This is a genomic window from Streptomyces sp. NPDC002623, from assembly GCF_053592635.1.
The window spans coordinates 1-56,086 of record NZ_JBSFWB010000012.1 but is presented as its reverse complement, the minus strand read 5'-3'; the positions used below and the strand labels follow the sequence as shown (position 1 = coordinate 56,086).

55 protein-coding genes, 2 tRNA genes and 1 riboswitch (1 of these 58 cut by a window edge) are annotated in these 56,086 nt (G+C 72.1%); of the genes, 39 read left to right on the top strand and 18 right to left on the bottom strand.

The window, feature by feature from the left end; translation table 11 throughout:
• The 8 genes from shc to ACWD4O_RS22680 all read left to right on the top strand — a co-directional run.
• Positions 1-919: the end of a squalene--hopene cyclase gene (gene shc / locus ACWD4O_RS22715; RefSeq protein ID WP_451282262.1), read on the top strand. It extends 1,109 nt beyond the left edge of the window; 919 of the gene's 2,028 nt are visible here — the last part of the coding sequence; the start codon falls outside the window, past its left edge; the stop codon is at positions 917-919.
• A complete protein-coding gene (locus ACWD4O_RS22710) occupies positions 919-1,560 on the top strand; it encodes a phosphorylase family protein (RefSeq protein ID WP_451282260.1) in 642 nt (213 codons plus the stop codon). The genes shc and ACWD4O_RS22710 overlap by 1 nt, the downstream gene beginning before the upstream one ends.
• 5 nt (positions 1,561-1,565) lie before the next feature.
• A complete protein-coding gene (gene hpnH, locus ACWD4O_RS22705; RefSeq protein WP_351920325.1) occupies positions 1,566-2,588 on the top strand; it encodes an adenosyl-hopene transferase HpnH in 1,023 nt (340 codons plus the stop codon).
• 5 nt (positions 2,589-2,593) lie between these two features.
• Positions 2,594-3,751: a flavodoxin-dependent (E)-4-hydroxy-3-methylbut-2-enyl-diphosphate synthase gene (ispG, locus tag ACWD4O_RS22700; RefSeq protein ID WP_451282257.1), complete on the top strand. Its 1,158-nt coding sequence runs from the start codon at positions 2,594-2,596 to the stop codon at positions 3,749-3,751.
• Between the two features lie 26 nt (positions 3,752-3,777).
• Positions 3,778-5,667 carry a 1-deoxy-D-xylulose-5-phosphate synthase gene (gene dxs / locus ACWD4O_RS22695; protein WP_451282255.1) on the top strand — a complete coding sequence of 630 codons (1,890 nt, stop codon included), beginning with the start codon at positions 3,778-3,780 and terminating at the stop codon, positions 5,665-5,667.
• Positions 5,664-7,049: an aspartate aminotransferase family protein gene (locus ACWD4O_RS22690; protein ID WP_451282253.1), complete on the top strand. Its 1,386-nt coding sequence runs from the start codon at positions 5,664-5,666 to the stop codon at positions 7,047-7,049. The genes dxs and ACWD4O_RS22690 overlap by 4 nt, the downstream gene beginning before the upstream one ends.
• Before the next feature lie 85 nt (positions 7,050-7,134).
• Positions 7,135-7,791: a helix-turn-helix domain-containing protein gene (locus ACWD4O_RS22685; protein WP_451282251.1), complete on the top strand. Its 657-nt coding sequence runs from the start codon at positions 7,135-7,137 to the stop codon at positions 7,789-7,791.
• Positions 7,788-7,910: a DUF6126 family protein gene (locus ACWD4O_RS22680; protein ID WP_351920315.1), complete on the top strand. Its 123-nt coding sequence runs from the start codon at positions 7,788-7,790 to the stop codon at positions 7,908-7,910. Before ACWD4O_RS22685 ends, ACWD4O_RS22680 begins: the two co-directional genes overlap by 4 nt.
• An 87-nt stretch (positions 7,911-7,997) precedes the next feature.
• Here the strand turns inward: ACWD4O_RS22680 and ACWD4O_RS22675 are convergent, their stop codons facing one another.
• Positions 7,998-8,795: a tyrosine-protein phosphatase gene (locus ACWD4O_RS22675; protein WP_451282249.1), complete on the bottom strand. Its 798-nt coding sequence runs from the start codon at positions 8,793-8,795 to the stop codon at positions 7,998-8,000.
• A 235-nt stretch (positions 8,796-9,030) separates the two neighbouring features.
• Between ACWD4O_RS22675 and ACWD4O_RS22670 the strand changes: the two genes are divergently transcribed.
• From ACWD4O_RS22670 to ACWD4O_RS22645, 6 genes are all read left to right on the top strand, one after another.
• Entirely contained in the window at positions 9,031-11,106 is a 2,076-nt protein-coding gene (locus tag ACWD4O_RS22670) for an alpha-galactosidase (protein ID WP_451282247.1), read from the top strand.
• Between the two features lie 304 nt (positions 11,107-11,410).
• Positions 11,411-11,568, top strand: a riboswitch (cyclic di-AMP (ydaO/yuaA leader).
• A 4-nt stretch (positions 11,569-11,572) separates the two neighbouring features.
• Complete coding sequence (locus tag ACWD4O_RS22665; RefSeq protein ID WP_451282245.1) at positions 11,573-12,571, top strand: M23 family metallopeptidase; 999 nt, start codon at positions 11,573-11,575, stop codon at positions 12,569-12,571.
• 231 nt (positions 12,572-12,802) lie between these two features.
• Positions 12,803-13,912, top strand: a complete 1,110-nt coding sequence (locus ACWD4O_RS22660) for a GDSL-type esterase/lipase family protein (protein WP_451282243.1) — start codon at positions 12,803-12,805, stop codon at positions 13,910-13,912.
• A complete protein-coding gene (locus ACWD4O_RS22655; protein ID WP_451282242.1) occupies positions 13,909-15,813 on the top strand; it encodes a rhamnogalacturonan lyase family protein in 1,905 nt (634 codons plus the stop codon). The genes ACWD4O_RS22660 and ACWD4O_RS22655 overlap by 4 nt, the downstream gene beginning before the upstream one ends.
• Complete coding sequence (locus tag ACWD4O_RS22650) at positions 15,797-16,504, top strand: DUF6250 domain-containing protein (RefSeq protein WP_451282240.1); 708 nt, start codon at positions 15,797-15,799, stop codon at positions 16,502-16,504. Before ACWD4O_RS22655 ends, ACWD4O_RS22650 begins: the two co-directional genes overlap by 17 nt.
• A 126-nt stretch (positions 16,505-16,630) precedes the next feature.
• On the top strand, positions 16,631-17,416 hold the full coding sequence (locus ACWD4O_RS22645; RefSeq protein WP_451282239.1) for an SGNH/GDSL hydrolase family protein: 786 nt from the start codon (positions 16,631-16,633) through the stop codon (positions 17,414-17,416).
• A 40-nt stretch (positions 17,417-17,456) separates the two neighbouring features.
• Here the strand turns inward: ACWD4O_RS22645 and ACWD4O_RS22640 are convergent, their stop codons facing one another.
• Together ACWD4O_RS22640 and ACWD4O_RS22635 are read right to left on the bottom strand one after the other, a co-directional pair.
• A complete protein-coding gene (locus ACWD4O_RS22640; protein ID WP_451282237.1) occupies positions 17,457-18,065 on the bottom strand; it encodes a TetR/AcrR family transcriptional regulator in 609 nt (202 codons plus the stop codon).
• 41 nt (positions 18,066-18,106) lie between these two features.
• Positions 18,107-19,288: a Glu/Leu/Phe/Val dehydrogenase dimerization domain-containing protein gene (locus tag ACWD4O_RS22635; protein ID WP_451282235.1), complete on the bottom strand. Its 1,182-nt coding sequence runs from the start codon at positions 19,286-19,288 to the stop codon at positions 18,107-18,109.
• Between the two features lie 137 nt (positions 19,289-19,425).
• Between ACWD4O_RS22635 and ACWD4O_RS22630 the strand changes: the two genes are divergently transcribed.
• The 6 genes from ACWD4O_RS22630 (at position 19,426) to ACWD4O_RS22605 (ending at position 25,345) form a co-directional block, all read left to right on the top strand.
• Positions 19,426-20,655, top strand: coding sequence for an MBL fold metallo-hydrolase (locus ACWD4O_RS22630; protein WP_451282233.1), 1,230 nt, complete (start codon positions 19,426-19,428; stop codon positions 20,653-20,655).
• A 310-nt stretch (positions 20,656-20,965) separates the two neighbouring features.
• On the top strand, positions 20,966-23,182 hold the full coding sequence (locus tag ACWD4O_RS22625; RefSeq protein WP_451282231.1) for an ATP-binding protein: 2,217 nt from the start codon (positions 20,966-20,968) through the stop codon (positions 23,180-23,182).
• Between the two features lie 77 nt (positions 23,183-23,259).
• Positions 23,260-23,694: a roadblock/LC7 domain-containing protein gene (locus ACWD4O_RS22620; protein WP_451282229.1), complete on the top strand. Its 435-nt coding sequence runs from the start codon at positions 23,260-23,262 to the stop codon at positions 23,692-23,694.
• A 2-nt stretch (positions 23,695-23,696) separates the two neighbouring features.
• Complete coding sequence (locus tag ACWD4O_RS22615) at positions 23,697-24,068, top strand: DUF742 domain-containing protein (RefSeq protein WP_358804165.1); 372 nt, start codon at positions 23,697-23,699, stop codon at positions 24,066-24,068.
• Positions 24,046-24,714, top strand: a complete 669-nt coding sequence (locus ACWD4O_RS22610; protein WP_351918636.1) for a GTP-binding protein — start codon at positions 24,046-24,048, stop codon at positions 24,712-24,714. Before ACWD4O_RS22615 ends, ACWD4O_RS22610 begins: the two co-directional genes overlap by 23 nt.
• A gap of 61 nt (positions 24,715-24,775) precedes the next feature.
• Positions 24,776-25,345, top strand: a complete 570-nt coding sequence (locus ACWD4O_RS22605; RefSeq protein ID WP_451282227.1) for a GAF domain-containing protein — start codon at positions 24,776-24,778, stop codon at positions 25,343-25,345.
• Positions 25,346-25,361: 16 nt separating this feature from the next.
• On the opposite strand, the gene ACWD4O_RS22600 is transcribed toward ACWD4O_RS22605, so the two are convergent.
• Positions 25,362-25,985 (bottom strand): GPP34 family phosphoprotein, encoded by a 624-nt coding sequence (locus ACWD4O_RS22600; protein WP_451282225.1) that lies wholly within the window; start codon positions 25,983-25,985, stop codon positions 25,362-25,364.
• A 285-nt stretch (positions 25,986-26,270) separates the two neighbouring features.
• Here ACWD4O_RS22600 and tdh point away from each other — a divergent pair, with 285 nt between their 5' ends.
• The 8 genes from tdh to ACWD4O_RS22560 all read left to right on the top strand — a co-directional run bounded on the left by tdh (position 26,271) and on the right by ACWD4O_RS22560 (position 32,196).
• Positions 26,271-27,299: an L-threonine 3-dehydrogenase gene (gene tdh, locus ACWD4O_RS22595; RefSeq protein WP_451282223.1), complete on the top strand. Its 1,029-nt coding sequence runs from the start codon at positions 26,271-26,273 to the stop codon at positions 27,297-27,299.
• A gap of 51 nt (positions 27,300-27,350) precedes the next feature.
• Positions 27,351-28,544: a glycine C-acetyltransferase gene (locus ACWD4O_RS22590; RefSeq protein WP_351918629.1), complete on the top strand. Its 1,194-nt coding sequence runs from the start codon at positions 27,351-27,353 to the stop codon at positions 28,542-28,544.
• Positions 28,545-28,565: 21 nt separating this feature from the next.
• Positions 28,566-29,468 carry a LysR family transcriptional regulator gene (locus ACWD4O_RS22585; protein WP_451282222.1) on the top strand — a complete coding sequence of 301 codons (903 nt, stop codon included), beginning with the start codon at positions 28,566-28,568 and terminating at the stop codon, positions 29,466-29,468.
• A 112-nt stretch (positions 29,469-29,580) separates the two neighbouring features.
• Entirely contained in the window at positions 29,581-30,156 is a 576-nt protein-coding gene (locus tag ACWD4O_RS22580) for a helix-turn-helix domain-containing protein (RefSeq protein WP_451282220.1), read from the top strand.
• Entirely contained in the window at positions 30,153-30,683 is a 531-nt protein-coding gene (locus ACWD4O_RS22575) for an N-acetyltransferase family protein (protein ID WP_451282218.1), read from the top strand. Before ACWD4O_RS22580 ends, ACWD4O_RS22575 begins: the two co-directional genes overlap by 4 nt.
• 30 nt (positions 30,684-30,713) lie before the next feature.
• A complete protein-coding gene (locus tag ACWD4O_RS22570; RefSeq protein ID WP_351918621.1) occupies positions 30,714-31,073 on the top strand; it encodes an MmcQ/YjbR family DNA-binding protein in 360 nt (119 codons plus the stop codon).
• A 109-nt stretch (positions 31,074-31,182) separates the two neighbouring features.
• Positions 31,183-31,259, top strand: a tRNA-Pro gene (locus tag ACWD4O_RS22565).
• Positions 31,260-31,416: 157 nt separating this feature from the next.
• Entirely contained in the window at positions 31,417-32,196 is a 780-nt protein-coding gene (locus tag ACWD4O_RS22560) for a sigma-70 family RNA polymerase sigma factor (protein ID WP_451282215.1), read from the top strand.
• A gap of 125 nt (positions 32,197-32,321) precedes the next feature.
• On the opposite strand, the gene ACWD4O_RS22555 is transcribed toward ACWD4O_RS22560, so the two are convergent.
• From ACWD4O_RS22555 to ACWD4O_RS22535, 5 genes are all read right to left on the bottom strand, one after another.
• On the bottom strand, positions 32,322-32,738 hold the full coding sequence (locus ACWD4O_RS22555; RefSeq protein ID WP_451282213.1) for a (2Fe-2S) ferredoxin domain-containing protein: 417 nt from the start codon (positions 32,736-32,738) through the stop codon (positions 32,322-32,324).
• Positions 32,739-32,743: 5 nt separating this feature from the next.
• On the bottom strand, positions 32,744-33,274 hold the full coding sequence (locus ACWD4O_RS22550; RefSeq protein ID WP_351918651.1) for an NUDIX hydrolase family protein: 531 nt from the start codon (positions 33,272-33,274) through the stop codon (positions 32,744-32,746).
• A 24-nt stretch (positions 33,275-33,298) separates the two neighbouring features.
• On the bottom strand, positions 33,299-34,435 hold the full coding sequence (locus ACWD4O_RS22545; protein WP_451282211.1) for an amidohydrolase family protein: 1,137 nt from the start codon (positions 34,433-34,435) through the stop codon (positions 33,299-33,301).
• Position 34,436: 1 nt separating this feature from the next.
• Entirely contained in the window at positions 34,437-35,840 is a 1,404-nt protein-coding gene (locus ACWD4O_RS22540; protein WP_451282209.1) for a glutamine synthetase, read from the bottom strand.
• A 61-nt stretch (positions 35,841-35,901) separates the two neighbouring features.
• Positions 35,902-36,693, bottom strand: a complete 792-nt coding sequence (locus ACWD4O_RS22535) for an SAM-dependent methyltransferase (RefSeq protein ID WP_451282208.1) — start codon at positions 36,691-36,693, stop codon at positions 35,902-35,904.
• A 122-nt stretch (positions 36,694-36,815) separates the two neighbouring features.
• On the opposite strand from ACWD4O_RS22535, the gene ACWD4O_RS22530 reads away from it, so the two are divergent.
• Entirely contained in the window at positions 36,816-37,685 is an 870-nt protein-coding gene (locus tag ACWD4O_RS22530) for a Cof-type HAD-IIB family hydrolase (RefSeq protein WP_451282206.1), read from the top strand.
• Positions 37,686-37,689: 4 nt separating this feature from the next.
• Here ACWD4O_RS22530 and ACWD4O_RS22525 read toward each other — a convergent pair whose 3' ends face one another.
• The 4 genes from ACWD4O_RS22525 to ACWD4O_RS22510 are packed head-to-tail and all read right to left on the bottom strand — an operon-like array spanning position 37,690 to position 41,563.
• The gene (locus ACWD4O_RS22525) at positions 37,690-38,400 is read right to left on the bottom strand and encodes a response regulator (RefSeq protein ID WP_451282204.1); all 711 of its coding nucleotides are present in this window, start codon (positions 38,398-38,400) and stop codon (positions 37,690-37,692) included.
• A 31-nt stretch (positions 38,401-38,431) separates the two neighbouring features.
• Positions 38,432-40,450: an FtsX-like permease family protein gene (locus ACWD4O_RS22520; protein ID WP_451282202.1), complete on the bottom strand. Its 2,019-nt coding sequence runs from the start codon at positions 40,448-40,450 to the stop codon at positions 38,432-38,434.
• A 32-nt stretch (positions 40,451-40,482) separates the two neighbouring features.
• Positions 40,483-41,166: an ABC transporter ATP-binding protein gene (locus ACWD4O_RS22515; protein WP_451282200.1), complete on the bottom strand. Its 684-nt coding sequence runs from the start codon at positions 41,164-41,166 to the stop codon at positions 40,483-40,485.
• Between the two features lie 28 nt (positions 41,167-41,194).
• On the bottom strand, positions 41,195-41,563 hold the full coding sequence (locus tag ACWD4O_RS22510) for a DUF4333 domain-containing protein (RefSeq protein WP_451282198.1): 369 nt from the start codon (positions 41,561-41,563) through the stop codon (positions 41,195-41,197).
• A 151-nt stretch (positions 41,564-41,714) separates the two neighbouring features.
• Between ACWD4O_RS22510 and ACWD4O_RS22505 the strand changes: the two genes are divergently transcribed.
• Positions 41,715-42,962 carry an amidohydrolase gene (locus tag ACWD4O_RS22505; protein ID WP_451282196.1) on the top strand — a complete coding sequence of 416 codons (1,248 nt, stop codon included), beginning with the start codon at positions 41,715-41,717 and terminating at the stop codon, positions 42,960-42,962.
• Between the two features lie 45 nt (positions 42,963-43,007).
• Here the strand turns inward: ACWD4O_RS22505 and ACWD4O_RS22500 are convergent, their stop codons facing one another.
• On the bottom strand, positions 43,008-43,808 hold the full coding sequence (locus tag ACWD4O_RS22500) for an alpha/beta hydrolase (protein ID WP_451282195.1): 801 nt from the start codon (positions 43,806-43,808) through the stop codon (positions 43,008-43,010).
• A gap of 169 nt (positions 43,809-43,977) precedes the next feature.
• Here ACWD4O_RS22500 and ACWD4O_RS22495 point away from each other — a divergent pair, with 169 nt between their 5' ends.
• Positions 43,978-44,751 carry a sulfite exporter TauE/SafE family protein gene (locus ACWD4O_RS22495; RefSeq protein ID WP_451282193.1) on the top strand — a complete coding sequence of 258 codons (774 nt, stop codon included), beginning with the start codon at positions 43,978-43,980 and terminating at the stop codon, positions 44,749-44,751.
• 4 nt (positions 44,752-44,755) lie between these two features.
• Complete coding sequence (locus tag ACWD4O_RS22490; protein ID WP_451282191.1) at positions 44,756-45,496, top strand: cobalt-precorrin-6A reductase; 741 nt, start codon at positions 44,756-44,758, stop codon at positions 45,494-45,496.
• Between the two features lie 40 nt (positions 45,497-45,536).
• Here ACWD4O_RS22490 and ACWD4O_RS22485 read toward each other — a convergent pair whose 3' ends face one another.
• From ACWD4O_RS22485 to ACWD4O_RS22475, 3 genes are all read right to left on the bottom strand, one after another.
• Positions 45,537-47,621, bottom strand: a complete 2,085-nt coding sequence (locus tag ACWD4O_RS22485; RefSeq protein WP_451282189.1) for an MDR family MFS transporter — start codon at positions 47,619-47,621, stop codon at positions 45,537-45,539.
• Between the two features lie 72 nt (positions 47,622-47,693).
• Positions 47,694-48,467, bottom strand: a complete 774-nt coding sequence (cobF, locus tag ACWD4O_RS22480) for a precorrin-6A synthase (deacetylating) (RefSeq protein ID WP_451282187.1) — start codon at positions 48,465-48,467, stop codon at positions 47,694-47,696.
• A gap of 42 nt (positions 48,468-48,509) precedes the next feature.
• Positions 48,510-49,004 (bottom strand): DUF309 domain-containing protein, encoded by a 495-nt coding sequence (locus ACWD4O_RS22475; RefSeq protein WP_450948085.1) that lies wholly within the window; start codon positions 49,002-49,004, stop codon positions 48,510-48,512.
• A 99-nt stretch (positions 49,005-49,103) separates the two neighbouring features.
• Here ACWD4O_RS22475 and ACWD4O_RS22470 point away from each other — a divergent pair.
• From ACWD4O_RS22470 to ACWD4O_RS22450, 5 genes are all read left to right on the top strand, one after another.
• Positions 49,104-49,180: transfer RNA gene (locus tag ACWD4O_RS22470), tRNA-Pro, on the top strand.
• A 154-nt stretch (positions 49,181-49,334) separates the two neighbouring features.
• Positions 49,335-50,321, top strand: a complete 987-nt coding sequence (locus ACWD4O_RS22465; RefSeq protein ID WP_451282184.1) for an aldo/keto reductase — start codon at positions 49,335-49,337, stop codon at positions 50,319-50,321.
• A gap of 47 nt (positions 50,322-50,368) precedes the next feature.
• Positions 50,369-50,941 (top strand): TetR/AcrR family transcriptional regulator, encoded by a 573-nt coding sequence (locus tag ACWD4O_RS22460; protein WP_451282182.1) that lies wholly within the window; start codon positions 50,369-50,371, stop codon positions 50,939-50,941.
• A 114-nt stretch (positions 50,942-51,055) separates the two neighbouring features.
• Entirely contained in the window at positions 51,056-52,234 is a 1,179-nt protein-coding gene (locus tag ACWD4O_RS22455; RefSeq protein WP_451282180.1) for an acyl-CoA dehydrogenase family protein, read from the top strand.
• Between the two features lie 2 nt (positions 52,235-52,236).
• Positions 52,237-52,995: an SDR family NAD(P)-dependent oxidoreductase gene (locus ACWD4O_RS22450; protein WP_451282562.1), complete on the top strand. Its 759-nt coding sequence runs from the start codon at positions 52,237-52,239 to the stop codon at positions 52,993-52,995.
• Between the two features lie 12 nt (positions 52,996-53,007).
• Here the strand turns inward: ACWD4O_RS22450 and ACWD4O_RS22445 are convergent, their stop codons facing one another.
• Positions 53,008-53,793 carry a GntR family transcriptional regulator gene (locus ACWD4O_RS22445; protein WP_451282178.1) on the bottom strand — a complete coding sequence of 262 codons (786 nt, stop codon included), beginning with the start codon at positions 53,791-53,793 and terminating at the stop codon, positions 53,008-53,010.
• A gap of 372 nt (positions 53,794-54,165) precedes the next feature.
• On the opposite strand from ACWD4O_RS22445, the gene ACWD4O_RS22440 reads away from it, so the two are divergent.
• Positions 54,166-55,182, top strand: a complete 1,017-nt coding sequence (locus ACWD4O_RS22440) for a sugar ABC transporter substrate-binding protein (protein ID WP_451282176.1) — start codon at positions 54,166-54,168, stop codon at positions 55,180-55,182.
• A partial coding sequence (locus ACWD4O_RS22435; protein ID WP_451282174.1) for an ABC transporter permease occupies positions 55,182-56,086 on the top strand: 905 nt, incomplete at its 3' end. The genes ACWD4O_RS22440 and ACWD4O_RS22435, both read left to right, overlap by 1 nt.

Sequence of the window (56,086 nt, the reverse complement as noted above, 5' to 3'; positions counted from 1 at the left end):
ACAGGTCGTGCGCCCCGGCGACTGGTCGGTGCGCCGGCCCGGACTGCCGCCCGGCGGCTGGGCGTTCGAGTTCCACAACGACAACTACCCCGACATCGACGACACCGCCGAGGTGGTGCTCGCCCTGCGCCGGGTCGAGCACCACGACCCGGAGCGGATGGAGCGGGCCATCGCGCGCGGGGTGCGCTGGAACCTCGGGATGCAGTCGAGGAACGGCGCGTGGGGCGCCTTCGACGTCGACAACACCAGCCCGTTCCCCAACCGGCTGCCGTTCTGCGACTTCGGCGAGGTCATCGACCCGCCGTCCGCCGACGTGACGGCCCATGTGGTGGAGATGCTGGCCGTCGAGGGGCTCTCGCACGACCCGCGCACCCGGCGCGGCATCGAGTGGCTGCTGGCCGAACAGGAGCCGGACGGCTCGTGGTTCGGGCGCTGGGGCGTCAACTACGTCTACGGCACCGGCTCGGTGGTGCCGGCCCTCGTCGCGGCCGGCCTGCCCGCCCGGCACCCCGCGATCAGGGCGGCGGTCGGCTGGCTGGAGCGGGTGCAGAACGACGACGGCGGCTGGGGCGAGGACCTGCGCTCCTACCTGGACGGCGCCCGGTTCAGCGCCCGCGGCGCCTCGACGGCCTCCCAGACGGCGTGGGCGCTCATGGCACTGCTGGCGGCCGGGGAGCAGGACTCCAAGACCGTCGAGCGGGGCATCGCCTGGCTGGCGCAGACCCAGCGGGAGGACGGCTCCTGGGACGAGCCCTACTTCACCGGCACCGGCTTCCCGTGGGACTTCTCGATCAACTACCACCTCTACCGGCTGGTCTTCCCGCTGACCGCACTCGGCCGGTACGTGCACGGGGAGCCGTATCGCAAGAAGTCCGCATCGCACGCGGCGTCCGCCGCCGCCGAGGCCAAGGGGAGCTGATGAGCACACAGCCCGTCCCGGCCCCGCTGCTGATCGCCTGCGCGCTCGGCATCGAGCAGCTCGCCCTGCGCATGGGCGACCGGAGCGGGGCGGGCGGGCCGGTCACCGTCCTGCGGACGGGCATGGGGCCGAGGGCGGCGGAGCGCTCGGTCACCGGGGTCCTGACCGACCCGGTGCTGGCCGGCGCGGCCGTGCTGGCCACGGGGTTCTGCGCCGGGCTCGCCCCCGGCATGCACCCCGGCGACCTGGTCGTCGCCGAGGAGACCCGCGACCCGCGCGGCAGTGTCCCCTGCGTCGGCACCGAACTGCTCGTCAAGGAGCTCGTGCGCACCCTGCCCGGACGGACCGTCCACACCGGGCCCCTGACCGGCTCCGACCACGTCGTGCGCGGCGCGGAGCGGGCGGACCTGCTCGCGACCGGCGCGATCGCGGTCGACATGGAGTCGGCGGCCACGCTCCTGAGCGCCGTGCGCACCGAACTGCGCCCGGTTGCGGCCGTCCGGGTGGTCGTGGACGCTCCAGAACATGAACTCGTCCGGATCGGCACGGTGCGCGGTGGAATATCAGCTTTCCGCGTTCTTCGTTCCGTCCTGCCTGCTTTTTTCGAATGGCACCGTAATGTTCTGCTCCCCCGGAGGTGAGCCACATGGCCATGCCGCTGCGCCAGTCCATCAAGGTCGCTACATACCTGGCCGAACAGAAGCTCCGCAAGCGGGACAAGTTCCCGCTCATCGTCGAGCTGGAACCCCTCTTCGCCTGCAACCTCAAGTGCGAGGGCTGCGGCAAGATCCAGCACCCGGCGGGGGTGCTCAAGCAGCGCATGCCGGTCGCCCAGGCCGTGGGTGCGGTGCTGGAGTCCGGTGCGCCGATGGTGTCCATCGCGGGCGGTGAGCCCCTGATGCACCCTCAGATCGACGAGATCGTCCGACAGTTGGTGGCGAAGAGGAAGTACGTCTTCCTCTGCACCAACGCCATGCTGCTGCGCAAGAAGATGGAGAAGTTCACGCCGTCCCCCTACTTCGCCTTCGCCGTGCACATCGACGGGCTGCGCGAGCGGCACGACGAGTCGGTGGCCAAGGAGGGCGTGTTCGACGAGGCCGTGGCGGCGATCAAGGAGGCCAAGCAGCGCGGCTTCCGGGTGACCACCAACTCGACCTTCTTCAACACCGACACCCCGCAGACCATCATCGAGGTGCTCAACTTCCTCAACGACGACCTCAAGGTCGACGAGATGATGATCTCGCCCGCCTACGCCTACGAGAAGGCGCCCGACCAGGAGCACTTCCTGGGCGTGGAGCAGACCCGCGAGCTGTTCAAGAAGGCCTTCGCGGGCGGCAACCGGAGCAAGTGGCGGCTCAACCACTCCCCGCTCTTCCTGGACTTCCTGGAGGGCAAGGTCGACTTCCCGTGCACCGCGTGGGCGATCCCGAACTACTCGCTCTTCGGCTGGCAGCGGCCCTGCTACCTGATGAGCGACGGGTACGTGCCGACCTACCGGGAGCTGATCGAGGACACCGACTGGGACAAGTACGGCCGCGGCAAGGACCCGCGCTGCGCCAACTGCATGGCGCACTGCGGCTACGAGCCCACCGCCGTCCTCGCCACCATGGGCTCCCTCAAGGAGTCCCTGCGGGCCCTGCGGGAGACCGTCAACGGAAACCGGGAGTGACGGCCGTGACCGCAGTCTCCCTGGGCGTCCCCGCGATGCCCCTGCGGCCGGTGGCGTCGCGACGCGAGTCGCGGCGCATCCAGGTCGGTGCGGTGGCGGTCGGGGGCGGGGCCCCGGTGTCGGTGCAGTCGATGACGACGACCCGTACGTCGGACATCGGCGCCACCCTGCAGCAGATCGCCGAACTCACCGCCTCCGGCTGCCAGATCGTCCGCGTCGCCTGTCCCACCCAGGACGACGCGGACGCCCTCGCGACCATCGCCCGCAAGTCGCAGATCCCGGTGATCGCCGACATCCACTTCCAGCCCAAGTACGTGTTCGCGGCGATCGAGGCGGGCTGCGCGGCCGTCCGCGTGAACCCCGGCAACATCAAGCAGTTCGACGACAAGGTGCGGGAGATCGCCCGCGCCGCGAAGGACCACGGCACCCCGATCCGGATCGGGGTGAACGCCGGCTCGCTGGACCGGCGGCTGCTGCAGAAGTACGGCAGGGCGACGCCGGAAGCCCTGGTGGAGAGCGCGCTGTGGGAGGCGTCCCTCTTCGAGGAGCACGGCTTTCGCGACCTCAAGATCTCCGTCAAGCACAACGACCCGGTCGTGATGATCGAGGCCTACCGGCAGCTCGCCGCCCAGTGCGACTACCCGCTGCACCTGGGCGTCACGGAGGCCGGCCCCGCGTTCCAGGGCACGATCAAGTCGGCGGTGGCCTTCGGCGCGCTGCTCTCGCAGGGCATCGGGGACACGATCCGGGTGTCGCTGTCCGCGCCGCCGGTCGAGGAGGTCAAGGTCGGCATCCAGATCCTGCAGTCCCTGAACCTCAAGGAACGGCGGCTGGAGATCGTCTCCTGTCCGTCGTGCGGGCGGGCCCAGGTGGACGTCTACAAGCTGGCCGACGAGGTCACGGCCGGCTTGGAGGGCATGGAGGTCCCGTTGCGGGTCGCCGTCATGGGGTGTGTGGTCAACGGCCCCGGCGAGGCGCGCGAGGCGGATCTGGGGGTCGCCTCCGGCAACGGCAAGGGGCAGATCTTCGTGAAGGGCGAGGTCGTCAAGACCGTCCCCGAGTCGAAGATCGTGGAGACCCTGATCGAGGAGGCGATGAAGATCGCCGAGCAGATGGAGCAGGACGGCGTCACGGCGGGGGAGCCGGCCGTCACCGTGAGTTGAACAGCACGGACCTAAGGGGGCCCGACGTGACGATCCTGGAGAACATCCGGCAACCACGCGACCTGAAGGCGCTGTCCGAGCCGGAGCTCGGCGAACTGTCCGAAGAGATAAGGGAGTTCCTGGTGCACGCGGTCGCCAGGACCGGCGGGCATCTGGGGCCCAACCTGGGCGTGGTGGAACTGAGCATCGCCCTCCACCGGGTCTTCGAGTCGCCCGTCGACCGCATCCTGTGGGACACCGGCCACCAGAGCTATGTGCACAAGCTTCTGACGGGACGTCAGGACTTCTCCAAGCTGCGCGGCAAGGGCGGCCTGTCCGGCTATCCCTCCCGTGAGGAGTCCGAGCACGACGTCATCGAGAACAGTCACGCCTCCACCGCGCTCGGCTGGGCCGACGGCCTCGCCAAGGCCCGCCAGGTGCTGGGCGAGAAGGGCCATGTGGTCGCCGTCATCGGCGACGGCGCGCTGACCGGCGGCATGGCCTGGGAGGCGCTGAACAACATCGCGGCCGCCAAGGACCGGCCGCTGATCATCGTCGTCAACGACAACGAGCGCTCCTACGCGCCGACCATCGGCGGGCTCGCCAACCATCTGGCGACCCTGCGCACGACCGACGGCTACGAGAAGGTGCTGGCCTGGGGGAAGGACGTACTGCTGCGCACCCCGGTCGTCGGCCACACCGTGTACGAGTCCCTGCACGGTGCGAAGAAGGGCTTCAAGGACGCGTTCGCCCCGCAGGGCATGTTCGAGGACCTCGGCCTGAAGTACGTCGGCCCGATCGACGGACACGACGTCAAGGCCGTGGAGTCCGCGTTGCGCCGGGCCAAGCGCTTCCACGGGCCGGTGCTGGTGCACTGCCTGACCGAGAAGGGGCGCGGCTACGAGCCCGCCCTCGCGCACGAGGAGGACCACTTCCACACCGTCGGCGCGATGGACCCCCTCACCTGCGCGCCGCTCACCCCGGCCGGCGGGCCGTCCTGGACGTCCGTCTTCGGCGACGAGATCGTGGCGATCGGCGAGGAACGCGACGACGTCGTGGCGATCACCGCGGCGATGCTGCACCCGGTGGGGCTCGCCGGGTTCGCCGAACGCTTCCCGGACCGCGTGTGGGACGTCGGCATAGCCGAGCAGCACGCGGCCGTCAGCGCGGCCGGACTGGCGACCGGCGGCCTGCACCCGGTGGTCGCCGTCTACGCCACGTTCCTCAACCGCGCCTTCGACCAGCTGCTGATGGATGTGGCCCTGCACCGCTGCGGGGTCACGTTCGTGCTGGACCGGGCCGGGGTCACCGGCGTCGACGGCGCGTCCCACAACGGCATGTGGGACATGTCCGTCCTCCAGGTCGTGCCGGGGCTCAGGATCGCCGCCCCACGCGACGCCGAGCAGCTGCGCGCCCAACTGCGGGAGGCGGTCGCGGTGGACGACGCGCCGACCCTGGTCCGCTTCCCGAAGGAGTCGGTCGGACCGCAGGTGCCGGCCGTCGGCCGGGTCGGCGGCATGGACGTGCTGCACCGGGGAGAGCGGACGGACGTGCTCCTGGTGGCCGTCGGCGTGATGGCGCCGGTGTGTCTGCAGGCCGCCGAGCTGCTGGCCGCCCGGGGCGTCGGCTGCACGGTCGTCGACCCCCGGTGGGTCAAACCCGTCGACCCCGCGCTGCCCGGCCTCGCCGCCGAGCACGCTCTGGTGGCCGTGGTCGAGGACAACAGCCGTGCCGCCGGCGTCGGATCGGCGGTCGCGCTGGCCCTGGGCGACGCCGAAGTCGACGTGCCCGTACGGCGGTTCGGGATCCCGGAGCAGTTCCTCGCGCACGCCAAGCGCGCCGAGGTGCTCGCCGACATCGGCCTCACGCCCGTCGAGGTCGCCGGCCGGATCAGCGCGAGCCTGGCCGTCAAGGACGTCAAGGAGAAAGCGGAATGACCACGGAGTTCGACCTCGGCGCCCTCCTCGCCGAGCGCGGAGCCGAGCGCTACGAACTGCACGGCAGGTATCTGAACCACCAACTGCCGCGCATGCTGCACACCATCGGCTTCGACAAGGTCTACGAACGCGGCGAGGGCGCCTACTTCTGGGACGCGGACGGCGACGACTACCTGGACATGCTCGCCGGGTTCGGGGTGATGGGCCTGGGCCGCCACCACCCCGTGGTCCGCAAGGCGCTGCACGACGTCCTCGACGCCTCGCTCGCCGATCTCACCCGCTTCGACTGCCAGCCGCTGCCCGGGCTGCTGGCCGAGAAGCTGCTCGCGCACAGCCCGCACCTCGACCGGGTGTTCTTCGGCAACAGCGGCACCGAGGCCGTGGAGACCGCGCTGAAGTTCGCCCGGTACGCCACCGGCAGGCCGAGGGTCCTGTACTGCGACCACGCCTTCCACGGGCTCACCACGGGCTCGCTGTCGGTCAACGGCGAGTCCGGCTTCCGGGACGGGTTCGCGCCCCTGCTGCCCGACACGGCCGTCCCCCTCGGCGATCTCGACGCCCTGGCCCGGGAGCTGAAGAAGGGGGACGTCGCCGCCCTGATCGTCGAGCCGATCCAGGGCAAGGGAGTGCTGGAGGCGCCGCCCGGATATCTGCGGGCCGCGCAGGAACTGCTGCACCGGCACAAGGCGCTGCTCGTCGTCGACGAGGTCCAGACCGGGCTCGGCCGCACCGGTGACTTCTACGCCTACCAGCACGAGGACGGCGTCGAACCGGACCTGGTGTGCGTGGCCAAGGCGCTGTCCGGGGGATATGTGCCGGTCGGGGCCACCCTCGGCAAGGACTGGATCTTCAAGAAGGTCTACTCGTCGATGGACCGCGTGCTGGTGCACTCGGCGAGCTTCGGCTCCAACGCCCAGGCCATGGCGGCCGGGCTCGCCGTGCTGTCCGTCATGGAGAACGAGCAGATCGTCGCGAACGCCCGCGTCACCGGCGACCTGCTCAGGTCCCGGCTCGCCGCCCTGATCGACAAGTACGAGCTGCTGGCCGACGTCCGCGGCCGGGGCCTGATGATCGGCATCGAGTTCGGCAGACCCCGGTCGCTGAAGCTGCGCGGCCGCTGGACCATGCTCCAGGCGGCGCGCAAGGGACTGTTCGCGCAGATGGTGGTCGTACCGCTGCTGCAACGGCACCGGATCCTCACCCAGGTCTCCGGCGACCACCTGGAGGTGATCAAGCTGATCCCGCCGTTGATCATCGGCGAGCGGGAGGTGGACCGGTTCGTCGACGCCTTCACGGCCGTGATGGACGACGCGCACAGCGGTGGCGGCCTGATGTGGGACTTCAGCAAGACGCTGGTCAAGCAGGCGGTCGCCAACCGCTGAATCCGTCGGCGGCCCTCGGCCCGGCCGTTTTTGCCTCTGGGGCAAGAAACTTGCCCCAGAGGCAAGTCGGGCGTGGAATGGGGACATGAGCTCGTCCGAGTCCGGGACCGAGCCCTCGACCCCGCAGGCCCGGCAGGCCCCGCCGGTCGAGGCTCTTCCCGTCGTCGCCCCCCAGCTGCGCGCCCTGCGCCGCCGGGCCGCCCTCACCCTGGAGGCCGCGGCCGCCGTCGCCGGGCTGTCGCCCGCCCATCTCTCCCGGCTGGAGACCGGGCAGCGGCAGCCCTCGCTGCCGATGCTGCTCGCGCTCGCCCGTATCTACGGTACGACCGTCTCGGAGCTGCTCGGCGAGACGGTCGTCGACCGGGACGCAATCGTGCGCGCCGCCGACATGGAGCCGACCCACGCGGGCGGCTGGACGTACTGGCAGGCCGGCGCCTCCGGGCGCGGGATGCAGGCCCTGCGCGTCCACGTCCCCCACGGCTCCCAGGGCGACATCGTGCGCGTGCATCCCGGGGAGGAGTGGCTGCACGTCCTGCGCGGGCGGCTGCGGCTGCGCCTGGGCGACACCACCGACCTGCTCGGGCCCGGGGACAGCGCGCACTTCGACTCGCTGACCCCGCACCGCCTCGCCGCGCAGGACGCCGACGGGGTCGAGCTCCTTTTCGTGCACACCCTGCTGCAGAGCCCCACGGCCACACTGTGCCTGGGCCCCGACCCGTCCCGGACCGGAGTGACGTCATGAGCAACACCGAGGAGAAGATCCCGCGCGGCATTTGGATCCGGCTGATCATCTACATCGCGGTCGGACACGCCTTCGCGGCGTTCCTCTGGCTGCTGTTCGAGGCGGGCGCCAACCAGTAGGCCGACCGGTAGGTCCACCGGTAGGCCAACCGGTAGGCCAACCGGTGGGGTCGGCCGGCAGGTCGGTCAGTCGGCAGGCCGGCCGGCTCAGTCGAGCAGGCGCTCCCGCAGCCGCTCGCGGGTCTCGGGGGCGAGCCCGAGACCCTGCTCCAGGTAGGCGTCGACACTGCCCCAGGTCTCCTCCATGGTCTCGAACGCCGCCGTGAGGTACTCCGCGCGGGCGTCGAAGAGGGGGCTGAGCAGTTCCATGACCTCGGGGGAGTAGGCCTCGTCCGAGCTCGCGCTGCGCCGCACCTTGTAGCGGCGGTGCTTGGCGTTGGACTCCAGGTAGTCGGCGACGATCGCCTCGCGCTCCACGCCCAGGGCGAGCAGCGTCACCGCGATGGACAGGCCCGCGCGGTCCTTGCCCGCCGCGCAGTGCATCAGGGCCGGGACGCTGTCCTCGGCGAGCGCGTGCAGCACGCGCGCGTGCTCGGCCGTGCGGTCCTGGACGATACGGCGGTAGGAGGCGATCATCCGGCCCGCGGCCTTGCCGTCGCCGAGGATCTCGCGCAGCTGGTCGAGCCGGCCGTCCCGGACCATCTTCCAGAACTCGGAGCCGTCCGCCGGGTCCGACAGCGGCAGGTTCACATTGCGCACGCCCGGCAGCTCGACGTCCGGGCCCTCCAGCCTCTGGTCCGCGGCGTTGCGGAAGTCGAAGATCGTGTGCAGGCCCAGGCCGGAGAGGAACGCGGCGTCCTCGTCGGTCGCGTGCGCGAGGTGGCCGCTGCGGAACAGCACGCCGTGCCGTACGCGCCGGCCGTCGACGGTCGGCAGGCCGCCCACGTCCCGGAAGTTGCGCACGCCGGCCAGCTCGGGCTCGGTCGACGGGATCTGCTGCGTCACGGGTGCCCCTTCCTGTCGGTCTCCGTCGGCGCGGCTCGTGGTGGCCGACGGGACACCTCCTAGGACCATACGACATGGATTCCCCGGGCAACGGGTTGTCCACAGGCCGGCCGACCGGTCGTCCGCGCAGGTGAAGACTTGTCCGCGGACTCGGCGGTCGGGAGTTGCCCGAGGGGCCGACCGCAATCGATGATGTTGGTGCTTGATCGCACCTGTTCGAATTAGTGGGGGTTTGATGCCCGAGATCGCCGACGACGGCCGTACCTGGCTCCTTTCGGGGCCGACGAGCAGCTACGCCCTCCATCTCACCGAGGCCGACGAGCTGGTCCACCTGCACTGGGGTCCGGGCATCGCGCTCGCGGACGCCGAGGCGCTCGCCCAGCTGCCGCCGTCGGAGCGCGGGGCGTCCTTCGAGTCCCCGCTCGACGGCCGCGAGGAGTACCCGGTCGAGGGCGGCCCCCGCTTCGTGCGGCCCGCCCTGTCCGTGCGCACCGACGAACGGCGCGGCACCGAGTGGACCTTCGAGGCCCACGAGAGCGACGGCGACGAGCTCAGGCTCCGCTTCCGGGACGCCGGGCTCACCGTCACCCTGCACTACCGGATGCGCGGCGACGTCGTCGAGCGCTGGACGACCCTGCGCAACGACGGCGAGCGGCCGCAGGAGCTGCTGCGCGCCGACTCCGCCGTGTGGACCCTGCCCGAGCGCGAGGACTGGCGGCTGTCGCAGCTGCACGGCCGCTGGGCCGCCGAGTCGCGGCTCACGCGCTCCCCCCTCACCTACGGTGAGAAGGTCATCGGCAGCCGCCGTGGACACACCGGACACCAGCACCTGCCCTGGGTCGCCCTGGACACCGACGCGACCGAGGAGCGCGGCGAGGTCTACGGCTGCGCCCTCGCCTGGTCGGGCTCCTGGCGGATCGCCGTCGCGCAACTCCCCGACGCGCGCGTGCAGATCACCGGCGGCGCCGGATACGACGACTCGGGCCTGCTGCGGTTGGAGAACGGCGAGTCCTTCACCACGCCCGTCTTCGCCGGCCTGTGGAGCGACGAAGGATTCGGCGGCGCGAGCCGCGCCTGGCACGCCTATCAGCGCGCGTACGTCGTCCCGGACGCCGAGCAGGACCGGCCGGTGCTGTTCAACTCCTGGGAGGCCACCTACTTCGACATCTCCGAGGAGCAACAGGCGACCCTGGCCCGGCGCGCCGCGGCGATCGGCGTCGAGCTGTTCGTCGTCGACGACGGCTGGTTCGGCAAGCGCACCGGCGACCACGCCGGGCTCGGCGACTGGACGCCCAACCCCGACCGCTTCCCGAACGGCCTGAAGCCCCTCGCGGACTATGTGCACGCCCTCGGCATGCAGTTCGGCATCTGGGTCGAGCCCGAGATGGTCAACCCCGACAGCGAGCTGTACCGGGCCCACCCCGACTGGGCGCAGTTCCAACCGGGACGAAAGCGGACGGAGTTCCGCAATCAGCTCGTACTCAACCTCGCGCGCGAGGACGTCCAGGAGTACCTCTGGGAGCAGCTCCACGGGCTTCTCTCCAGCGCCCCCGTCGACTACGTCAAGTGGGACTTCAACCGCTGCTTCACCGACGCGGGCTGGCCGGACGACCCCTACCCGCAGCGGCTCTGGGTCGACCATGTAAGGGCCCTGTACGGCCTCCTGGACCGACTGCGGGCGGCCCACCCGGGCGTCGCCTTCGAGTCCTGCTCGGGCGGCGGCGGACGTATCGACCTCGGGATCATGAGCCGCACCGACCAGGTGTGGACCTCCGACAACACCGACCCGCTCGACCGGCTCGACATCCAGCATGGCTTCAGTCAGATCCACCCCGCCCGGGTCATGGCCGCGTGGGTCACCGACAGTCCCAACGCCCAGCTCAACGGCCGGGTGAGCTCGCTGCGCTTCCGGTTCGTCAGCGCCATGGCCGGTGTGCTCGGCGTCGGCGGCGACCTCTCGGAGTGGAGCGAGGAGGAACTCGCCGAGGCGCGGGAGTGGGTGGACCTCTACAAGGAGATCCGGCCTCTGGTGCAGCACGGCGACCTCTACCGGCTGCGTCCCCCGGCGGGCGGTCTGAGCGCCGTCCAGTATGTGCGCGGAGACGAGAGCGTCGTCCTCGCCTGGCTCCAGGCCCAGCGGTTCGGGGAGCCCGTGCCGGTGCTCCGGCTGCGCGGACTCGACCCGACACAGTCGTATGAATGCCGCGAAACGGGCGAAGTTCACCGAGGTGCGGTGCTGTTGCATCACGGGCTGCGCACCGAGCTGAAGGGCGACCTTGATGCGACGGTTATCCGACTCCGTCGTATCTGAGCCTTCTGTCCGAATTGGATCCTTAATTCCAACTCGCTCTGGAATAAAGGATCCTGGAGGGCTGTCACGTGAGCAGCGTCATATCCGTGACCGAGCGTCGTACGTCATGTTCACGTAATTCATGCGCTTTTCAAGGGTATTCGGCGAATGGCGGGCGTTTGGATTCACGGAGTGTGACCGGGAATTCTCACAGCAGATCAAGAGAAATGCATTAACCGTGCAACCTCTGCTTGTCCCCGTGCGTCCTGGTCGCTTACGTTCCACACCAATCCGGACGGATGCCTAATCCTGCCGCCGCCCGGAGCCCGCACACTCACCCGTCCACGGCAGGAGCGGGGGACCCACAGGCACAACCGCCTGTTCCGGTCCCGGAACAGGCTTGGGGTAAAGCCGCGCCTCGGCGCGGCCGGGCATCTCCAGCTCGCACCCGACAGCTCACCTCGCAGGCGCCGGAGAGGAATTCGCCATGCCCGCGAAGGGTAAGCACCGTCGTCCCAAGACCCAGCGCTTCACTCGTTCGATAGCCGTCGCCGGAACCGGCGGCGCAGCGCTCGCCCTTCCGCTCATGGGCGCCGCCGGCGCTCACGCGGCCCCCGCTCAGTCCGTTTCCCAGTCCGTTTCGCAGGCCGCGTCCCAGTCGGTCGCGCAGACGGTTTCGGAAAGCGCCGTGCAGGCCGCTCCGGTGACCCGGAAGACCGCCGCCGCGAAGACCTACACCGTGCGGTCCGGGGACTACCTCTCGAAGATCGCGGACGAGCAGGACGTCAGCGGCGGCTGGCAGAAGCTGTACCAGGACAACCGTGCGGCCGTCGGCGACAACCCCTCGCTGATCCACCCCGGCCTCAAGCTGTCGATCGGCAAGCAGGCCGCGACCGGCACCACCGAGTCGTCCGGTTCGTCCTCCTCGGCCTCCTCTTCCGGAAGCTCGTCGTCGAAGTCCTCGAAGTCGGCGAAGTCCTCCGACTCGAAGTCCTCCGACTCGCAGGCCTCCACCTCGTCCTCCGCCTCGTCCTCGAAGACGACCACGCAGGCGGCCGAGAGCAGCACCGGCGCCTCCAGCGGTTACCAGCTCCCCGTGGCCGGCGCCTCCGTCGGCACCGCGTACCACGTGGCCGGCAGCATGTGGTCCAGCGGCTACCACACCGGCGTCGACTTCGTCGTGCCGACCGGCACCTCCCTCAAGGCCGTGGGCGCGGGCACCGTCGTCTCCGCGGGCTGGGGCGGCGCGTACGGCAACCAGGTCGTCATCAAGCTCGCCGACGGCTACTACGCCCAGTACGCCCACCTGTCCCAGCTGTCGGTCTCGGCCGGCCAGACCGTGACCGCGGGCCAGCAGGTCGGCCTCTCCGGCGCGACCGGCAATGTGACCGGCCCGCACCTGCACTTCGAGATCCGCACCACGCCGGACTACGGCTCGGACGTGGACCCGATCGCCTACCTCCGCTCGCACGGAGTCTCCGTCTAGCATCCGCGGACGACCCACCGCCTGACACGCAGTCGAAGGCCGGACCCCGATCCCCGGGTCCGGCCTTCGGCGTGTCCGCGTCCGTTTTCTTGATCGTTTCATTGCCGCCGTGTGGCGGGTTCGTGGCAGCCGCATGGCATCCCTTTTCGCCCTGTCGACAACCGGGCCAGAGTGGGGACACAGTGATCTCCGTCAGGGAGCAAGCGCTTTCCACCGCTCTTCGGAGGTCCCGTGTCCGGCGTCGTCCACCGCTGCACCGCCGTCGTCAGGTGTGCCGCGACCGCGGCGGTCGTGGCGCTTCTCGTGGCCGGGGCCGCTCCGCCCGCGTCCGCCTCGGCCGCTGGTGCGGGTGCGGGTGCGGGTGCGGGTGCCGCGAGCGTCGTCCGCCCCGACGACCGGCGGCTCGTCTACGAGGGCCGCTGGGGGCGTACCGCCGAGGCCGCCGTCACCGTCAACTCCGGTTCGCGGCTGCGGTTCCGGTTCGTCGGGAGCGCCGTCCACGCCCTGTTCGACGTCTCGTCGGTCACCGTGCCCGCGCAGCTCTACGTCTCCGTCGACGGCGGACCCAGGCAGCTGTACGCCGTCGACCGCGGCGACCTCCGGATCGCGGCGACCGGGCGAGGCCAGCACACGGCCGAGCTGTCCGTGAAGGACGTCTCCGCGCGGGTGAACCGGTGGACGCCGCCGCTGGAGTCGGGCGTCACGCTGACCGGCATCCGGGGCCGCCTGCTGGAGCAACGTGCGCCGAGAGCCCCGGAGTTGGTGTTCTTGGGCGACTCCGTCACCCAGGGCGTACTGGCGCTCTGCGCGGTCAACACCTCCGACTGCGCCGACGGGACGGCCGCCTACCCCACCCTGGTCGCCGACGCCCTGCACGCCTCGCTCACCCAGGTCGGTTTCGGCCGCCAGGGTGTGATCCGGACCGGCAACGGGGGAGTGCCGGCCGCCGGTGACGCGTACGCCTGGAACCATGCGGGCTCCCCGGCCCGGCCGGACCGGGACGCCGATGTGATCGTCGTCAACCAGGGCACCAACGACACCGCGTTCGGCTCGGCCGAGTTCCGCACCGCCTACCGCGCCTACCTCGAACTTCTGCGGGCGGCCGCGCCGCACGCCCGCATCCTCGCCCTGCGTCCCTTCGGCGGGGCGCACGCCGCCGACATCGCCGAGGTCGTCGCCGAACTCGCCGACCGGCGCACGGAGTTCGTCGACACCGCCGGCTGGCTCTCGGCCGCCGATGGCGACTTCCAGGACGCCGTCCATCCGAACGCCCAGGGCCACCGCAAGGCGGCCGACCGCCTGATCCCCCTCATCGGAAAGCTCGCGAAGGAGCACCAGTGAACGCCATCCGCCGCCGAAGAGCCGTCGCCGTCTCCACCGTCTGCGCCGCCCTGCTGGCCGGGCTCTTCTCCGCGCCCGCCGGACACGCCGCCGACGCCCCGCGCCGGATCGTCGAGGACCTCGACCGCGGCCTGGTCGCCGTGCCGTCCGGGCAGGGCACGTTCCTCAGCTGGCGGCTCCTCGGCACCGAGTACGCGAGGTACGGCGACGCCATCGCCTTCGACGTGTACAAGAACGGGCGCAGGCTGAACCGGCAGCCGATCAGGAAGTCGACCACCTACCAGGACGACACTCCGGGCACGGGCACGTACACCGTGCGAGCGGTCGTCGACGGGCGCTCCCAGAAGGCGAGTCCGCCCGCGCTCGACCTCGCCGACGGCTACGCCGAGATCCCCCTCGCCGCCGCCGACGGCTACACCGTGCAGCACGCCTGGCCGGGCGACCTCGACGGGGACGGGCGCTACGAGCTCGTCGTCAGCCGCCTCTCCGGGACCCGGGACCGGTCCGACCTGCTGGAGGCGTACAAGCTCACCGGCGAGCGGCTGTGGCGGGTCGATCTCGGCCCCGGCTCCTACACCCAGGTCGGGGGGAACGGCGCCAACGACCCGGCGCCCGCCGCGATCAGCGGCTCCACCGCCATCGGCGGCTACCGCAACGACGACAACGTCACCGTCTACGACCTCGACGGCGACGGCCGGGCGGAGGTGCTGGCGCACACCGCCGCGGGGACCGTCTTCGCCGACGGCGCCCGGGTCACCGCCGCCTCGCCCGCGAACCAGTTCGTGTCGGTGATCGACGGAGCGACCGGCGCCGAGCGCACCCGGCAGCCCGTCCCCGAGGACTTCGTCGCCGACGGCCCGTCCGGCGGTCACTTCGGCATCGCCTACCTCGACGGCGAACACCCGAGCCTGATCACCAAGTTGGTGACCCGGGTCGGTGCCAGGCGAGGCTCGTTCCGGGTGCTGTTCCAGACCTGGGACTTCAACGGCACCGACCTGACCCGGCGTTGGAAGTACGTCGTGGACCCGACGAGCGGTGCGAGCAGCTTCCACCAGATCCGTACCGTCGACGTCGACGGGGACGGCAAGGACGAGATCGCCGACGGCAACTACGTGGTGAACAGCGACGGCACCCTGCGTTACGTCGTCGACCGGGCCATCCACGGCGACCGTTTCGACATCGCCGACCTCGACCCCGACCGGCCCGGTCTGGAGGGCTTCGCCATCCAGCAGTCGGAGCTGGGCGTCGTGTCCGCGTTCCCCTGGTACTACTACGACGCCGACACCGGCGAGCGCCTGACGACCGGCTCCCACCCCGCGGACCCGGTGAGCGACGCCGACCTGGACACCGGGCGCGGCAACGCCGCCGACATCGACCCGAACCACCGTGGCTACGAGTACTGGACGTCCACCGCCGACGTGACCCGGCCCGGCGCGGGAGTCTTCAACGTCCGGGACGGCAAGGTCTCCACGACCACGCCCAGCGTCAACTTCCGTATCTGGTGGGACGGTGACAAGGCGTCAGAACTGCTCGACTTCACCCGGGTCGAGAAGTGGGACCCGGCGACCGAGACCAGTGCGACGCTCCTCGACCCGTCCGGCGTGGTCTCCGGCGCCCGCAACGCCACCCCCTTCTACGGCGATCTCCTCGGCGACTGGCGCGAGGAGATCCTCGCCGAGACCGCCGACCACACCGCCCTGCGCCTCTACACCTCCACCGAGCCGACGGCCACCCGCGTCTACACGCTCGCCCAGAACCCCGCGTACCGCCTGGGCTGGACCGTGCGCGGCTACCTCCAGTCCACCTACCCCGACTACTACCTCGGCACCGAGACCCGCCGTGTCCCCAGGCCCGCCATCACCCACCCCGAAGGAGCAGACCGACGTGACGACCACGCGTAGAGCATTCGGAGCCCTCGCCGCCGGCGCCGCCCTGGCCGCCCTCGCGCCCGCCGCCACCGCGGGCGCCACGCCCCGCCACCGCCGTCTCCTGGCGCACGACGACTTCCGTCACGGGCTGCGGCAGTGGGCCGTGGAACTGGAGAAGGGCGGGACCGTCACCGCCTCCCGGGGGACCCTGGAGGTCGACGTGCCCGCCGGGGCGACGATCTGGTTCAGGCGGCCGTTCGCCGGGCCGTACGTCCTCGAGTACGTCGCCACGCCCGTCTCCGCGGGCGGGGTCAACGACCGTGTCTCCGACCTCAACAACTTCTGGAACGCCGTCGACGTCCGCTCCCCGCAGGACCTCTTCGCCACCCCGCGCGGCGGCGCCCTCGCCGAGTACGACCACCTCAAGACGTACTACGTCGGCTACGGCGCCAACACCAACACCACGACCCGGCTGCGCCGCTATGTCGGCGAGGCGGGGGTGCGTCCGCTGATCTACGACTACACCGAGCCGCTGCTCGCCGCGAACGAGCCGAACCATGTCCGCATCGTCTCCGACGGTTCGGCCGTCCGCTGGTGGAACAACGGGCGGCTCGTATTCGATTACACCGACCCCGAGCCGTACACGAGCGGGCACTTCGCCTTCCGTACCACCTGGAGTCACTTCCGGATCAAGAACTTCCGGGTCTGGTCCCTTATTCCCTGATTGGCAAACTCTTTAAGAGTGTCTTATCTCACCGTTCGTCAACCCCTTCCTACGATCGCGTAGGTCACATTAAAGGGTGAATGATGAACCGCTGTGGCAGACGATTCGAAGAATGACAACAGATCAGTGATCGGGTCGTACGTGGCGGTGGGGGACAGCTTCACCGAGGGCGTCGGCGACCCCGGCCCCGACGGGGCGTTCGTCGGCTGGGCCGACCGGTTCGCGGTACTCCTCGCGGACCGGCAGCCCGAAGGCGACTTCAGCTACACCAACCTCGCGGTCCGCGGAAAGCTGCTCGACCAGATCATGGAGGACCAACTCCCCCGGGCGGTGGAACTCGCCCCGGACCTGGTCTCCTTCTGTGCGGGCGGCAACGACATCATCCGTCCAGGCACCGACCCGGACGAGGTCGCCGAGCGTTTCGAGCGCGCGATCTCGGCCCTGACCGCCGTGGCCGGCACGGTCATGGTGACCACCGGCTTCGACACCCGAGGCGTCCCCGTGCTCAAGCATCTGCGCGGCAAGATCGCCACCTACAACGGACATGTGCGTGCCGTCGCCGACCGGTACGGCTGCCCGGTGCTCGACCTGTGGTCCCTGAAGTCCGTGCAGGACCGCAGGGCCTGGGACGGCGACCGGCTCCATCTCTCCCCGGAGGGCCACACGCGCGTGGCGCTGCGCGCCGGGCAGGTCCTCGACCTGGAGGTACCGGCCGACCCGGAGCAGCCCTGGCCGCCGCTCCCGCCGCGCGGCACCCTCGACGTACGGCGCGACGACGTCCACTGGGCGCGCGAGTACCTGGTGCCGTGGATCGGGCGCCGGCTGCGCGGGGAGTCCTCCGGCGACCATGTGACCGCCAAGGGCACGCTGTCGCCCGAGGACATCAGGACGCGGCTCGCTGCGCTGGCGTGAAGGGGTGGGGTGCGGCGGGAGTTCTTCGCCCCCGCCGCCCCTACCCGTCCGCCGAATTGCTCAGCCCGAGTTCTGTCGTCAGCGTTTCTTCCACCCACTCGTGTGCCCTGGCCCGGGACACCGTGCCGCCGTACGACGTCAGCTGTACGGCGAGGCCGTCGAGGAGGGCCGTCAGACGCAGGGCGGTGCCGGCCGGGTCCGGACAGCGGAACTCGCCCGCGGCCACGCCCTCCGCGATCACCTCGGCGAGCGCCGCCTTCCACTCCTTGTCGAGGTCCCGGGCGACCTCCCGCAGCGCGGGCTCGCGCAGCGACACCGCCCAGCCCTCGATCCACAGCCGCCAGCCCTTGGCCTGACCCGTGGGCGCGTACCAGCGCACGGCCGACCGCAGTCGGCGCAGGGCCGTGGTGCGGCGGCCGAGCAGCTTGCGCAGGTGCGCCAGGTCGTCCTCGGCCGCGTAGGCGAACGCGTCGGCGACCAGCTTCTCCTTCGTCGAGAAGTGGTAGAGCACCAGCGCGTTGCTCACGCCGAGGGTCGCGGCGACGTCGGCGATCCTGACCGCCGCCACGCCCCGCGCCTCGATCTGCTGGATGGCCGCCCGCAGCAGCTCCTCGCGCCGCTCGGCCACGCTCAACCGGACCCTCGCCACGCCGTCACCCTACACAGCGGCCCCGACCTGCGCCGATGGCCTCATCGATGGCGGCCGAAGCGCTCCGTGATCACCGGCAGCCGCTCCGCCGCGAGCGTGTGTGCGGCGGCCCGGGGCGTCGTGCCGTCGGCCTCCGCGCGGGTCAGCACCAGCTCCATCAGGGTGCGCATCGAGCGGCGCGTGTACGCGAACGCCTCCTGCGGGTCCGCGCCGATGTCGCCGAAGAGCGTCCACCACCACCAGGCGTTCGTCCCGGAGTTGACGACGACGTCCGGCAGCACGCGCACCCCGCGCGCGTGCAGCAGTTCCTCCGCCTCGGGCAGGACGGGCATGTTGGCCGCCTCGGCGATCCACCGGGCGCCGATCCGCTCCGCCTCCTCGGCCCCGATCGCGTACGACACGGCGGCCGGCACGAGAACCTCCGCCTCTGTCGACAGCCAGGCGTCGCCGGGCAGCTCGCGGTCGTCGGGGCGCAGTGCCGCGCGGTCCACGGTGCCGTGGCCGTCCCGGGCGGCCAGCAGCGCCTCCACGTCCAGGCCGGCCGGGTTGGCGATCGTGCCCTTGACGTCGGCGACGGCCACGACCGTCAGCCCCGCGCGCGTGAGGAAGCGCGCCGTGGCCCCGCCCATGGTGCCCAGCCCCTGGAGGGCGACCCGCGTCCCCGCGTACGGCGTACCGGCCCGGTCCAGGGCGGTCAGCACCGACTCGGCGACCCCGCAGCCGCCGACCAGCTCGTCCAGCCCGATGCCGTCGACCTCGACGGCGAAGGCGGCCGCCAGTCGCGCGCGGGCCGCGCTCTCGTCGTCGAGCAGCGGGTGGACCGCCTGCACGGACGACACCAGCCCCACCTCGGCGACGGCCCGGTCCACCAGGTCCTGGGTCAGGCCGAGGTCCTCGCCGGTGGTCCAGCAGCTCTCCACGTACGGCCGCACCGCCCGCAGGTAGCGCACCAGCAGCCCGTACGCCGCCGGGTCCCGGGGATCGCAGTCGATGCCGCCCTTGGCCCCGCCCAGCGGCACGTAGCGGGCCTCGGGGTCGTAGTGCAGCGCCTCCTTGAGGCTCATCCCGCGCGCGAGGCCGGTCACCTCCTCCAGGGTGCAGCCCTCCCGCATCCGCAGACCGCCGCTGCACACCCCGCGCACCAGCCGGTCGACGACCAGGAACCCCCGGCGGCCCGTGACGTCGTCCGTCCAGGTCAGGGACAACAAGGGGGCGGTGGCCATACGGGCTCCTCGACATCGTCGACAGGGATCACTACTGAACAGTGGGTCAGTATCGGAAGGCGGGGCGAGGGCTGTCAACGGGATGTCGGAGGGGGCGACCATAATGGAATGCCTCAGCGACTCCACCTGGAGGTACCGTGTCCGGTTTCCGTTCCCTGCGCTCCGGGCTCCGCGCTCTGCAGCCCGAGGCATTCGGCGCGGATCCGAGTGGTGAGCGCATGGCGCGCATCCGCAGATCGCCCCACTTCAAGGACGGGGTCTTCCAGAACCCCGGCGGCCTGGCGCGGACCCGCCCCTCGGGCTCGATGCTCGACTTCGCCAAAGTCTTCTTCGACAAGGAGCAGCGCCCCCGCCGTGCCCCCTCGGGCACTGTGCCGGTGCATGCCACCACCCTCGCCGACCTCGCCAAGCCGCCCGCCACGGGCCTCAGGGTGACCTGGATGGGGCACTCCAGCGTGCTCGCGGAGATCGACGGGCAGCGCGTGCTGTTCGACCCGGTCTGGGGCGAGCGCTGCTCCCCGTTCGCCTTCGCGGGGCCCAAGCGGCTGCACCCGGTCCCGGTGCCGCTGGCCGCGCTGGGCCCGGTCGACGTCGTCGTCATCTCGCACGACCACTACGACCACCTGGACCTGCCCACGATCAAGGCGCTGGCCGGCACCGACACGCTGTTCGCCGTGCCGCTCGGCGTCGGCGCCCACCTGGAGCAGTGGGGCGTCTCGGCCGACCGGCTGCGCGAGCTGGACTGGCACGAGGCGACCAAGGTCGGCGGGCTCACCCTGACCGCCACCCCGGCCCGCCACTTCTGCGGTCGGGGCCTGCGCAACACCCAGCACACCCTCTGGGCCTCCTGGGTCGTCGCCGGCGAGGAGCACCGGATCTACCACAGCGGCGACACCGGCTACTTCGAGGGCTTCAAGGACATCGGCGCCGAGCACGGCCCGTTCGACGCCACGATGATCCAGATCGGGGCGTACTCGGACTTCTGGCCCGACATCCACATGACCCCCGAGGAGGGCATGCGCGCCCACCTCGACCTCCAGGGCGGGACCGGCGGGGTGATGATGCCCATCCACTGGGCCACCTTCAACCTCGCCACGCACGCGTGGGCCGAGCCGGGGGAGGGCACGCTGGCCGCCGCCGGGGCGGTCGGCGCGCGCGTCGCCCTGCCCCGTCCCGGGGAGCCCTTCGAGCCTGCCGCGGAGACCGTTCCGGGCGAGCCCTGGTGGCGCGGTGTGGCGCGCGCCCCGGCCGGCGGCTGGCCGCTCCCGACCGAGACGGCAGTCAAGGCCAAAGCCGATACCGAGAGTGACATTTCGAAGGGTGCCACCGAGGGTGGCGAGGCGCCGGAGGCGATACCGGCGGGCTGATCGGGACACGCGAACGCTCGGCTGTGCGGGTCGGGGAGCGAAAGGCTCCCCGACCCGCACAGCCGTTTCTGACCACCTCTGAACAGGTCTGATCGAACTCTTTCCGCGTTGCATCTCGGATCGCACGCCGTATTCGGTCTGCCGTGCGAAGCCTCATACCAGAGCGGGACGCTCGCTGCGGGACTTTGTCAACTGCCCACCGCACCTGATGCGTTGCCGACTACTGTGAGTGGCCGTCGGGCGACACCGGGCCGAATTCTTCGGCTCCCCGACCGACGACCCGGCTCGACGGACCAGTACGAGGACACCGATGTCTCACCTCCGCGCACCCGCCGCACGCGCAGACCGCCGTGAGGGCGGGCGGCACGGGCGGCCGGTCGCCCGCACCGCACCAGCGTCGACCGAGACACACATACGGCCCCAGCTGCTGCGGCTCGCCGTGCTCCCCCCGACCGCGGTCGCGCTCAGCGCCTGCGCGGTCGTCCTGTTCACCGTGCGCTCCACCGGCGTCCGGCCCGGCCTCACCCTGTGGGCGGTGCTGGCCGGCGCGGTCGCGGTGACCGGCGTCGGCATCGTGATCGCCGCCGTGGCCGCGGACCGCGCCGCCCGCTCGGTCAGCGACCGCGTCGCGGCCCTGCGCCGGGGCAGCGCCCGCGGCGAGGCCGACCTGCGCACCGTCGTCGAGGCGCTGCGCCGCGGTGAGACCCCGCCCCAGCGCAGGTCGCGCGGCGGCCCGCCCGGCGCGGACGCCGACGACTTCGAGCTGCTCGCCGCCGACCTGGCCCGGGCCCACGACGGGGCCGTCACCGCCGTCGTACAGGCCGCACAGCTGTCCAGCCAGGCCGGCAGCGAACAGAAGCTGGAGGTCTTCGTCAACCTGGCGCGGCGCCTTCAGTCCCTGGTGCACCGCGAGATCTCGATCCTCGACGAGCTCGAGAACGAGATCGAGGACCCCGACCTGCTCAAGGGCCTCTTCCACGTCGACCACCTCGCCACCCGCATCCGCCGCCACGCCGAGAACCTCGCCGTCCTCGGCGGCGCCGTCTCCCGGCGGCAGTGGAGCAACCCGGTCTGCATGACCGAGGTGCTGCGCTCCGCCATCGCCGAGGTCGAGCAGTACTCCCGGGTCAAACTCGTCCCGCCCATCGACGGAGAGCTGCGCGGCCACGCCGTCGCCGACGTCATCCATCTGCTCGCCGAACTCGTCGAGAACGCCACGGTGTTCTCCGCCCCGCACACCCAGGTGCTGCTGCGCGCCAACCTCGTCACCTCCGGGCTCGCCGTGGAGGTCGAGGACCGCGGGCTCGGTCTGCCCGTCGAGGAGCAGAGCAGGATGAACGCCCTGCTCGCCGACCCCGACCAGGTCAACGTCGGCCGGCTGCTCGCCGACGGGCGGATCGGCCTGTTCGTCGTCTCCCAGCTGGCCCGAAGGCACGGCATCCGGGTCCGTCTGCAGAGCAACATCTACGGCGGCGTCCAGGCCGTCCTCGTCGTTCCGCAGGCGCTGCTGGGCTCCGCGCCCGGCGTCGCCGGAGCCGTGCCGCAGGGACCGGACACCGACGGCGCGGGCCAGCCCCTCGTACCGGCCACAATGCCTGCCGCCACGCCTGCCACGCCCGGCGCGGCCCGCCCGCCCCTGCCGCCGGCCCCGCCGGCCCGGCCCGCGCCCCCGCCGGCGCAGGACACCCCGGGTGCGGGCCGGCCCTCGGCTCCCTCCCGGGTCCAAGGCATCGGCGACACGGGACCGTCGCCCGTTGCGGGCCCAGGGCCGGACCTCGGCGGCGCGGGATGGTCGTCGGGCTCGCTGCAGGCACCGGGGGCGACGCCCGTCGGCTCGTCGGCCGGGTCCTCGCCAGGATGGGACCCCGGCGGACCCGGCGCGGGCCGATCACCGGCGCCCTCGCAGACACAGCACACGCCCGCCTCAGGGGTGCCCCTGATCTCCTCGCGTCCGCAGACCGGTCCGGCCCCGGCCGGAGAGGCAGGGCCCCCGCAGCTGCGGCCCGCCGGGCCGAGCCCGCACCCGCAGCACGCCCCGCAGCCGTCCGACGCCCCACGGACCAACGGGCGGCGGCCCGCGCCGTTGCCCGTGCGCGGGCCCCGGGAGACGCGGGCCAATCCGGCCGAGGCCGTGCCCGGCATCCGGCCGGCCGACCGGCCCGTCGTCGAAGAGCACGCGGGCATCGCCCCCACCCCGCGCATCGGCGCGGTGCGCGGCACCATGGGCAAGCCCCAACTGCCCCGCCGCCGCGCCCAGGAGCACATCGTGCCCCAGCTGCGCGGCGGTCCGGCCCCCCGCCAGGACACCGAGCAGCCCGCCGGCCACGACCCCGGCCTGATGGCCTCCTTCCAGCGGGGCATCGGCCTCGCCGAGGCCCAGCAGAGCCTGGAGGCGGACTTCATGGACGCGCCCTCCCCCCTGCTGTCGGACACCGCCGACGGGCGACCGCCGCGGCAGTCGCCGATACCCGAGGCGCGTACCGACCTGTCCACCGCCCGGCACGACGGGAGCGCACCAGCCGGATGAGCACTCTGAGCACCCCCATGCCCACCCCCACCCCCAGCGCTCCCGCAGACCTTCGTACCCCAAGGAGTCGATCCACCATGGCGAGCGATGCGCCGACCGGCCAGGTATCCGATCTCGACTGGCTGATGAGCGGCCTCGTGCAGCGCGTGCCGCACACCACGAGCGCGGTGCTGCTCTCCTGCGACGGGCTCGTGAAGTCGGTCCACGGCCTCGACCCCGACAGCGCCGACCACATGGCCGCCCTGGCCTCCGGCCTCTACTCCCTCGGCCGCAGCGCCGGCGTCCGGTTCGGCGACGGCGGGGACGTACGGCAGGTCGTCGTCGAACTCGACTCGACGCTGCTGTTCGTCGCCACGGCCGGTTCCGGCGCGTGTCTGGCGGTCCTCGCCGGCCGGGAGGCCGACGCCGCCGTGCTCGGCTACGAGATGGCGATGCTGGTCAAGAGCGTCCGGCCGTATCTGATCACCGCGCCCCGGCAGCACGCCGTCGAACCGTCGGTGATGGGGCCTTGAGCGTGGCGGCGGCCGGCGACGGGCCCTGGCTCGACGACGCGGCCGGACGGCTGGTGCGCCCTTTCACGGTCAGCAACGGCCGGACCAAGCCCAGCGTCGCCCTCGATCTCATGTCCCAGGTGATGGCCACCGGGGCGACCCCCCTCGGCTATCTCGGCCCCGAACACGCGACCGCGCTCCAGCTGACCCGTGCACCCGTGTCGGTCGCCGAGATCGCGGCCCATCTGAAGCTGCCGGCAGCGGTCACCAAGGTGCTGCTGTCGGACCTCCTCGACTGCGGGGCGCTGACCACCAAGCCCCCCGAGTTCCAAAACAACCCCACCGACCGGGCCCTACTGGAGGCAGTGCTCGATGGACTACGACGACAGCTCTGACTGCGACGATCACGACACGTACGGCGATCACCGTGACCACGGCGCTCCCGACGGCAACGGCCCCGACCCCTTCCCCACCGCCCTGAAGATCCTGGTCGCGGGCGGCTTCGGGGTCGGCAAGACGACCTTCGTCGGCGCCGTCAGCGAGATCGCGCCGCTCAGCACGGAGGAACTGCTCACCACCGTCAGCGCCGCGACCGACAACCTCGACGGCATCGAGAACAAGGTCGAGACGACCGTCGCCATGGACTTCGGCCGGATCACCCTCGACCCGCACCACGTCCTCTACCTGTTCGGCACACCGGGCCAGGAACGGTTCTGGTTCATGTGGGACGAACTGTCCGAGGGCGCCCTCGGCGCGGTCATCCTCGCCGACACCCGTCGGCTCGAGGAGTGCTTCGCGGCCGTCGACTTCTTCGAGGAACGCGGACTCGCCTTCATCATCGCCGTCAACGAGTTCGACGGCTCCCACCGCTACGACCCCGAGGAGGTACGCACCGCCATCGACCTGGACCCGGAGGTCCCCATCGTGCGCTGCGACGCCCGGATCTCCGCCTCCGGCGTCCAGACCCTGCTCACCCTCGTCAGACACCTCATCGCCCACGCACCGGCCGCACCCCAGCCGAGCCGCGGCGCCCACATGTGACGCCCGCACCCAACGCCCCGGAGCCGCATATGACGTACGTCCACAGCGACGGAACCCGGACATGAGCTACGACCCGTCGCGCCCGACCGGTCGTCTGCTGCTCACCCCGGAGGACAAGGAAGCCCCCGCCCGTGCCCTCAGGCTGCGCCGACTCGGCCTCGGGGAACAGCCGGAGCCCGCCCTGGACGCCTTCGCGGACCGACTCGCCGAGGTGATCGGAGCGCCGTACGCCATGGTCAACTTCCTCGACGAGGAACGCCAGTTCTTCGCCGGGCTGCACACCCCGCACGGCGGCCGGGCCGCCCGGGGCGGCAAGCCCGCGGTGGGCCGCCGGCTGCCCCGCGACTACGGCTACTGCCCGCATGTCGTCGTACGGCGCAAGGCGCTGGTCCTGGAGGACGTGGGCGACTACCCGCGCTTCGCCGGCAACCCGGTCGTCGACGAGTACGGCATCCGCTCCTATCTCGGCGCCCCGCTCATCGACACCACCGGCATGGTGCTGGGCACGGTGTGCGTCGCCGACCTCGCGCCCCGGCCCTGGGGCAGGGCCGGCCTGGAGACCATCAAGGCGACGGCCGCCGATCTCGCCGGCCGGCTGCAACGACGGGAGAGCGGCGGATTCCCGCCCTGAGCCTCCGGAGCCCGGGTCAGAAGGCCCGCCAGACATTGCCGAAGGCCGCGTCCTCGATGGACCGACGGCGCCGGACGGCATCGAGTTCCGCCACCGCGTCGCCGACCGCCGCCAGGATCGTCACGACCGCGTCGTCGAGGCGGTCCGGGCCGCCGTCGGCCGGTTCCTCGCGCAGACCGACGGCGGTGGCCAGCGCGGCGAGGACCGGCTCGTCCGACGCCCAGCGCGCGGTGGCGCGCCGACGGGCCGGCGAGTCGACGGGCGCCGTTCGCATGGACCGGACGCCGAGCAGGCGCCCGCGTGGCCGGCCGATCAGTCCGTCCGCCTCCAGCCGGTCGGTGTAGGTCGAGGACAGGCCGCTGCCCCGGCGCCACAGCCAGTCCTCGACCGACTCGTACGGCTCCTCCCGGACGAGGGACGACGCGGCCTCGGCCAGCAGCGGATCGTCCGGCTCCTGCTCCGCGGGCGGGCCGGGCACCAGGAGGTCGTCTTCCACGGTGAGCGCTTCGGCCCGGAGCAGGTCGATCGCCTCCGCGCCCGCGAGGGCGAGCGCCAGATCGCCCTGTCCGACCTCGCGCACGGGCGTGACGTCGGGTGTCACGTCCAACGCGACGATCATCAGGTCCCGTGCTGTGGTCATCAGGGGCTCCACGTCAGTCGGCCGGCTCGTGCGGGTTGCGGTCCAGGGTGTCACGCCCCAGCGTGGTGTGCGGGAAAGCCGGTCCACGGGAGCGAGGCCACTCGTGTGATGCGAACGCGTGTGCGGTGCACTCGTGTGAAGCAGAGCTGTGGCGGTGCTTAAGAAAAGCTCGATGGACCTGGGCCGGTGGTGTGCGGCAGATTGCTGCACGAATCCACACGTCTTCCCGGATGCGGGGCCTGTCGGCCTGTCCGCGCCCGGGCCCTCATCACGGGAGCCGTTGCGTTGAAGGCACTGGTCAAGGAGAAGGCGGAGCCCGGGCTGTGGCTCACCGACGTTCCGGAGCCCGAGATCGGACCCGGAGACGTGCTGATCAAGGTGCTGCGCACCGGCATCTGCGGCACCGATCTGCACATCCGGTCCTGGGACGGCTGGGCGCGGCAGACGATCCGCACGCCGCTGGTGCTCGGGCACGAGTTCGTCGGCGAGGTCGTCGAGACGGGCCGGGACGTCGCCGACATCGCCGTGGGGGACCGGGTCAGCGGCGAGGGGCATCTCGTCTGCGGCAAATGCCGCAACTGCCTCGCCGGGCGCCGCCATCTGTGCCGGGCCACCGTCGGCCTCGGCGTCGGGCGCGACGGCGCCTTCGCGGAGTACGTCGCCCTGCCCGCGTCCAATGTGTGGGTGCACCGGGTCGCGGTGGACCTCGACGTGGCCGCGATCTTCGACCCGTTCGGCAACGCCGTGCACACCGCGCTGTCCTTCCCGCTCGTCGGCGAGGACGTCCTGATCACCGGCGCCGGACCGATCGGCCTGATGGCCGCCGCCGTCGCCCGGCACGCCGGCGCCCGCAACGTCATGGTCACCGACGTCAGCGAGGAGCGGCTGGAGCTGGCCCGCAAGATCGGCGCGAGCCTCGCGCTGAACGTGTCGCAGGCGTCCATCGCCGACGGACAGCGGGAGTTGGGGCTGCGCGAGGGCTTCGACGTCGGCCTGGAGATGTCCGGCCGGCCCGAGGCGCTGCGCGGCATGATCGCCAACCTGACGCACGGCGGCCGGATCGCCATGCTGGGGCTGCCCGCCGAGGAGTTCCCCGTCGACTGGTCCCGGATCGTCACCTCGATGATCACCATCAAGGGCATCTACGGCCGCGAGATGTTCGAGACCTGGTACGCGATGTCGGTGCTGCTGGAGGGCGGTCTCGACCTCGCCCCCGTGATCACCGGCCGCTACGGGTACCGCGACTTCGAGGCGGCCTTCGCCGACGCGGCGAGCGGCCGCGGCGGCAAGGTCATCCTCGACTGGACGGCGTAGTCGCCCCGCACCGTCCCTTCCCGACCCACCTGCGTCTCTAGGAGCTTTGAGATGTTCGACTCCGTGCGCGACGACCTGCGCACCACCCTCGACGAGATCCGCGCGGCCGGTCTGCACAAGCCCGAGCGGGTGATCGGCAGCCCCCAGTCGGCGACCGTGGCCGTGACCGCGGGCGGGCGGCCGGGCGAGGTCCTCAACTTCTGCGCCAACAACTACCTCGGCCTCGCCGACCACCCCGAGGTGATCGCCGCCGCCCACGAGGCCCTCGACCGCTGGGGCTACGGCATGGCGTCCGTGCGCTTCATCTGCGGCACGCAGGAGGTGCACAAGGAGCTGGAGGCGCGGCTGTCCGCCTTCCTCGGCCAGGAGGACACGATCCTGTACTCCTCCTGCTTCGACGCCAACGGCGGTGTCTTCGAGACGCTGCTCGGCCCCGAGGACGCGGTGATCTCCGACGCCCTCAACCACGCCTCGATCATCGACGGCATCCGGCTGTCCAAGGCCCGCCGTTTCCGGTACGCCAACCGTGATCTGGAGGATCTGGAACGGCAGTTGAAGGACGCGTCCGACGCGCGGCGCCGACTGGTCGTCACCGACGGCGTCTTCTCCATGGACGGCTATGTGGCGCCGCTCGCCGAGATCTGCGACCTCGCCGACCGCTACGACGCCATGGTCATGGTCGACGACTCGCACGCCGTCGGCTTCGTCGGCCCCGGCGGCCGCGGCACCCCCGAGCTGCACGGCGTGATGGACCGCGTGGACATCGTCACCGGCACGCTGGGCAAGGCGCTCGGCGGCGCCTCCGGCGGCTACGTGGCCGCACGCGCCGAGATCGTCGCCCTGCTCCGCCAGCGCTCCCGCCCGTACCTGTTCTCCAACACCCTCGCCCCGGTCATCGCCGCCGCCTCGCTCAAGGTCATCGACCTGCTGGAGTCGGCCGACGACCTGCGCGTACGGCTGGCCGAGAACACGGCCCTGTTCCGCCGTCGGATGACGGACGCGGGCTTCGACATCCTCCCCGGCGACCACGCCATCGCCCCCGTGATGATCGGCGACGCGGCGCAGGCGGCCCGGATGGCCGAACTGCTGCTGGAGCGCGGGGTGTACGTGATCGGCTTCTCCTACCCGGTGGTCCCGCAGGGCAAGGCCCGCATCCGCGTCCAGCTGTCCGCCGCGCACTCCACGGCCGACGTGAACCGTGCCGTGGACGCCTTCGTCGCGGCACGGGCGCAGATGGAAGCCTGACATATTGCAATAATCGATCCCATGATCGAAGCGCGGCGGCTCCACATCCTCCGTGCGGTGGCCGACCACCGCACCGTGACGGCGGCGGCCGCCGCGCTGTATCTCACCCCGTCCGCCGTCTCCCAGCAGCTGACGGCCCTGGAGCAGGAGACCGGCCACCGGCTGGTCGAGCGCAGCGCCAAGGGCGTACGGCTCACCCCGGCCGGCGAGATCCTGCTCGCGCACACCAACGCCGTCCTCGCCCAGCTGGAGCGGGCCGAGGCCGAGCTGGCCGCCTACAGCTCCGGCGCGGCCGGCACGGTCACGGTCGCCGCCTTCGCGACCGGCATCGCCCTGGTCGTGGCGCCCGCGGTGGCCCGGCTCGCGGGCACGGCCCCGGGGATACGGATCCGGGTCCAGGACGCCGAGGGCGACGCCAGCCTGCCGATGGTGCTCGACCGGCAGGTGGACGTCGCCGTGGCCGTCGAGTACCGCGGCGCCCCGGCCGCCGACGACCCGCGGCTCGCGCACATCCCGCTCTACGCCGAGCCCTTCGACGCGGTCGTCCCCGTCGCCCATCGCCTCGCCGACGCCCCCGAGGTGCCCCTCGCCGAGCTGGCCAAGGACATCTGGATCGGCCCCTACCCCGGCAATCCCTGCCATGACGTGGTCGTCCTGGCCTGTGAGAGCGCCGGCTTCCAGCCCCGTCTGGAGCACTCCTCGGACGACTTCCGCGCGGTCGTCGCGCTGGCCTCGGCCGACGCGGGCGTGGCGCTGGTGCCGCGGTCGGCGCTGCGCGGCATGGACCTCACGGGAGTGGTCGTCCGGCCCGTCGACGGGGTGGCGCCCACCCGACGGGTCTTCGCGGCCGTCCGCCGGGGAGCGGAGGAGCATCCGCTGATCCGGCCGGTGCTGGATGCGCTCGGCGAGGCCGCCCGCGTGTGAGTCGCCCGCGTGCGAGTCGCGTGCGCGTGCGGAGTCTGCGCGTGAGAAGTCCGTAACGCTGTTGTCTCACATTCGGGATAGTTTCCCAGATGTGAGACGCGAAACAGATGTCGTGGATGCAGTCGAGCCCCCGGACCCCGTCGACGCGCGCCTGGCCGCGCGGCTGGCCGAGTTGCGGTCCGAACGCGGCTGGTCGCTGGGGGAGTTGGCGGAGCGCAGCGGGATCAGCCGGTCCACCCTGTCGCGGGCCGAGCGGGCGGAGATCAGCCCGACCGCCTCGCTGCTCAACCGTCTGTGCCAGGTCTACGGACGGACCATGTCCCGGCTGCTCAGCGAGGTCGAGGCGGAGCCCGCGCCGCTGGTGCGGGCCGGCGAGCAGTCCGTCTGGGCGGACCGGGCCTCCGGGTTCGTCCGGCGCTCGGTGTCGCCGCCGCACCCCGCGCTGCGCGCCGAACTGGTCGAGGGACGGCTCGCCGTGGGCGCCGACCTCGCCTATGACCGGCCGCCCGTGGCGGGCCTGGAGCAGCACATCTGGGTGCTCGACGGCGCCCTCGCCGTGACCGCGGAGGACACCGAGCATCACCTCGACGCGGGGGACTGTCTGCGGCTGCGGGTGTGGGGGCCGACCCGGTTCCGGTGCGCGGGGGACGCGGAGGCGCGTTACGCGCTGGCGGTGGTGCTGCCGTGACCGACGTCTGCGCGACCCGTCTCGACGCCGCCCGACTGCTCGATCGCGTCGAGGAGTTGGCCGACCTGCTGATCGACACGGTCGACGGCGGCGCCTCGGTCGGCTTCCTCGCCCCGCTGGACCGGGCCGAGGCCGTCGCCTGGTGGCGGGAACGGGCGCAGGGGGTGGCCGCCGGGCGGCTCGCCGTCTGGGCCGCCGAGGACGCGGACCGCGTCCTCGGGACCGTCAGCCTCGCCTTCGCCGACAAGCCCAACAGCCGCCACCGCGCCGAACTCGTCAAGCTGATGGTCCACCGGGACGCCCGCGGGAAGGGCCTCGGCCGCGCCCTGCTGACCCTGGCCGAGGAGGCCGCCGCCGCGGCCGGCGTCACCTTGCTCCACCTGGACACCGAGACCGACAGCCCCGCCGAACACCTCTACCGCGCCACCGGGTGGACCGGCGCCGGGGTGATCCCCGACTACGCGGCGAGCCCCTCCGGAGTGCTCCGGCCGACCACCCTGTACTACAAGCGCATCGCCGTGGGGTGACTGTCAGTGGCAGCGGATACGGTGCGAAGCATGCCGGACGCCGAAGACGTACGTCGTATCGCCCTGTCCCTGCCGGACACCACGGAGAAGATCGCCTGGAGCATGCCCACCTTCCGCGTCGCGGGGAAGATGTTCGCCACCCTGCCCGAGGAGGAGACCTCCCTCGCCGTGCGCTGCCCCAAGGAGGAGCGCGACGAACTGGTGCTCGCCGAGCCCGGGAAGTTCTGGATCGCCGACCACGAGGCCCAGTTCGCCTGGGTACGGGCCCGTCTGTCCGCCCTGGAGGACGAGGAGGAGCTGCGGGACATCCTCGCCGACTCCTGGCGGCAGGCGGCCCCGACGCGACTGCTGGAGGCGTATCCGGAGCTGGGCGTGGCCCCGGAGGACTGACAGCGCCCGGCGGCCGGGGCGGCGAGAAACGGGTGCGCGACCATCGACCCGAGTGCGGTATTGTTTCCATGCGCGTTCGGCCAGGGGAAACCCCAGGTCAGATGGGCAACGGGACGTGGCGCAGCTTGGTAGCGCACTTGACTGGGGGTCAAGGGGTCGCAGGTTCAAATCCTGTCGTCCCGACCAGCTTCATCGCAGGTCGGAAAGGCCGTTTCCACGGAGGTGGAAGCGGCCTTCGTCGTGTTGTCCGGGTCCGTTGCCCTGGCTGTGAGTCCGCCGGGCTGCCTGTGGATTCGCCCAACCCTGCCTGACGCCCACGGCTCCGCTGCCAGGATCAGGCGCCATGAGCGCAGGGCACGACAAGGCCGACAGACACCGCAGGTTCCACGAGACCGTCAAGGCCGAGAAGCACCGGGCACAGCACGGCGTACCGCACGGCGCACCGTACGGCTCCGGGCGCGCGAAGCGGGCCGGCAAGGCGGCGCCCGCCGACGAGTCGACGACCGCGCTGGCGCTGGCCGCCCGGGGCGGGGACGCGGCGGCCGTCGAGGGGTTCGTGCGTGCGCTGCACCGTGACGTGGTGCGGTACGTCGCCCATCTCAGCGCCGATCCGCAGGCGGCGGACGATCTGGCGCAGGACACCTTCCTGCGGGCGCTCGGCGCTCTGCACCGGTTCGAGGGGCGTTCCTCGGCACGGGCCTGGCTGCTGTCCATCGCGCGCCGGGCGGTGATGGACAGCTACCGGTCCGCCGCCGCCCGGCCGCGACTGTCGGACGGGGCCGACTGGCAGACGGCCGTGGAGCTGGCCCAGCCGCGCGGGCTGCCCGGGTTCGACGACGGCGTCGCCCTGCTGGATCTGCTGGCCGCGCTGCCGCAGGACCGGCGGGAGGCGTTCGTGCTGACCCAGTTGCTGGGACTGCCCTACGCGGAGGCCGCCGAGGTGAGCGACTGCCCCGTGGGCACCGTCCGCTCACGCGTGGCCCGCGCCCGCGCCACCCTGGCCGCACAGCTCACCGAGGCGGGCGAGCCTGTGCTCGGCGCGGACCCCGCAGACCTCGCAGGGAGCGCAGTCCGTCGACCTTCGTCAGGCGGGCCACCGCGACGTGGACCGGGCCGCGGGTGAGCGAGCCGGCCGTGAGGGCGGTCGGGGTCGGCAGGGTTCCGCCGCCGTGCCCAGCGCCATCGGCACCGACGAACGGGCCGCCCCGCCGGAACGTTTCTCGAGCCCTGTCCGTGGCGCGACGGGCCTCAACGACGGCTGCGGACCCGCGCGTTCCGCGGAGGCTCGATGAACTGCAGCTCCAGGGCCACCGGAGGGGCGGTGACGCCGGGGCCGCCCGCCGCCGCCCACGCCAGGATCTCCTCCGTGCCGTCGTCGTCCATGGCGAAGCCGACCCAGGTGGCCCGGCCGCCCGCCCGGCGGCCCGCGGCCGAGGGCTGGACGACCACGACATTGGCCTGGTCGCAGGGGCCGAGGCAGTCCGTCGTCCGGACCGCGAAGGCGCCGCCCGACGCGGCGGCCGCCGACCGCAGCCGCTCCAGCTGCCGGTCGTGGTCGAAGCCGGGGTGCTTGCGGGCGTCGCCGCAGCAGCAGCCCCTGCACACCACGAGGGTGCAGGGGCGGCTCGCCGCAGCCCCGATCAGCGCTCGTTGAGCAGGGACCATCCCGGTCAGGAGGCCGAGAGGCCGACGTGGGCCAGGGCCTGCCGCAGCAGGAACCCGTGCCCGCCCGGCATCTCGCTCTGCACCGCGGGCGACGCGGCCTCCTGCGGGCTGAACCACACCAGGTCCAGCGCGTCCTGCCGGGGCCGGCAGTCACCGGTCACCGGCACGATGTAGGCCAGCGACACCGCGTGCTGGCGGGGGTCGTGGTACGGGGTGACGCCGTGCGTGGGGAAGTACTCGGCCACCGTGAACGGCTGGAGCGAGGTCGGCACCCGGGGCAGGGCCACCGGGCCGAGGTCCTTCTCCAGGTGGCGCAGCAGGGCGTCCCGGACGCGCTCGTGGTGCAGGACCCGGCCGGAGACCAGGGTCCGGTTGACATTGCCGTCCGGTCCGATCCGCAGCAGCAGGCCGATGCTGGTCACTTCGCCGCTGTCGTCGACGCGCACGGGCACGGCCTCGACGTACAGGATCGGCATACGGGCGCGCGCCATCTCGAGCTCGTCGGAGCTCAGCCAACCCGGCGTGGTTTCGGTCAAGTCAGACATTGCTTGATCATACTTTCAGTGTCCGTCGGGAAGCCGGTAGACCCGGCGGGCGTTGTCCGCTCCGGCCCAGCGTGCCAGGCGCAGCGCGTCGGGCAGGCCCAGTTCGTCGGCGTCCACCCGGTCCTGGAGCAGATCCCCCAGGCCGCGGCGGAACGCCAGCGCGCCGAGCCGGTAGAACTCAGCCACACCATAGGCGTCCGAGCTGTACAGCAGTTTGCGGAACGGTGTGATCTCCAACGCCTCCTCCAGCACCGCCCGTGCTCGCGGCGGGCCCACATGGTGCAGCGTGAGCCCCACGTCCAGGTACACCTGCTCGAACACCGCGGCCAGATAGGCGGCCTGTCGCTGGTAGGGCCAGCAGTGCAGGAGCAGTACCGGGATCGTGCCCGCCGTCAGGTGCAGCCAGTCCGTGAGATGCGTGGGGTCCACCCGGTGCAGGCGGATGTCGTTGTCGCCGAACCCGGTGTGCAGTTGGAGGGGCAGCCCCAGATCGACGGCCGTCCACAGCAGATGCCGGACCAGCACCGGCTCGTCCAGCCGCCCGCCGCGCGCCAGCCAGTGCCGTGCGGCCCGGGTGACGTCGGTCTCCGAGGGCCGGGCCGGGTCGAGGTCGAAGCCCGTGCGGTAGGCGGCCACCGACTTCACCGCGACCACCCCGGGCCGCCGTACCGCGTCCAGTGCGGCGGCCCGGAACGCGTCGGCGTACCCGTCGGCCTCGACGCCCCGCGCGGCCACGGCCTCCGCGACGGACTCCAGCCGCACGACCTGATGGGCGACCGCCGATCCGGCGGTCTCGGCCAGTTCGGCGGGTGTGGTGACGCGGTGCGGGGCGAACCCGGTGTCGACGCAGAACACGGCGGTCCGGGCGGCCCTGAGGAACCGCCGGTTCACCTCCTGCGGGCCCAGTTCGGCCCGCCGGGCCAGGTAGAGGTCGACGGGGGCGTGGTGCTCCAGGTCGAGCAGGGGTGCGCAGTGGCGGCGCACGGCCACCCCGGCCGGGGTGTCGAAGGTCGAGAAGCCGGGCCACCGCCCGCCCTCGGTGAGCAGGGCCTCGAAGTCCGTCCGGTACAGCGGGTCGGTGACGACGCCGTGGCAGTGGTGGTCCACCAACTCCAGCTCGGCGAGCGCCTCGTGGATCGGTCCGCCGGTCATCTCAGTACTTCCAGCGGTAGGCGGCGGCCACCTGCTCGTCGTCGAGCCCGTCGACGGCGTCGATCTCGCCCTGCCGGACGGCGCTCACCGCGTCGGCGAGGACCGGGCCGAGCGCGTCCCTGAGCATCTCGTCCTTCCTGAACTCCACGACGGCCTCGGCGAGCGAGGTCGGCAGTCGGCGCACGCCCCGGGCCGCGGCCTCCTCGGCGCCGAGCCGCGCCGGATCCCCGGCGCTCTCCTCGGGCAGGGCGGCGCCCGCCGCGAGCCCGTCCACCCCGGCGGCGATCAGGGAGCCGAGGGCGAGATACGGGTTGGCGGCCAGGTCGACCGGCTTGACCTCCAGGTTCGCCTGCTCCGCGCGCCGGCCCGCCGTGCCCCGCACCAGGCGCACCGCCGACTCGCGGGCCTCCAGGCCCCAGGCGGTGAACACCCCGGCCCACTGGGAGGGTTTGAGACGCAGATAGCTCGCCGGGCTCGGCGCGGTCACCGCCGTGAGGGCCGGCAGGCGGGCGAGCACACCGGCCGCGAAGGCCTCCGCGTCGGCCGTCAGACCGTGCCGCCGGTCGCCGCCGGCGTGCAGGTTCACGCCGTCCCGCCAGCCGGAGAGGTGGACATGGCCGCCGTTGCCGACGCCCTGCGCGACGACCGCGGGGGAGAAGGAGACCCGCAGCCCGTGGCGCCGGGCCACCGCGCGGATCGTCTGGCGGACCAGGACGCTGCGGTCGGCCGCCGCCACCGGGTCCAGGGCGCCCACGGAGATCTCGAACTGGCCGGGCGCGTACTCGGGATGGATCTGGTCGACGTCCACGCCCTGCGCCGCGCACGCGGCGAGCAGCTCGGCCGTGTACTCGCTCAGCTCGACCTGCCGGATCGCCCCGTACGCCGGTCCCGTGGTCGCCGGGACGAACTCCCCTGCGGGCGCGGAGTCCAGGCCCAGGGTCCATTCGATCTCGATGCCCGCCTTGAAGGCGACGCCGTGCGCGCGGGCCGCGTCCGCGACGACGCGGCGCAGGAAGGTGCGGGAGCAGCCCGGGTGCCGTTCGCCGTCCTGAGTGATCCGGTCGACCGGCGCCCACGCCCAGCCGGGCTGCCCCGCCAGGACTGTCAGCCGGTCGAGGTCCGGGTACAGCCGCAGGTCGCCGTCCGGGGAGCCCAGCACGTCGGTCGTGACGATGTGGTCGTTCGCCAGGAACGTGTCGAACACCGGCGACATGCCGACGCCCCAGGCCGCCGCCGAGACCAGGGCGGCCGTGGGGATCGTCTTCACCCGGCCCACGCCCGCGGTGTCGACGTAGGCCAGGACGACGCCGTGCACGCCTCGCGCGGACAGCTCGCCGCCGAGCGCGGTCGCCCGCTCGACGTCTCCGGGACGCCCGCCGGGGACGGGATCGGCAAGGGTCGTCATACGTCCTCCGCGAGCGGTGCGTCCGGCACACCCGTTACATCCGGTACGTGCGTCATGTCCGTCAGGGTTTCACGGCCACCGCTCCGTACTGCGGCACCACCGCGAGGGAGTCGGCCTCGCCGCGCCAGCGCGAGCAGGACACCAGGCCCGGCTCCAGCAGCTCCAGCCCGTCGAAGAACGCGGTGATGTCCGCGCCGCTACGGGCCGTGATCGGCGGCTTGGCGTTCTCGTTCCAGAACTTCATCGCCGGGATCTGGCCCTCGCCGCCCACCTCGGCGTCGTACGTGGGATGCGTCAGGACCAGGAAGCTTCCGGAGGGGACCTCGGCCATCACGTTGCGGACGACCTCCTTGGCCTCCGCCACGTCCAGGACGAAGTTCAGGATGCCCAGCATCATCACCGCGACCGGACGCTCGAAGTCCAGGGTGGCCGAGGCGCGTTCGAGGATCGCGGCCGGATCGTGCACATCGGCGTCGATGTAGTCGGTGACGCCCTCGGGCGTGCCGGTCAGCAGCGTGCGCGCGTGCGCCAGCACGATGGGGTCGTTGTCGACGTACACGATCCGCGACTCGGGCGCGACGCGCTGCGCGATCTCGTGGGTGTTGTCGGCCGTCGGCAGCCCGGTGCCGATGTCCAGGAACTGCCGCACCCCGCGCTCCTCGGCGAGGAACCGCACCGCCTGGCCGAGGAACCAGCGGTCCGCGCGGGCGATCTCCCGGATGAGCGGGAACATGCCGGCGACGTGCTCGCCGACCCCCCGGTCGACCTCGTAGTTGTCCTTGCCGCCGATCCAGTAGTTCCACACCCGCGCGTTGTGCGCCACGCTGGTGTCCAGCCGCGTCGGCCCGCTCACGTGACCGCCCCTTCCCACGTCCTGCCCGTGTCACGGGCCTCATCCGGCCATTGTGCCGCCGGATGATCACCGCTGTCCCCGGTAGGGTGAAAATCCGGTGATCCCGTACCAGGAAGCAGCACATGCCCTACTCGCACGCCCCCCGGCCGACCGCCCCCGAGCCCTCGGCGGGCCCCGCCGACATACGCCTGGTCGTCACCGACATGGACGGCACACTCCTCGACGACGACAAGCAGGTTCCGGACGGACTCTGGGAGGTGCTGGCGCGGCTGCGCGAGCGCGGGGTGCTGTTCAGCCCGGCGAGCGGACGGCAGTACGCCTCGCTGGAGCGCGAGTTCGCCGCGGTGGCCGACGGGATGGTGTTCATCGCGGAGAACGGCACCTATGTGGTCCGCGACGGCGAGGAACTGAGCTCGGACCCGCTGGAGCCGGGCGTGGTCGGGCGGCTCGTCGACGCCGTGCGCCGGCTCGCGGCCGGTGGCGTCGACGTGGGCGCCGTCGTCTGCGGGAAGCGGTCGGCGTACGTCGAGCGGGCCGACGAGGCCTTCCTGGCCGAGGTCCGCAAGTACTACCTCCGTCACCAGGTCGTCGAGGACGTCGCCGACGTCGACGACGAGGTGATCAAGGTCGCCCTGTTCGACTTCGGGCCCGCCGAGCGGACCACCGCACCGGCCCTCGCGCCCTTCGCGGACACCCACCAGGTCGTGGTCTCCGGCGAGCACTGGGTCGACGTCATGAACCGCACCGCGAACAAGGGCGCCGCCCTGCGCCGGCTCCAGCGGGAGCTGGGCATCACGCCCGCGCAGACCCTGGTCTTCGGCGACTACCTCAACGACCTGGAGATGCTGGACGCCGCCGAGTGGTCGTTCGCCATGGCCAACGCCCACCCCGAGGTGGTCCGCCGGGCCCGGCATCTGGCGCCGTCCAACAACGACAACGGCGTGCTGCGCACCGTGGTCCGTCTGCTCGACCTGCCGGTCGCCGGCCTCTGACCCGTCAGGGCCGGGGCTGCGCGTGACCGTGCTGCCAGGCCCAGGCCGCGATCTCGACCCGGTTCCGGGCGCCCAGCTTGAGCTGCACGCTGGACAGGTGCGTCTTCACCGTCGAGAGGGACACGTACAGCTCGGCGGCCAGCTCCGCGTTGGTCCGGCCCAGCGCGACCAGCCGGACGACGTCCAGCTCACGGTCGGTCAGCGGATCGGTGAGCGGCGGCACGGCAGGGCGGGCGGCCGCCGCCGGGGGCTGCGGGGTCTGCGGCGCGGTCAGATGCTGGAGCAGGCGGACGGTGACCGACGGGGAGACCAGGGAGTCGCCCGCGGCGGCCGCCCGGACCGCCTCCGCGAGGAGGGTGGGCCCGGAGTCCTTCAGCAGGAAGCCGCAGGCGCCGCCGCGCAGCGCCCCGTACACGTACTCGTCCAGGTCGAAGGTGGTGACCACGACCACCCGCAGGGGGTCCGCGACGTCCGGTCCGGCCAGCAGCCGGGTGGCCTCCAGACCGTCCAGTCTCGGCATCCGGATGTCCAGCAGGCACACGTCCGGCCGCACCTCGCGGGCCAGCGCCACCGCCTCCTCGCCGTCGGCGGCCTCCGCGACGACCGTGATGTCCGGCTGGGCGTCCAGGAAGAACCGGAAACCGGTGCGGACCATGTCCTGGTCGTCGGCGATCAGGACCCGGATGGGGGCTGCGGACGGGGCGGGGGCGGTCATGGCTCGATGATGCCTCAAGGGTCGGTGGGGTTCAGTCCGCGGCCTGGGCCGGATCGGCCGTGACCTTGCGCAGCAGCGGTCGGCCGGCGCCGACGGCGGCGAACATCGCCAGCGCTCCGACGACCGCGCAGCCGGCCAGCTGCACGAAGCCCGCGGTGTCGATCGCTGCGCCGACCGCGTGGTTGAGCTTGTAGGAGCCGTAGACCCCCATCGCGGTGGTCCCGCCGGCCAGCACGACCAGCGGGAGGGCCGTCTCGCGCATCCGGGCCCGGTTCAGCGTCCTCAGCGGGGTGCCGGCCAGCCGCAGCAGACCGTAGACGCGCCGCCGGTCCAGGACGCCCGCGGCAGCGGTCAGTCCGGCGGAGGCGGCGGCCACCAGGAAGCTCAGCGCGAGGGTGGCGTTGCTGACGTCGGCGAGGCGGTCGGTGACGGTCCGGTCCCGGGCGGTCGCGTAGTCCTCGCCGTAAGGCAGATGGCCCGAGCCCGCGGAGGTGAGCGGGGTGAGCGCGGTGAGGGCGGCGTCGATCTGCCCCGGCCCGCCGGTGACCTGGGCGATCACGCCCGGGCCGCCGGCCAGGAGAGTGTCGTAGTCCTCCTCCTCGCCGACGGTGACCGTCGCCGTGACACCGGCCCGCCGCAGCAGGGCGCGGGCCTCGGCGACGCTCTGCCGGGCCTCGGCGGCGGACGCCGTGAGCACGCCGACCCGGTGCTCGTACGGGGTGCCGACGCCGCCCACCGTGCTGACGGAGAAGAACCCGGCCGCGAACCCGGCCAGCACCAGGCCGCTGACGGTGCGCCAGGCGCCGCGCGGATCGTCGCTCAGCCTGCGGGCCGCCAGCAGGGTGGCCGGCCGGCGGGCGAACCGGCCGGCGATCCGGCCCAGCCGGTCCACGACCCACGGGCCGAACAGCCAGAACGTGCCGTAGAACATCAGCAGCAGGACCAGTGCCTGCCGGTTCGTGATTCCGCCGCTCCCCGTGGTCTGCCAGATGTAGCCCAGGGCGGCCAGGAACACCATGAGGCGAACGGCCCGGGTGCGGCGCGGATTCGCCTCCTGCGCCACCCCGAGGGGCGAGGTCGCCACCTGACGCAGCATCGACACCGCGCTGACGGCGATGAGGACGGTCACCGCGGCCACCACCGCAGCCAGCCGGGGCAGGCCCACCCACAGCTGCCCCGGGTACCAGCCGCCGACGCCGTACGGCACTTCGGCGAGGGCGGGCAACAGGGCCGCATAGGCGAGGGCGCCCGTCAGCGCGCCGGCCGCGCCGACGGCCGTCGCCTCCACTGCGGTCATCGCCAGGATCTGGCGCGGGGTCGCCCCGGCGAGCCGCAGCGCGGCGAGCCGCTGTTCCCGGCGGGCCGCGCCGAGCCGCCCGGCCGCCGCGGAGAGCACGACCACCGGCATCGCCAGCAGGACGAGGCCCAGCACCGTCGCCGACTGATCGGTGTCCGTGGCCAGGCTCGCCCGGCCGCCGGAGAACCCGGAGACCACGGCTCGCGCGGCCTGTCCGTCGTCGAACCAGCTCGCGCCCTGTGCGGCCGCCGCGGACATCGCGGGGTCGGTCGGCGCCCGGCCCACCACCGCGACCAGCTCGTCGGGGGAGGCGAGACCGGCCGCGCCGATCGTGCCGTAGGACGCCGGCTTCGGGAACCGGTCGGCCAGTCGGCTCGCGGGCAGCTCGCGCAACAGCTTCGCCAGGGCCGGCGAGACGTACACCTCGCCCCGCTTCGGGAAGGAGCTCAGGCCGGGTGGCGCGGGCGTCGGGGCGCGGCCGGGCAGCTGGGCCAGCGAGACGACGTCGATCGGCTGGTGGCGGACGTAGGTCGTGGCGAGCGCCTGGACGGCGGTGCCGTGCCGGTCGGGCACGGGGGTGCGCCAGGCCGTGTGGTCGGCGCGGGCGCCGGCGCCGAGGGTGGCGGCGATCATCACCAGCAGGACGAACGCGCCGACGGCGGCCGCCCCGGCCGCCAGCAGTTGGCTCTGCAGGCCGCGACGGCCGGACGATCGGGCGAGGTGCCAGGTCAGGGGCAGGACGGGGGAGCGCATGGGGTTCTCCGGGATTTCCTGGGCGGGGCCGGTCAGGCGACCGTGTACTGGCTGTAGCCGCTGATCCGCCCGTCCCGGACCTGGAGGATCCGGGCGCAGTGCGCGGCGACGTCGGCGTCGTGGGTGACCATGACGAGGGCGGCGCCCTGCTCGCGGGTGACGGCGGTGAGGAGGCGGACGACCTCCTCGCTGGTGCGCTGGTCCAGGGCGCCGGTCGGCTCGTCCGCGAAGACCACGTCCGGCTCGGCGGCCAGGGCGCGGGCGATCGCCACCCGCTGGGCCTGCCCGCCGGACAGCTGTCCCGGGCGGCGCTGCTCCAGACCGTCCAGCCCCAGCGGGGCGAACCAGCGGCGGGCCCGCTCGACGGCCGCTCTGCGCGGGACGCCCTCCAGCATCAGGGGGAGCGCGACGTTCTCCTCGGCGGGCAGTTCGGGCAGCAACTGGCCGAACTGGAAGACGAACCCGAAGCGTTTGCGGCGCAGGGCGCTGAGGTTCTCCTCGCCGAGCTTGTCGATCCGCTGCCCGCGCAGCAGGACCGTGCCGCCGTCGGGGCGGACGATCCCCGCGAGGGTGTGCAGGAGGGTGGACTTGCCCGACCCGGAAGGCCCCATGATCGCCAACGAGTCGCGCTCGCCGACCTCCACGTCGACGCCGTCCAGAGCGGTGGTGGAGCCGTACTTCTTCACCAGGCCGAGTCCGGCCAGAACGGTGCTCATGATGTCCCGTCGCCCTTTCTCGGCGTTCTCAGCGCTCGAACTTCCAGGTCACCGAGTCGGCGGTGGCCTTCACCACGCTGACCGGGATGTCCACGGCCTTGCCGCCCGCCTGCGTGCCGACGCAGGTGACGGTGGCCCCGGCCACGGCCTTCAGACCGGTCGGGCAGCTCACGGTGACCTTCTCGCCGACCCACGGCAGCGGGTGGTACTTGCTCTGGGTGCGGCCCGCGACGATGTTCGCGGAGAGGGCCTTGTGGCCGTCGACCTGGACCGTGCTGTGCGCGTCGAGCACGGTGGTCGACTCGGTGCCGGAGAGCAGCTGGGTGCCGAGACCGCCGACGGCGACCACGGCGGCGGCGCCGCCGATCGCGCCGACGAGGAACTTGGTGGACTTCATGACGACCTCCTGGAGGTGGGTGGGAAGTGGCTCCACCTTCGCCCGCCGCCGCTCGTGCCCGCCTCGGCCGAACGGCCATGGCTCGGGCGGGGGTTCCTCGGTCTTTCGGTCGGGGTGCGGTCACCGCGACCGTCCTCGTAGGCTGCGCGGTATGACCGAACCGGACGTCGTCGCCCGACTGACCCGGGAGATCGCCTCGGGGCTGAAACCCGGTGACCTGGAAGCCTTCTACCAGGACCTGCACCGCCACCCCGAGCTGTCCTTCCAGGAGCACCGCACCGCCGCGAAGCTCGCCGCACGGCTGCGCGCGGCCGGGTACGAGGTGACGGAGGGAGTGGCCCGCACCGGCGTGGTCGGTGTGCTCGCGAACGGCGACGGGCCGGTGGTGTGGCTGCGCGGCGACATGGACGCGCTGCCCGTGCACGAGGCGACCGGCCTCGCCTACGCCTCCACCGCGGCCGGTGTGATGCACGCCTGCGGCCACGACCTGCACATCACCTGGCTGGCGGCCGCCGCGGAGGTGCTCGCCGCCGCCCGGGAGACCTGGTCCGGGACGCTCGTCGTGGTCGGGCAGCCCGCGGAGGAGGCCGAGGGCGGTGCGGCGGCGATGATCGCGGACGGCGTCCACGCCCGCTTCCCACGCCCCGACGTGCTGCTCGGTCAGCATGTCGCGCCCGGACTCGCCGGGTTCTACCCGCACACCCCCGGCCCGACCCTGGCGGCCTCGGACGACGTCGACGTCGTCGTGCACGGCGTGGGCGGACACGGTTCGCGGCCCGAGTCGACCGTCGACCCGGTGGTGACGGCCGCGTACATCGTGACCAGGCTGCAGACCGTCGTCTCGCGCGAGATCGCGGCCGGCGAGTCGGCGGTGCTGACGGTGGGGCGGTTCCACGCCGGTACGCAGCCCAACATCATCCCCGCCGAGGCCCGGCTCGCGCTGAACGTGCGCACGCAGGACACCCGGGTGCGCGAGCGCGTCCTGACCGCGATCCGGCGGGTCGTCGAGGGGGAGTGCGCCGCCGCCGGCTGCCCGGTCCCGCCCGAGGTGACCGTCGTCCCCGGCTATCCGAACACCGTCAACGACCCTGCCCTGGACGGGGAGATCGCCGCCGTGCACCGTGAACTCTTCGGCACGCACACGGTGTTCGACTTCGGCCGGATGATGGGCAGCGAGGACTTCTCCCTGCTCGCCCCGCAGGGCGTGCCGTACGACTACTGGTACGTGACCTCGACCCCGGCGGACGTGTGGGACGCGGCGCCGGGAGAGGAGCTGAGGGAGAAGTTCGACGCGGTGCCGGGCAACCACAGCCCGCTCTTCGCACCGGACCTGTCGGTGCTGGCGCCGGGGGTGCTCACCCTGGTGTCGGCGGCGCTGTCCCGGCTCGGCACGCCGTGAACGGCGACGGGACCGACTCCGCGCGGAGCCGTCTCGGGCGCCGTCTCAGGGACCGAGCACCTCGTCCAGGAAGCGGGTCAGGTCGGTGAAGACCTCCGCCTTGTTCGTCTCGTGGAAGACCTCGTGGCGGGCCCCGGGGTAGATCCGCTCGGTCCGGGTGTCGCCGCTCAGCCGCTCGACGCCGATCCGGCTGCCGGGGAGCGGGACCAGCCGGTCCTCGGCGCCGTGCAGCCACAGCAGGGGCAGCGGGCCGACGTCGCCCTCCTCGGCGACCCGGTCCAGGGTCCGTACGAAGGCCTCCAGCGTCGGCCGCTTCATCGGCCCGTGCCAGACCAGCGGATCCGCCGCGAACCCCGCGCCGACCGCCGGGTCGCGGGAGAGCGCCGCCGGGTTGATCGGGATGTCGGGGATCTCCTGCTGGGCCAGTAGCCGCCCGGGCGTCGCCCAGAGGCCGATCACCGGGCCGGACAGCACGAGCGCGGCGAGCCCGGCGCCGTGCCGCTGGGCGTACCGGGCCGCGATCAGGCCGCCCGTCGAGTGCCCGATCAACACCAGCGGGAGATCCGGGTGCGCGGCCCGGGCGAGTCGCGCCACGGTGTGCACATCGGTGACCACGTCCTCGAAGTCCTCGATCAGCACCCGCTCGCCCGCCGACCTGCCGTGCCCCATGTGGTCGGGCGCGAACACGGCCGCGCCGTGTCCGGTCAGCACGCCGGCGAGTTCCTCGTAGCGGCCGGCGTGCTCGCCGTAGCCGTGTACGAGGACGGCGAGGAAGCGGGGCCGCGTCCGGGGCCACTCGTGCGCGACGATCGCGCCGCGGGCGCCCGCGAGGACGTGCTCGGTCATGTCTCCTCCAGCTGGGTCGAGCCGCGTCGAGCCGTGTCGAGCCGTGTGGGCGAGGGGGTGCCCGTGGATCTTCGCAGGGGGCGGTCCGGAGGTCCACGGTGGCCGCCTCGGCCACCTGGCGAGACGGCTCTGTGGGCATCCGTTAGATGTGCGTACCATCGGTCTCCGCATGAACACGATGACGTTGTGGCACATCACCGGCTGGGAGTTCGCCGCGCTCGCCGCCGCGGCCGTACTGGTCGGCTTCTCCAAGACGGCCGTCAGCGGCGCCAACACGGTCAGCCTCGCGATCTTCGCGGCGGTCCTGCCCGCCCGCGCCTCCACGGGCGTCCTGCTGCCGATCCTGATCGCCGGCGACGTCCTGGCCGTCCTCACCTACCGGCGGCACGCCCACTGGCCCACGCTGTGGCGGCTGTTCCCGGCGGTCGCGGCCGGCGTGGTCTTCGGCACGGTCTTCCTGGTGTGGGCCGACGACGGGATCGTCCGGACGTCGATCGGCGCGATCCTGCTGTTCATGGCGGGCGTCACGGTGTGGCGACGCCGCACCGCGGAGAAGGCGGACGAACCCGACGCCGTGGTCACCCGGTCCGGCCGGATCAAGGCCCGCTCCTACGGCGTCCTCGGCGGCTTCACCACGATGGTCGCCAACGCGGGCGGCCCGGTGATGTCGATGTACCTGCTCTCGGCGGGCTTCCGCAAGCTCGGCTTCCTCGGCACCTCCGCGTTCTTCTTCCTGATCGTCAACGTCTCGAAGGTGCCGTTCAGCGCGGGCCTCGGCCTGATCGACGGGAACTCGCTGCTCCTGGACGCCGCGCTCGTCGTCTTCGTCGTCCCCGGCGCGCTGCTCGGCAAGTGGGCGGTGCACCGCATCAACCAGCGGCTGTTCGAACAGCTGGTGATCGCGGCGACGGTGGTCGGCGGCCTGCAACTCCTGTTGCGGTAGTCGCATGACCCGGCATGTGCTGGTGCTCGGCGGCACCACAGAGGCGCGGGAACTCGCCGCGGCGCTCACCGCGCTGCCCGGCCTGCGCGTCACCACCTCGCTCGCGGGCCGCGTGACCCGGCCTGGGCCCGTCGCCGGGGACGTGCGCATCGGAGGCTTCGGCGGAGCGGAGGGCCTCGCCGACTGGCTGCGCGAGCAGCGGGTGGACGCCGTCGTGGACGCCACCCACCCCTTCGCCGCCGGCATCACCGCGAACGCGGCGCGCGCCGCGGCGGCGACCGGCCTGCCGCTGGTCGTGCTGCGCCGGCCGGGCTGGCGGCCGGGCGCCGGGGACCGCTGGCACGAGGTCGCGTCGCTGCGGTCGGCGGCCGAACTGCTGCCGCGGGTGGGCCGGCGGGTGCTGCTGACGACGGGCCGGCTGGGCCTCGCGGCCTTCGCGCACCTCGACGGGCTGCACTTCGTCGTACGGTCCGTGGAACCGCCCGCCCCGCCGATGCCGTCGGACGTCCGACTGGTCCTGGCCCGCGGGCCGTTCACCGTCGCCGACGAACGGGCGCTGCTGCGCGAGCACCGGATCGACGTCGTCGTGACCAAGGACAGCGGGGGAGCGGCGACGGCCGCGAAGCTGCACGCCGCGCGCGCACTCGGGCTGCCGGTGGTGGTCGTACGGCGGCCGTCGCCGCCCGAGGGCGTGCCGGTGGTGCCGGACGTGCGGGGCGTGTTGGAGCGGCTGGGGCTCGGCTGACCGGGGGCACCTGGGCGAGGGGAGTCGGGGCGAGGAGTCGTCAGGGCGCGACGACCGCCGGTTCCGCCGGCTGCCCGCGCTGGGGCAGACGGTCGTCGAGGTCCTCGACCAGGAGCCGCTTGGAGATGGTGTCCACCGCCGCCCGCAGATCGCCGCCCGCCGGGCGGCCGATGTCCTGCGCCACCCGGTCCTCCAGCCACTTTGCCCATTCCTCGGTGATCACCCGGGCCTCGCGGGCGCCCGCCTCCGTATGGCTGAGGAGGGAGCCGTGGCGGGTCACGTACCCCTCGTCGACCATGCGGTCGAACACCGGCAGCAGCACCTCCGGGGGCATGTGGCGGCGGGCGGAGATCAGGCCGAGGCTGGCGTGGCCGACCATCCGGGTGAACAGCTCGACCTGCATCACCGCCCAGGCGCCGGCCACGTCGAGGCGGGTGTCGGACTGCTCGAAGAGCCGGCGCGCGGTGTTCGGGTCCGCCTGGCCGATGATCTTCGCGACGGAGGCCTCCAGCACCCGTCGGGAGTCCGCGCCGGACGGCCGGCCGAAGCCCTCGCCCATGTCGGTGGAGCCCATCCGCGCGCTGTCGCGCAGCTGGACCTGTTTGAGGAACAGCGCGACGACGAAGCCGATGGCGGCCACCGGCACGGTCCACAGGAACACCGTCTCGATGGTGTCCGCGTAGGCCTGGATGATCGGGGCGGCGACCTCGGAGGGCAGGTCGTGCAGGCCTTCCGGGCTGGTCGCCGCCCTGGCGATGGCCGCCGTGTCGACGCTGCCCGCCGCCGCCGACACGGCGGAGCCGATGCCGTCCTTCAGGTTCGGCGTCAGCGAGTTGGTGTAGAGGGTGCCGAAGACGGCCGTGCCGAAGGAGCTGCCGAGGGTGCGGAAGAAGGTGACGCCGGAGGTGGCGGTGCCGAGGTCGGCGTACTCGACGGTGTTCTGCACGGCGATCGTCAGCACCTGCATGCACAGGCCGATGCCGGTGCCGAGGACGAACATGTACAGCGACTCCAGCCAGGCGCTCGTGCCGGGGCCCATGAGGGACATCAGATACAGGCCGACGCCCATCACCAGCGAGCCGACGATGGGGAAGAGGCGGTACTGCCCGGTCTTGCTCACCACGTTGCCGCTGAAGATCGACGCGATGAGCAGACCGAGCACCATCGGCAGGGTGCGCACGCCGGAGACGGTCGCCGAGTCGCCGTCGACGTACTGCAGATAGGTCGGCAGATAGGTCAGCGCGCCGAGCATCGCGAAGCCGACGATGAAGCTGAGGATCGAGCAGACCGTGAAGACCGGGTTGGCGAACAGCCGCATGGGGAGCATCGGCTGCGCGGCCCGGGTCTCGACCACGCAGAACAGGGCGAGGGCGACTCCGCCGCCCGCGAACAGGCCGATGACGACGCCCGAGGACCACGCGTACTCGGTGCCGCCCCAGCTCGTCGCCAGGATCAGCGCGCTCGCGCCGACCGCGACCAGCGCGATGCCCAGGTAGTCGATCACCGGCCGGACCGTGGACTTCACCACCGGGATGGTGCGGGCGGCCGCGAAGACGACGAGGATCGCGAGCGGCACGTTGACGTAGAACGCCCACCGCCAGGACAGATGGTCGGTGAACAGCCCGCCGAGGAGCGGTCCGACGACGGTGGCCACACCGAACACGGCCCCGATCGCGCCCTGGTACTTGCCGCGCTCCCGCAACGGGATGACGTCGGCGATCAGCGCCATCGCCGTCACCATCAGCCCGCCCGCGCCGATTCCCTGCAGGGCCCGCCAGGCGATCAGCAGCGTCATGTCGGTCGCCAGGCCGCACAGGAACGAGCCCGTGATGAAGACGATCGCCGACACCTGGAAGACCACCTTGCGGCCGAACAGGTCGCCGAACTTGCCGACCAGCACGGTCGCGACGGTCTCCGCGAGGAGGTAGGACGTGACCACCCACGACATGTGCGCGGCCCCGCCGAGGTCCGACACGATGGTCGGCAGCGCCGTGCCGACGATCGTCTGGTCCAGGGCGGCGAGCAGCATCCCCAGCACGATCGTCCCGAAGACGATGTTCCGTCGGCGTGGGTCCAGGACGGGCGGCTGGGCGGCGGCCGGGGCGATTTCCTCGGTGGCTGTCACGAGGTCACGATCACATCGGCGCGCCGTCCCTGCACGTGGGGCGGGCCCGCACGGGGGTGGCCGGGGGCGGTGCTACTCCTGCCCAGGGTTGCGGCGCAGCAGATACGTGTCCATGATCCAGCCCTTGCGCTCGCGGGCCTCGGCGCGCAGCCGCTCGATGCGCGGACCGGCCTCGGCGATCGGACCGCAGACGAGGATCTCGTCCGGCGTGCCGATGTAGGCGCCCCAGTAGATGTCGACGTCGTCCTCGGCGTACTGCCGGAACGTCTGGTGGGCGTCCAGCATCACCACCACGTCGTCCACCCCCTCCGGGAAGCCCTCCGCGAGCCGTCGGCCGGTGGTGATCTGCACCGGCCGGGCCACCCGGTTCAGGCCGGTGCGGTGCCGGGCGACGAGCGCCGAGACACTGCTGATCCCGGGCACGACGTCGTATTCGAAGGCCACCGCGCCCCGGTCCAGCACCTCCTTCAGGATGCCCAGCGTGCTGTCGTACAGCGCCGGGTCGCCCCACACCAGGAACGCGCCGCTCTCCTCCTCGCCGAGCTCCTCGGCGATCAGCCGCTCGTAGATCTCCGCGCGGGCGCTGCGCCAGTCGCCGACGGCCGGCGAGTAGGCCGCGCCGCCCGCCCGGCGGTCCCGCTCCGGATCCCGGGCCTCGACGACCCGGTACATGCCCTGCGGTATGTGCGTGTCCAGCATGTCGTGCCGCAGCCGCGTCAGGTCGCTCTTCACCTCGCCCTTGTCCAGGACGAAGAACACGTCCGTGCTCCGCAGCGCCCGGACCGCCTGCAGGGTGAGCTGGTCGGGGTCGCCCGCGCCGATGCCGATGACATGAATCTTTCGCACGCCACGAGTCTGCCCTACGCCACTGACAGTGACCGTGCCGGGTCAGCGCAGCCGCGGCGCCCGCGCCTGCGCGTCGACCGCCGCGCCCGTCCGCTCCACGGTGTCCGCCAGCTCGCGCGCCCAGCGGACCAGCCCGGCGAGATCCATCCCGTGCGGCCGCCCCTGCCCCGGTCCCGCGCCCGCCGCCCACTCCTCCACGGCCCCGGCGCCGCGCCGCAGCAACCGCGCCCCGCCCATGAGGTTCCCCCGGGCCGCGTGCGTGAGGCCCACCGCGAGCTGGGCGAGCCCCCGCCACAGGGCGCGCTCCGCGTCGGGGCCCGCCTTCCAGGCGTCCTCGAAGACCTCGTGCGCGTGGAACGGCTTTCCGGCGTCCAGCAGGGCCTGCGCCTCGGCGACGGTGTCCTCCGGCGTGCGCACGACGCCCTCGGGCTGCCGCTCCACCCCGGGCGCGCCGTACGGCAGCGGCCGTCCCAGCCCGTCCCGCGGCCGTGCGTTGCGCGCCCGCCCCTCGCCGTCCCGGTCCCGCGTCGTGTCCATACGGCGATTGTCCCGCGCCCCGGCCGCCTTCGGCGCAGCGCCCGGCGTGGGGTAAAGTGCTGTTCGCGCGACCACACGGACACACCGTGTACAGCGCATCGGGACGTGGCGCAGCTTGGTAGCGCACTTGACTGGGGGTCAAGGGGTCGCAGGTTCAAATCCTGTCGTCCCGACCAGCTTTCTTCAGCGGGTCGGAGACCGTCTTCTCAACTGTGAGAAGGCGGTCTTTTTGTTTGGTGTGCGGCCTTGCGCTGAAGTGCACTTCAAGTTGAAGACTCCCCTGCGGGCCGGAGCGGACGGACCGACGCCGGCCGAACGGGAGGATCCAGCATGAAGTACCGCACCATAGGCACCGCCCCGGCCACCCGCCGCGAGGTCAGCGTTCTGGCGCTCGGGGCGATGTGGTTCGGGTCGGCGACCGACGAGGACACGTCCTTCGCGATTCTCGACCGGTACGTCGAGGCCGGCGGGAACTTCGTCGACACGTCCGACAACTACGCCTTCTGGGCCGACGGCGGCCAGGGCGGACAGAGCGAGGAACTCCTCGGCCGGTGGCGGCGCAGCCGGGGCGTCGGCGACGAGATCGTCTTCGCGACCAAGCTCGGCGCCCGGCCGCTGGCCCCCGGCACCAGCTACACGGACAACCCGGAGGGACTCTCGGCGAAGGTGATCCGCGAGTCCGCCGAACGCAGCCGGGAGCGGCTCGGCGTGGAGAAGCTGGATCTGCTCTACGCCCACATCGACGACCACACCGTCCCGCAGCGCGAGACCGTCGAGGGCTTCGCCGAGCTCGTCGCGGAGGGCACGGTCGGGCTGCTCGGGGTGAGCAACCAGGCCATGTGGCGGGTGGAGCGGGCCCGCGCCCTCGCCGCCGCGGCCGGCCTGCCCGGCTACGAGGTGCTCCAGTACCAGCACAGCCATCTGCGCCCGCGCTCCGACATCCCAGACGACCTCTTCCCGGACGGCAGCCTCGGCCACGCCGGCCCCGAACTGCTCGGCTATCTGCGGGCCGAGCCCGGCCTCGTCCTGGTCGCCTACTCGCCCCTGCTCAAGGGGGCCTACACCCGCCGGGACCGGCCCCTGCCGCCGGACTACGACCACCCGGGCACCCCGGCCCGGCTCGCCGTACTGCACGAGGTCGCCCGGGAGACCGGCGCGAGCGTCAACCAGGTCGTGCTGGCCTGGCAGTCGGGCGGGGAGCTGCCGATCGTCCCGCTGGCCGGGGCGTCGTCGGTGGCCCAGCTGGAGGAGAACCTGGCCGCCGTCGACCTGGAGCTGACCGAGGACCAGCGCTCCCGGCTGGACTCGGTGCACTGACGACGCGGGAGTGACCGACTGGTAACCGGGGAGGCTACGCTGGGATCATGCCGTCCACCCGCCGTACCGCCAGACAGGCGGACCTGCTGGAACGACTCGTCGCGCTGCTGACGGCGGAGGGGTTCGCGGACCTCACCCTGGACGATCTCGCCGAGCGGCTGCGCTGCTCCAAGACGACCCTGTACCAGCTCGCCCGCAGCAAGCAGGGGCTGGTCGTGGAGGCGGTCAAGCACTACTTCCGCGGGGCGACCGAGGCCGTCGAGAAGCGGGTGGCGCAGACCGTCGACCCCTCGGACCGCGTCCGGGTGTACCTGACCGCCGTGGCCGAACAGCTGCGCCCGCTCTCACGTCGGTTCCTCGACGACGTGGCGGAGTTCCCGCCCGCCCGCGAGGTGTACGAGGCCAACACCCGGATGGCCGCGGAGCGGGTGCGCCGGCTGATCGCCGAGGGCGTCTCGGGCGGCGCCTTCCGCGAGGTGCACACCGCGTTCGTCGGCGAGGTCGCCGCCGCGACCATGCGGCAGATCCAGCAGGGCGAGCTCAAGGCGCGCACCGGGCTGACCGACGCCGAGGCCTACGAGCAGCTCGCCTCGCTGATCGTGCACGCCGTCTCGCCCTGAAGTCCGCAGACCTGGCTGATTCGGGCTCCCGCAGCCCGCGCTGTGGCCGTACTGTTAATGATACGTTCGTACACACCCCAGTATCATTTCCAGTACTACTTCGTGGAGGTCACCATGCCTGCCACTCGCGCCCTGCCGACCGAGGAGGCCGTCGAGCTCATCCAGCTCACGCGCACCCTCGCCGCCAAGGAACTCGCACCCCGGGTCGCCGACGCGGAGGCGGACGGAGCGTTCCCCAGGGACGTCTTCCGCACGCTCGGGCGCAGCGGTCTGCTCGGACTGCCCTTCGCCGAGCGGGACGGCGGGGCGGAGCAGCCGTACGAGGTCTACCTCCAGGTGCTGGAGGAGGTCGCGGCCGTCTGGTCGAGCGTCGCCGTGGGCATCTCCGTGCACGCCCTGTCCTGCTTCCCGCTCGCCCGCTTCGGCACCGACGAGCAGCGGCGCAGGTGGCTGCCGGACATGCTGAGCGGTGAGCTGCTCGGCGCGTACTGCCTGTCCGAGCCGCACGCCGGCTCCGACCCGGCGGCCATGCTCACCCGCGCGGTGCGCGACGGCGACCAGTACGTGCTGAACGGGACCAAGGCCTGGACCACCCACGGGGGCTACGCCGACTTCTACACGGTCATGGCCCGTACCTCCGACGACCGCAGCCGCGGCATCTCCTGCTTCCTCGTCCCGGCCGACGCCCCGGGGCTCAGCGCCGACCCGCCGGAGCGGAAGATGGGCCTGACGGGCTCGGCGACCGCGACCATGCGCCTGGAGGACGTGCGGGTGCCCGTGGAGCGCCGGATAGGGGAGGAGGGGCAGGGGCTGAAGATCGCGCTCGCCTCCCTCGACCACGGCCGGCTCGGCATCGCCGCCGTGGCCTGCGGCCTCGCCCAGGGCGCCCTCGACCACGCGGTGCGCTACGCCCGCGAGCGGGAGACCTTCGGCAAGCCGATCATCGAGCACCAGGGGCTGGCGTTCGTGCTCGCCGACATGAGCGCCGCGATCGAGTCGGCCCGTGCCAGCGCGCTGTCCGCCGCCCGGTTGAAGGACCTCGGCCTGCCCTTCACACGGGAGGCGTCGATCGCCAAACTCGTGGCCACGGACAATGCCATGAAGGTGACCACGGACGCCGTGCAGGTCCTCGGGGGGTACGGGTACACCCGTGACTTCCCCGTGGAGCGCTATATGCGCGAGGCCAAGGTCATGCAGATCTTCGAAGGAACCAACCAGATCCAGCGCATGATCATCTCCCGTGCGCTGGACCGTGACGAGGGCGGTGTGCTCACCGTCCTCGGCAAGGAGTGATGATGCAGCTCGCCCACACCGCCGCCCTCGTCACCGGCGGTGCGTCCGGCCTCGGCGCGGCCACCGCGAAGGCTCTGGCCGAACGCGGCGCCCAGGTCTTCGCCCTCGACCTGAAGGACGGCATCGACAAGGCACCCGAGGTCGACGGCGTCACCTACGTCCCCGCCGACGTCACCGACCCCGAGCAGGTGCGCGCCGCCGTCGGCACCGCGGCGGGGTCCGGCGTTCCGCTGCGGACGGTCGTCAACTGCGCCGGCATCGGCCCGTCGGCGCGGATCCTCGGCAAGAAGGGCCTGCACGACCTGGGCCTGTACGCCAAGGTGATCCAGATCAACCTGATCGGCACCTTCAACGTGCTCGCGCTCGCCTCGGAGGCCATCGCCGGGACCGAGGCCGACGAGAACGGCCAGCGGGGCGTCATCGTCAACACCGCCTCCATCGCCGCGTACGACGGCCAGATCGGCCAGGCCGCCTACGCGTCGTCCAAGGGCGGGGTCGTCGGGCTGACCCTGCCCGCCGCCCGTGACCTCGCGCAGTACGGCATCCGGGTGTGCACCATCGCCCCGGGCATCGTCGAGACGCCCATGCTGGCCACGGTGTCGGAGGAGTTCCGTGCCTCGCTCGCGGCCGGCGTGCCCTTCCCGCACCGGCTGGCCCGCCCCGAGGAGTACGCCCAGCTGGCGCTGGCGATCGTCGACCACGACTACCTCAACGGCGAGACCGTCCGCATGGACGGCGCGCTGCGGATGGCTCCGCGGTGAGCCGTCGAGGTCTCAGGTTCTGACGAGCAGCTGGAAGTCGAACGCGTAGCGGGACGCACGGTAGATGTGCGTCCCGTACTCGACCGGACGGCCGGTGTCGTCGTACGCCGTGCGCTGCATGGTCAGCAGGGCCGCCCCCTCCTGTTCGGTGAGGAGGGCGGCCTCCTCGACGGTGGCGGAGCGGGCGCCGATGGTCTGGCGGGCGCTGTGCAGGGCGATGCCCGCCGAGCGCAGCAGCCGGTACAGGCCGGTCGACTCCAGGCGCTCCGTGTCGAGGTCCAGGAGTGCCGGGGGCAGGTAGTTGCACAGGAACGCCACCGGCTGCCCGTGGGTGGCGCGCAGCCGCTCCAGGAGCGTGACCTCGCTGCCCTCCGCGATCCCGAGCGCCGCCGCGACGTCGGCGGGCGCCGACACGCGTTCGTTGCGCAGGACGTGCGTGGTCGGTCCCTGGCCGGCCGTCTCCAGATCGTCGTAGAGGCTGCTCAGTTCCAGCGGCCGTTTCACCTGACTGTGCACCACCTGGGTGCCGACTCCGCGGCGACGCACCAGCAGGCCCTTGTCGACCAGCGACTGGATGGCCTGGCGGACCGTCGGGCGCGACAGGCCGAGGCGGGTCGACAGGTCGATCTCGTTGCCCAGGAGGTTTCCCGGGGCGAGCGCGCCCTGCTCGATCGCCGCCTCCAACTGCTGGGCGAGCTGGTAGTAGAGCGGCACGGGGCTCGTGCGGTCCAGCGCGAAGTGCAACGCGTCGAGCGCGGAGCCGGGCACGGCGCGGGTGCGGCCGCCGGTCTTGGCCATGGGGGCGCCTCCTCGGGGCGGTGGGGTCGTGATCAGGTCCGGTGACCGGGCCGGATAGGCGATTTGAGAGACTCCTTCGGTGGTCGGGGGTATGGCGTCTCCCAGGTGTAGGTCCCGGGGGCTCGCACTGTCAAGACTTTGTTCTTACATTCGGACCTGCTTGTGAAATGATGTCTTAACAAAGTATTGACAGTGAGCTTGCCGAGGGAGTTGGATCCCGTCCCATCAGTGCACGGGCCGAGTCCGAGACAGCCGAACAGTCGCGGACCTGGCTCCATGGCCCCAATCTGAAGTGAAACGGGCCCCGGATCCTTGTGATCGCCTCCCCCTTCCCCGTCGTTTCCCCCCGTCGCACAGTGAGGTGCAGGAAAGATGGAAAGCTCTCCCTCCCGCCCGCGCAGAATCGCCCCGATCGTGGCCATGGCCGCGGCGGTGGCCCTGACCGTCGCGGGCTGCTCCAGCAGCTCCGGCGGTAAGAAGTCCGAGGAGAGCGCGGACGGCGCTTCCGCGGGCAAGGCGAGTACACCCCAGATGACCGTCGCCCTGGTGACCCACCAGTCGCCCGGCGACACCTTCTGGGACATCGTCCGCAAGGGCGCCGAGGCCGCCGCGGCCAAGGACAACGTCAAGCTGGTCTACTCCGCCGACCCGAGCGCCGGCGGCCAGGCCAACCTGGTGCAGAACGCGATCGACCAGAAGGTCGACGGCATCGCGGTCACCCTCGCCAAGCCCGACGCCCTCAAGGACGTCATAGCCAAGGCGAAGACCGCGAAGATACCCGTGGTCGGCCTCAACTCCGGGGTGAGCGACTGGCAGAAGCTCGGTCTGATGGAGTTCTTCGGCCAGGACGAGACGGTGGCGGGCGAGGCGCTCGGCAAGCGGCTGAACACGGCCGGCGCCAAGAAGGCCGTCTGTGTCATCCAGGAGCAGGGCAACATCGGCCTCACCCAGCGCTGTGACGGCGTGAAGAAGACGTTCACCGGATCCACCGAGGTCCTGTACGTCACCGGCACCGACATGCCGTCGGTGAAGTCGACGATCACCGCCAAGCTGACCCAGGACAAGGCCATCGACTACGTCGTCACGCTCGGCGCCCCCTTCGCCCTGACGGCGGGTCAGTCGGTGACCGACGCGGGCAGCAAGGCCAAGGTCGCCACCTTCGACCTCAACAAGGACCTGACCACCGCCATCAGCAAGGGCACGGTCGAGTTCGCGGTCGACCAGCAGCCCTACCTCCAGGGCTACCTCGCGATCGACTCGCTGTGGCTCTACAAGAACAACGGCAACTACATGGGCGGCGGTGAGCAGCCGGTGCTGACCGGCCCCGCCTTCGTCGACAAGACGAACGTCGACGCGGTGGCGGCGTTCGCCGCGAAGGGCACCCGGTGATGAGTATGACCCAGCATGCCGAGCCGGCGGTGGGAACACCGCCGGCCCCCGGCCCGCAGAAGACCGACGGCCGGACCGCGCAACGCCCGCTGGCACTACGTCTGTTGGCCCGTCCCGAAGTCGGCGTGTTCCTCGGCGCCGTCGCGGTGTACGTGTTCTTCCTGATCTCCGCACCGCCGGTGCGCGAGGGCAGCTCGATGGCCAACATCCTGTATCAGTCGTCGACGATCGGGATCATGGCCCTGCCGGTCGCGCTGCTGATGATCGGCGGCGAGTTCGACCTCTCCGCCGGTGTCGCCGTGATCACCTCGGCGCTCACCGCGAGCATGCTCGCCTACCAGCTCAGCATGAACGTGTGGGTGGGCGTCTTCGTCGCCCTTCTCGTGTCGCTGGCGGTCGGCTTCTTCAACGGCTGGATGGTCGTCAAGACCGGGCTGCCCAGCTTCCTGATCACCCTGGGCACCTTCCTGATCCTGCAGGGCGTCAACCTCGCGGTGACCAAGCTGGTCACCACCAACGTGGCCACCGACGACATCAGCGACATGGACGGCTTCGGCCAGGCCAAGAAGGTGTTCGCCTCGTCCTTCGAGGTCGGCGGCGTCCAGGTGAAGATCACCATCGTGTACTGGCTGGTCTTCGCGGCCCTGGCCACCTGGGTGCTGCTGCGCACCAAGTACGGCAACTGGATCTTCGCGGTCGGCGGCAACAAGGACAGTGCACGGGCGGTCGGCGTGCCCGTGACGTTCACGAAGATCTCGCTGTTCATGCTGGTCGGCTTCGGCGCCTGGTTCGTCGGCATGCACCAGCTCTTCACGTTCAACACCGTGCAGTCGGGTGAGGGCGTCGGCCAGGAGCTGATCTACATCTCCGCGGCGGTGATCGGCGGCTGTCTGCTGACCGGCGG

Bases quoted from the DNA above. Each gene is read 5' to 3' on its own strand.
- ACWD4O_RS22710 (WP_451282260.1), top strand. From the start codon at position 919: ATGAGCACACAGCCCGTCCCGGCCCCGCTGCTGATCGCCTGCGCGCTC.
- hpnH (WP_351920325.1), top strand. From the start codon at position 1,566: ATGGCCATGCCGCTGCGCCAGTCCATCAAGGTCGCTACATACCTGGCC.
- ACWD4O_RS22690 (WP_451282253.1), top strand. From the start codon at position 5,664: ATGACCACGGAGTTCGACCTCGGCGCCCTCCTCGCCGAGCGCGGAGCC.
- ACWD4O_RS22685 (WP_451282251.1), top strand. From the start codon at position 7,135: ATGAGCTCGTCCGAGTCCGGGACCGAGCCCTCGACCCCGCAGGCCCGG.
- ACWD4O_RS22680 (WP_351920315.1), top strand. From the start codon at position 7,788: ATGAGCAACACCGAGGAGAAGATCCCGCGCGGCATTTGGATCCGGCTG.
- ACWD4O_RS22670 (WP_451282247.1), top strand. From the start codon at position 9,031: ATGCCCGAGATCGCCGACGACGGCCGTACCTGGCTCCTTTCGGGGCCG.
- ACWD4O_RS22665 (WP_451282245.1), top strand. From the start codon at position 11,573: ATGCCCGCGAAGGGTAAGCACCGTCGTCCCAAGACCCAGCGCTTCACT.
- ACWD4O_RS22635 (WP_451282235.1), bottom strand. From the start codon at position 19,288: ATGGCCACCGCCCCCTTGTTGTCCCTGACCTGGACGGACGACGTCACG.
- ACWD4O_RS22625 (WP_451282231.1), top strand. From the start codon at position 20,966: ATGTCTCACCTCCGCGCACCCGCCGCACGCGCAGACCGCCGTGAGGGC.
- ACWD4O_RS22620 (WP_451282229.1), top strand. From the start codon at position 23,260: ATGGCGAGCGATGCGCCGACCGGCCAGGTATCCGATCTCGACTGGCTG.
- ACWD4O_RS22610 (WP_351918636.1), top strand. From the start codon at position 24,046: ATGGACTACGACGACAGCTCTGACTGCGACGATCACGACACGTACGGC.
- ACWD4O_RS22605 (WP_451282227.1), top strand. From the start codon at position 24,776: ATGAGCTACGACCCGTCGCGCCCGACCGGTCGTCTGCTGCTCACCCCG.
- ACWD4O_RS22600 (WP_451282225.1), bottom strand. From the start codon at position 25,985: ATGACCACAGCACGGGACCTGATGATCGTCGCGTTGGACGTGACACCC.
- ACWD4O_RS22590 (WP_351918629.1), top strand. From the start codon at position 27,351: ATGTTCGACTCCGTGCGCGACGACCTGCGCACCACCCTCGACGAGATC.
- ACWD4O_RS22585 (WP_451282222.1), top strand. From the start codon at position 28,566: ATGATCGAAGCGCGGCGGCTCCACATCCTCCGTGCGGTGGCCGACCAC.
- ACWD4O_RS22570 (WP_351918621.1), top strand. From the start codon at position 30,714: ATGCCGGACGCCGAAGACGTACGTCGTATCGCCCTGTCCCTGCCGGAC.
- ACWD4O_RS22560 (WP_451282215.1), top strand. From the start codon at position 31,417: ATGAGCGCAGGGCACGACAAGGCCGACAGACACCGCAGGTTCCACGAG.
- ACWD4O_RS22555 (WP_451282213.1), bottom strand. From the start codon at position 32,738: ATGGTCCCTGCTCAACGAGCGCTGATCGGGGCTGCGGCGAGCCGCCCC.
- ACWD4O_RS22545 (WP_451282211.1), bottom strand. From the start codon at position 34,435: ATGACCGGCGGACCGATCCACGAGGCGCTCGCCGAGCTGGAGTTGGTG.
- ACWD4O_RS22540 (WP_451282209.1), bottom strand. From the start codon at position 35,840: ATGACGACCCTTGCCGATCCCGTCCCCGGCGGGCGTCCCGGAGACGTC.
- ACWD4O_RS22530 (WP_451282206.1), top strand. From the start codon at position 36,816: ATGCCCTACTCGCACGCCCCCCGGCCGACCGCCCCCGAGCCCTCGGCG.
- ACWD4O_RS22525 (WP_451282204.1), bottom strand. From the start codon at position 38,400: ATGACCGCCCCCGCCCCGTCCGCAGCCCCCATCCGGGTCCTGATCGCC.
- ACWD4O_RS22520 (WP_451282202.1), bottom strand. From the start codon at position 40,450: ATGCGCTCCCCCGTCCTGCCCCTGACCTGGCACCTCGCCCGATCGTCC.
- ACWD4O_RS22515 (WP_451282200.1), bottom strand. From the start codon at position 41,166: ATGAGCACCGTTCTGGCCGGACTCGGCCTGGTGAAGAAGTACGGCTCC.
- ACWD4O_RS22510 (WP_451282198.1), bottom strand. From the start codon at position 41,563: ATGAAGTCCACCAAGTTCCTCGTCGGCGCGATCGGCGGCGCCGCCGCC.
- ACWD4O_RS22505 (WP_451282196.1), top strand. From the start codon at position 41,715: ATGACCGAACCGGACGTCGTCGCCCGACTGACCCGGGAGATCGCCTCG.
- ACWD4O_RS22500 (WP_451282195.1), bottom strand. From the start codon at position 43,808: ATGACCGAGCACGTCCTCGCGGGCGCCCGCGGCGCGATCGTCGCGCAC.
- ACWD4O_RS22495 (WP_451282193.1), top strand. From the start codon at position 43,978: ATGAACACGATGACGTTGTGGCACATCACCGGCTGGGAGTTCGCCGCG.
- ACWD4O_RS22490 (WP_451282191.1), top strand. From the start codon at position 44,756: ATGACCCGGCATGTGCTGGTGCTCGGCGGCACCACAGAGGCGCGGGAA.
- ACWD4O_RS22475 (WP_450948085.1), bottom strand. From the start codon at position 49,004: ATGGACACGACGCGGGACCGGGACGGCGAGGGGCGGGCGCGCAACGCA.
- ACWD4O_RS22465 (WP_451282184.1), top strand. From the start codon at position 49,335: ATGAAGTACCGCACCATAGGCACCGCCCCGGCCACCCGCCGCGAGGTC.
- ACWD4O_RS22460 (WP_451282182.1), top strand. From the start codon at position 50,369: ATGCCGTCCACCCGCCGTACCGCCAGACAGGCGGACCTGCTGGAACGA.
- ACWD4O_RS22455 (WP_451282180.1), top strand. From the start codon at position 51,056: ATGCCTGCCACTCGCGCCCTGCCGACCGAGGAGGCCGTCGAGCTCATC.
- ACWD4O_RS22450 (WP_451282562.1), top strand. From the start codon at position 52,237: ATGCAGCTCGCCCACACCGCCGCCCTCGTCACCGGCGGTGCGTCCGGC.
- ACWD4O_RS22445 (WP_451282178.1), bottom strand. From the start codon at position 53,793: ATGGCCAAGACCGGCGGCCGCACCCGCGCCGTGCCCGGCTCCGCGCTC.
- ACWD4O_RS22440 (WP_451282176.1), top strand. From the start codon at position 54,166: ATGGAAAGCTCTCCCTCCCGCCCGCGCAGAATCGCCCCGATCGTGGCC.